Origin of the sequence: Mesorhizobium sp. M1312 (assembly GCF_040318115.1) — a bacterium.
In the GTDB taxonomy this organism is placed as follows: Bacteria; Pseudomonadota; Alphaproteobacteria; order Rhizobiales; family Rhizobiaceae; genus Mesorhizobium.
Map to the genome: position 1 here is coordinate 1 of NZ_JAMYLQ010000016.1, position 55,964 is coordinate 55,964.

Sequence of the window (55,964 nt, forward strand, 5' to 3'; positions counted from 1 at the left end):
CCGGCGGCTCTCGCCACCCAAAACCGCCGCTACAACACGTTCGCGAAGATCATCCGAAAGAGGTCGCGTCATCAGATGCTGGCCTTCCACTCCAGCCAGCATCTTGAATCACAAAACCGACTGATCCGGAATCCCCTTCGATTCCGTCAAATGAGGAACCGCTCTAGGAGATCGGCATCAAGCTTCGATAGGCTCTTTGAGCATTTCAACAAGGCGTCGGGAGCGCCTAGTCTGACGGCGAAAGAAAGGAGCAAAAGACCGCAAAGCGCCCAACGGCGGTTGCCAGGCGCTGAGCATCGCCTAATTCCGTCATGCGTCCTGGTCGGCCGGGATCATCACGTTTTCCCAATGTTCGCCAGCCGCGACGTTGCAGCTTCTGCCGGCGACATCGGTGACGATGATTGTCCAGCTTCCGGTGTCGGCGACATAGACTTCCATAATCGCCATCTGACCGATCAGCCCGAAAGCAAACTGTCTTTCCTGGAACTTCTCGCTCAGGTGGGCGACGAGATCGCCATGTTCAACGCAATGATATTGGGCGCTTGCGGCGTTCGTACCCGCCGCCAATACGCCAGCAAGAACCAGGGTTTTCAACCAGACTAACAGCGACTTGCGTGCCATAGGGCGCACCTCCTTTGCCATCACGTCCGGCAAAGGAGCGCGTCATTTTGCCGGAACGATCCAGGCCGGTTCCGACGTCATCGCGTCATTCCTTTCCGTGTTCCGGTCTGTCATTAGGGGGGACGATTCCAGATGTTCCCACTATGTTCCGTATATGGTGTCGGCAACGAAAAGCGCAAGCAGGCGCCCGCTGGGGCGCCTGTGGATTCGTTTGAGGATCGTCGCCGAGAATCGCGGCCTGCGCGGCCTTGCCGAAGCGGCTGCCACGCGCTAGGCGGGTCAGGTGCCTGGCAGTGCGGCTGTCGTCACCGCGCTCTCCCAGCCTTCACCCACCGAAACCACGCAGCTTTGACCGCGTGTGTCGCTGGCGAGGATGGTCCAGGTGCCTTGATCGGAAACGAAGACTTCAACAATCACATTCGGATTGACGACGCCGAGCGCGGTCGGGTTTTCCCGGAACTTGTCGCCGAGCGCCTTGATCATGTCGGCTCGTGGCGCGCATTGTTCGGCCGCTGTTGCCGGGGCGGCGGAAAACGCGGCAGCCGCCGCGCCAAGTATCGACACCATAAGACGTGTCATCGGACACCTCCTCGCGCCGGCCGATGCCCCCGACTGTCGCCAGCGCCGTTGGTTGATCTGCCGCGCCTTCTTCGCGGCAGGATTGCAAGTTAAGGTTTTTGCCGCCCGCCTGGTTCCATCACATTAGTGTTCACGCACATACGGGCCGCGACCGATCAACAAAAAGGCCCGCTTTTGGCCGGGCCTTTTTCGTCTCAATCTTAAATCTGGACCAGTTTGTCGTCCGGCTAATTCATCGTCGGGATGACGAATTCGGCGCCGTCCTTCACGCCTGCCCGCGCGCCCGCAGCCGAAGGCGAGGACGCGCAAACAAAAAACCGTCCGGCTAGTTCATCGTCGGGATGACGAATTCGGCGCCGTCCTTCACGCCGGACGGCCAGCGCGAGGTCACCGTCTTGGTCTTGGTGTAGAAACGGAATGCGTCCGGTCCGTGCTGGTTGAGGTCGCCGAAGGAAGACGCTTTCCAGCCGCCGAACGTGTAGTAGGCGATCGGCACCGGGATCGGCACGTTGATACCGACCATGCCGACCTGGACTCGCGAGGCGAAGTCGCGGGCGGCATCGCCGTCGCGGGTGAAGATGGCGACGCCGTTGCCCATTTCGTGGTCGTTGGCGAGCTTGATCGCGTTCTCGTAAGTCGGCGCGCGCACCACGGAGAGCACCGGCCCAAAGATCTCTTCCTTGTAGATGCGCATGTCGGCGGTCACGTTGTCGAACAGGCAGCCGCCCATATAGTAGCCGTTCTCGTAGCCCTGCATGGAAAAGCCGCGGCCGTCGACGACCAGCTTGGCGCCTTCCCTGACGCCGGTATCGACATAGCCCTTGACCCGCTCCAGCGCCTGCGCCGTCACCAGCGGGCCGAAATCGGCGGACGAATCCGTCGACGGGCCGACCTTCAGGCTTTCGACACGCGGCACCAGCTTTTCCATCAGCCGGTTGGCGGTATCGTTGCCGACCGGGACAGCCACCGAGATCGCCATGCAGCGCTCGCCGGCCGAGCCGTAGCCGGCGCCGATCAGCGCGTCGACGGTCTGGTCCATGTCGGCGTCGGGCATGATGATCATGTGGTTCTTGGCGCCGCCGAAGCACTGCACGCGCTTGCCGGCCGCGCAGCCGCGCGAATAGATGTACTGGGCGATCGGCGTCGAGCCGACGAAGCCGATGGCCTTGATGTCGGGATCGTCGAGGATGGCGTCGACCACGTCCTTGTCGCCGTTGACGACATTGAGAATGCCCGCCGGCAGACCGGCCTCGAGGAACAGCTCGGCGATGCGCATCGGCACGCCTGGGTCGCGCTCCGAAGGCTTCAGGATGAAGGCGTTGCCGGAAGCGATAGCCGGCGCGATCTTCCACAATGGGATCATCGCCGGAAAATTGAACGGCGTGATGCCGGCAACGACGCCGAGCGGTTGGCGCATCGAATAGACGTCGATGCCGGGGCCGGCGCCGTCGGTGAACTCGCCCTTCATCATGTGCGGCGCGCCGATGCAGACCTCGACCACTTCCAGGCCGCGCTGGATGTCGCCCTTGGCGTCGGCGATCGTCTTGCCGTGCTCGCGCGCCAGAATGTCGGCCAGCGCATCATACTCCCTGGCGACCAGTTCGAGGAATTTCATCAGGACGCGCACGCGCCGCTGTGGGTTGGTCGCCGCCCAGCCGGGCTGCGCCGCCTTGGCGTTTTCCACCGCTGCGCGCAGTTCCGCCTGCGAAGCCAGCGCCACCGTGCCGCGCACCGTGCCGTCCATCGGCTGCATGACGTCCTGCTTGCGGCCGCTGGTCCCAGCGACACGCTTGCCGCCGATGAAATGACCGTATTCGATCATGGTTTCTCTCCCTGATTTGTGATGCGGCATTGTCCGCCTTTGCGCGGCCGATGGCAACGCGAGCGAAAACGCATCCGTTGTGCGGAAAATAGATAGCGGTGCTCGGCTGTGCATCAATTCCCGCAAATGATAGGGTGTGGCGGGGCATCCCCCGCAGGAACTCTCAGGTTGACCTTCTTCACACCCCCTTCTGTCCTGCCGGACATCTCCCCCGCAAGGGGGGAGATTGGCAGTTTCGCCGACGGCATCTCCTTTGCAGCGTTGAAGATTTGCGAAAGCGAGGGTGGTGACATCCGATCTCCCCCCTTGCGGGGGAGATGTCCGGCAGGACAGAGGGGGGTGGGCGGGAACGCGGCGTTCAACGCTAATATTGCGGACGTCAGTCATGAACTGGGATGACGTCCGCATCTTCCTGGCGGTGGCGCGTGCCGGCCAGATCCTCGGCGCGGCCAAGCGGCTGGAGCTCAACCATGCCACCGTCTCGCGCCGCGTCGCCGCACTCGAGGATGCACTGCGCACCAAACTCTTTCGGCGGCTGACCACCGGCAGCGAGCTGACGCCGGCGGGCGAACGCTTCCTCGACCTCGCCGAGCGCATGGAAGGCGACATGATCGCCGCGCGCTCAACCGTGGCGGGCGAAGGCGACGATGTTTCGGGCACGGTGCGCATCGGCGCGCCTGATGGTTTCGGCGTCGCCTTCCTGGCCAAACGCCTCGGCGCACTGACGGCGCTTCACCGCGAACTCACCATTCAGCTGGTGCCGGTGCCGCGTTCCTTCTCGCTATCCAGGCGCGAAGCCGACATCGCCATCACCGTGGAGCGGCCGACCGAAGGCAGGCTGGTGGCGGGGAAGCTGGTCGACTACACGCTCGGCCTGTTCGCGTCCCGCGCCTATGCCGAAGCGCATGGCCTGCCCCAGACGCCCGCCGAGCTCGGCCGGCACACGCTGATCGGCTATGTGCCGGACCTCATCGTCAGCCCCTCGCTCGACTATGCGGCCGAGTTCAGCGCCGACTGGCGCACGAGCTTCGCCATCTCCTCGGCACTCGGCCAGGCCGAAGCGGTGCGCTCCGGCGCCGGCATCGGCATCCTGCACACCTTCGTCGCCCGTTCGATGCCGGAACTGGTGGCTGTCGACATTGTCGCGCCCATCCGCCGTGCCTACTGGCTGGTCTATCACGAATCGGTCAGGCCGCTGCGCCGCGTCCAGATCGTCGCGAGCTTCATCACCAAGGCGGTCGAACGGGAGCGAGGGCTGTTCGTCTGACAATATTCATCCGACGCGTTTGAGATTGTCCTCCAACCGCTGCAGTTTCGGCAAAGTGTGTTGGAGCTTAATCCCAAGTCGCGCGGCAAGTTCCTTCACCGCGTTCACATGCGTGAAGGACACTTCCGATCCTACCGCTGGTATCGCTCTGGTCCGAGGTCGCGGACATTGATGTCCGGCACCCGGCTGGAAATGATGTCGGCCATGACCTTGGCCGAGCCGCAGGCCATGGTCCAGCCGAGCGTACCGTGGCCGGTGTTGAGATAGAGATTGGAGAACTCGGTACGGCCGATCAGCGGCGGGCCGTCCGGCGTCATCGGCCGCAACCCGCACCAGAAGGTCGCCGACCGCATGTCGCCGCTGCCTGGAAAAAGGTCGCCGAGCGAATGTTCGAGCGTACGCCGCCGCGATTCATGCAGCGTCAGGTCGAAGCCGGAAATCTCCGCCGTGCCGCCGACCCGGATGCGATCGCCGAGCCGGGTGATCGCCACCTTGTAAGTCTCGTCCATCACCGTCGACACCGGTGCTGCGGCAGCATCCTTGATCGGCACAGTGATCGAATAGCCCTTGACCGGATAGACCGGGACGGGTCGTTTCAGCGTGCACATGAACTTGGCCGAATAGCTGCCCATCGCCATCACATAGGCGTCGGCAGCCTTCCAACCGTTGCTCGTATTGAGGTTGGCGATCCGGTTGCGCTTCTTGACGACGCGCCTTATCTCCGTGTCGTATTCGAAGGTGACGCCACGCGCCACGCAGAGCTCGGCCAGACGGTCGGTGAACATCTTGCAGTCACCGGTTTCGTCGCCGGGCAGTCGCAGGCCTCCGACGAATTTTTCACGCACCCCTGCCAGCCACGGCTCAGCTGCGATGCAGCCGTCGGGATCGAGAATCTCGTAAGGAACGCCGTACGTCTTCAGCACTTCGACATCGCCGGCAGTGCCGTCGAGCTGTTGTTGCGTGCGAAAAAGCTGCAGCGTTCCTTTGGTGCGCTCGTCATAGGCGATGCCGGTCGCCTCGCGCAGCGCTTTCAGCGTGTCGCGGCTGTATTCGGCCAAAGGCACCATCCGCGCCTTGTTCACCGCATAGCGCTCAGCCGTGCAGTTGCGCAGCATCCTGGCCAGCCATACCCACATATGCGGATCGAGCGTCGGCCGCACCACCAGCGGACCGTGCTTCATCAACAGCCACTTGATCGCCTTCAGCGGGACGCCGGGACCGGCCCAAGGCGAGGCGTAGCCGGGCGAGATCTCGCCGGCATTGGCAAAGCTGGTTTCCAGCGCCGGACCCTTCTGGCGGTCGATCACCGTCACTTCATGGCCGGCCTCGGCCAGATAATAAGCGGTAGTGACCCCGATGACGCCGCCGCCCAGTACGAAGATCTTCATCGCATAGTTCTCCAGAACGACGTCTTGTCAGGATTTTTGGGGGCGGCGCATCATGGCTTTCTGTCTGCCGGATTTTACGGCGTCCGCCAAGTGCCCAAGCATGTCGACCAAAAGTACGCAGCGGTTTTGGGACGACGACATGCATAAAAAGCCCGCGCGCTATTCATTCACATAGCGCCGGTGAAAGCGGTGTCCGAGGCTGGTCAGGATTTCGTAGCCGATGGTGCCGGCATGGCCGGCCGCCTGGTCCACCGTCTGCGACGGCCCGATCAGTTCGACGAGGTCGCCGGCCTTCAGCCTGTCGGGCGGCAGGGCCGAAATGTCGAGAACGATCGAGTCCATCGACACACGGCCCAGGAACGGCAAACGCACATTTTCGAACCAGGCGGCTGAAGCCGCGCGACGATGCCAGCCATCGGCATAGCCAAGCGAGATCGTTGCGGCGACCAGCGAATCAGTCACGAGAAAAATATGGCCGTAGCCGACGCCGGCTCCCCTATCGAGGCTGCGCGTCTGAATGATTTTTGCCTGAAGCCGCACCACCGGCAGCATCGGATTTTCCTGCGCTGGCGTCGGATTGATGCCGTAGAGCGCCGCACCGGGCCGGGCGAGGTCGTAATGAAAGGGCTGCCCAAGAAAGATGCCGGAGGAATTGGCCAGCGAGGCCGGCGCCTTTGGCACCATCCTGCGCAGCCGCTCGAATTCCAGCCGCTGCTGCTCGTTGGCCGGATCCCCGGGCTCGTCGGCGCGAGCGAGATGGCTCATCACGAAGGTGACGTCGATACCGTCGAAAGCCTGCGGATCGGCAGTGACGGCCTCCACCTCGGCTGCCGCCATGCCGAGCCGCGACATGCCGCTGTCGACCTGGATTGCAGCCTTGAGCTTGCGGCCGGCACGCTGCGCCGCCGCGCGCCAGGCGGCGAGTTGGCCGGCGCTGTTGATGACCACGGCCACTTCCGCGTCAACGGCTTCGTTTTCAGCGCCCGGCTGAATGCCGTTCAGCACATAGATCGCCGGACGTGAGCCGAGCGCCTGGCGCAGCAAGACACCTTCGGCCAGATGCGCGACGAAAAAAATAGCGCAGCCTTCGGCCGCCAGCGCCGCCGTCACTTGGGCCCCGCCGAGCCCGTAGCCGTCGGCCTTGACGACACCCGCGCAGCCAACATCGCCTAAACGCGCCTTGAGCCGCCGGTAATTTTCGCGGATGGCGCCGAGATCGACGGTCAATATGGCGCCGGCCGCCGCTTCGCTGATCGGCGCGGCTTTGACGGCGACCCTTTCAGAAAGAGATTTTTTGGAAGCGCCGTTCATGCCAACATCGTCTGCAGCGGATTGGCCATCAATAAGGCCACCGCGCTGACGCGGCAACAGTGGTCGGCGCAAACGCGGCTTGCGCCAAGCTACGCAACCAGATGCCGGAACGCCGCAACCACGTCCTCATACACCTGACGCTTGAACGGCACGATCAGGTCGGGCAATTCCTGCATCGGCCGCCAAGCCCATTTATCGAACTCAGCGGTGTGGCCGCCCGGCGGCGGATTGATCTCAATCTCGCTCACGTCGCCGTGAAAGCGGAAGGCGAACCATTTTTGCGTCTGGCCGCGATATCTCCCCTTGAAGGCGATGCCGACCAGATGGGCCGGCAGGTCGTAGTATATCCAGTTCGGCGCCTCATCCAGCAACGAGACGCTGCGCATGCCAGTTTCTTCGTAGAGTTCCCGCTGCGCCGCCTGCAGCGGCTCTTCGCCCTTGTCGATGCCGCCCTGCGGCATCTGCCAGAGCTGCGTCGTGCCGGCGAATTCGCTGTCCGGCTCGGCAATGCGATGCCCGACCCAGACCAGCCCGTCTTCGTTGAGGATCATCAGTCCGACACAGGGACGATATGGCAGCGTCTCGGGATCGACCGGTTTTTTGTTCGCCATGCTCAACCTTTTTCCGGATCCACCGCCACTGCCGAAATCGGCACGATCTCGATGCCGCGCTTCTTGGCCTCGATCACCCAGGCCGACACGGTGTCGACCGTCAGGTCGAAAGCCGAGCCGATGCCGACGGCAAAGCCTTTCGCCCGCGCAGTGGCTTCCAGTTCGTCCAGCTTCCTCAATATGGCGCCGCGGTCCCGCACCGCGTCGATCGACGTGTCACCCGCTGCGAACGGCACGCCGTTTTTCAACGCCAGTTCGGGTGCCAGGCTGCGCGCCGACGAACCGTCGTCGACATATGCTAGGCCGCGCCTGCCAAGCTCGGCCATCAGCGGCCCCATCGCCGCGGCATCGGCCGAAAAGCGCGCGCCCATATAGTTCATGACGCCGGTGTAGTTGGTCGTCCGCGACAGCGCCCAGCGCAAATTCTTCAAATTCTCGTCCGCCGTCTCAGTGACGGTCAGCGTGTTGCGGCCGGGATTGACCTTCGGATAGTCGAACGGTTCGAGCGGCACCTGCATGACGATCTCATGGCCGCCCTGCCGCGCCGCCTGCATCCAGCGGCCGATGCTGTTGCCCTGCGGCGCGAAGCCTAGCGTCACTTCGGCCGGCAGCTTGGCGATGGCCGCCTGCGTGCCGGTCTGCGACACGGCAAGCCCGCCGATGACGATGGCTACGCGCGCACCGCGTGAACCGGACCACGGCCGCGCATAGACATCGAACGGCCGCCTTCCGTCGGCGGCACGAACCGGCAATGGGCCGGTTTCGCCGGACTCGACCAGCGCCCTGTCGGGAATATGCGCGATCCTCAGGTTTTGGCCGATCGTCGAAGGGTCGTGAATGACGATGGCCGCCCCTGGCGGACCATCGTCCCCCTCGGTCTGCATGTGGATGATCTGCGGGCCACTCGTCTTGGGTGTAGCTTGCGCCCTCGGCGGCGGCGACGGCTCAGTGGCCGGCGCTGCGGATTCGACCACTGCTGTCGTCTTCGGCGTCGAAACGGCGATTTCTTCCGGCTTTCGAAACGGCCTTTCGCGCAGCGCAATCGCGCCGGAAACGCCGATTACGGCCAGCACCAGGAGAGTGGCCGCGACCACACCGGCGCTGATCCGGCGGGCCGCGCGCGGCGGCCGGACGGCCTGCCCGAGTGGGCGTTCGATGTCGTTGCCGATGTCAGCCAAGCCGCATCCCCAGCCGCGGTTCCCCCGAATCAAACTGCCGAGGCCTTGCGGCCCCGGCAGCATTACATCGCTTTGATCAGGCAGCCAGACCTGTTGTCCGGCTGATCGACCTTAACTGGTTCAGCACGGCCCTACTGGTTCAGGACGGCCTTGTCCGGATTCGGCGGGAACGCCGGATCGGTCTTTTCGCCGCGCAGCAACTGCTGGGCAAAGATGAGCTGCAGGTCGTCCTTCGGCTCCGGCGGCACATAGGCTGCCGAGCCCGAACCGGTATCGCCCTCGTCGCTGCCCTTGATGTGGCCCTTGAGGTCCGACTCGCCGCGCGTCAGATCCCTGCCCTGCAGGTCCGGCGGCAACGGCTGGTCGACCTTGATGTCGGGCGTGATGCCCTTGCCCTGGATCGACTTGCCGGACGGCGTGTAATAGAGCGCCGTGGTCAGGCGCAGCGCGCCGTTCTCGCCGAGCGGGACGATGGTCTGCACCGAACCCTTGCCGAAGGACTGCGTGCCGACCACCGTGGCGCGGCGCAGATCCTGCAGCGCGCCGGCGACGATTTCGGACGCACTGGCCGAGCCGCCATTGACGAGCACGACCAGCGGCTTGCCGTCGATGTCGTCGCCCGGCCGCGCGTCGAAGCGGGTGACGTCCTTCGGATCGCGGCCGCGCGTCGAGACGATCTCGCCACGGGTGAGGAAGGCGTCGGACACGCTCACCGCCTGATCGAGCAACCCGCCCGGATTGAGGCGCAGATCGAGCACGTAGCCCTTGAGCTTTTCCTTCGGCACCTGCTTCTTGATGGTGTCGATGGCGTTCTCGAGGTCGTCATGGGTCTTTTCGGTGAAGGAGGTGATCTTCATGTAGCCGATGTCGTTCTCGACCCGGAACTTGACCGCCTTGACTTTGATGATGTCGCGCACCACCGTCAGCTCGATTGGCTTGTCGGCGCCCTGGCGCAGGATGGTGAGCTTGATCGGCGTGTTGACCAGTCCGCGCATTTTCTCGACCGCGTCGTTGAGGCTCAGGCCGCGAACCTCCTCGCCGTCGATCTTGGCAATGTAGTCGCCGGCAAGCACGCCCGCTTTGGCGGCCGGCGTATCGTCGATCGGCGTGATCACCTTGACCAGGTCGTTCTCCATGGTGACCTCGATGCCGAGGCCGCCGAACTCGCCCTTGGTCTGCACGCGCATGTCCTGCGCCTCTTCGGCGTTCATATACGAGGAGTGCGGGTCGAGCGAGGTAAGCATGCCGTTGATAGCGTTTTCGACCAGCGACTTGTCGTCGGGCGGCGTCACATACTGCGCCCGCACCCGCTCGAAGATGTCACCGAAGATCGCCAGCTGCTTATAGGTCTCGGAGCCCGCAGCGTTCGCCGTCGAGCCGGGGGCGCCATAGACCAGGCTCATCGCGGATGCGCCCATCAGCGCACCGGCAAACAGAAGCGAAAGTTTCCGCATCATCTCACGTCCTTCCAGAGAAACGGTCCGCCCACCATGGGGTCGGATCGACGGGTTTTCCATCCTTGCGGAACTCAACATAGAGCTCCGGCGTGGCATTTCCATTCTTCGATGCCGAGGTGCTCGCCACCCGGGCCTCTCCCATCGCGCCGACCGGCTCTCCTGCGAGCACCGACTGGCCAGACGCGACGCTGATTCTGCTCATCCCCGCGAGAACGACATGATAGCCGTCACCTGCGTTCAGGATCAAGAGTTGACCATAAGAGCGAAAAGGTCCCGCATAAAGCACATTTCCGTCTGCTGGCGCGGTGACGATGGCTCCCGATTGTGTCGCAACCATGTCACCGAGCATCACCGCGCCGTTACCGTCGCTGGTCCCGAACCGTCGCTTGATCTTGCCGGTGACGGGCAGCGCGATCTGCCCCTGAAGCGCCGAAAACGGTGCAGCGGCGGTGAGCCGGTTGGCTTCCGGGACCGGCAGGGCCGCCAGTTCCGTCTGTGCCGGGGCCGTCTGCGCCAGAGCTTTGTCGGCGTCCGCGGCCTTCTGCTCGGCTGCCTTCGCCGCATCGGCCGCCTTGCGGGCCTTGTCGGCCTCGAGCGAGGCGATCAGTTCCTTTAGGCTGCCGGCCTTGGCCGCCAGTGCTGCGGATCGCTGCTTTTCCGCCGCCAGTGCCGTTTGCGTCTCGGCCTCGAGCTTCTGCTTGGCTTCGAGCAGCATGCCGAGCCGCTTCTTTTCCGCCGTCTGTTCGCCGACTGCCGCCGTCAGCCGCGTCCGCTCCGCCTCGATCGAGGCGGTCACCCGCGACTGCTCCTTGAGGTCCGCCAGCAATATCTCGGTCTGCTGGCGCAGTTCCGGCACCACGGCGCCAAGCAGGATGGCGCTGCGCACCGACGACAGCGCGTCCTCAGGCTTGACCAGGATGGCCGGCGGCGGATTGAGGCCCATGCGCTGCAGCGCGGCCAGCACCTCGGCCAGCACGTCGCGTCTGGCGGCCAGCGAGGCGCGGATTTTCTGCTCCTCGCCCTTCAGCCCTTCCAGCTTGGCACCGATGTCCTCGATGTCCTGGCCGAGCTTTTGTTCGGTCATCGCCGACTGGATCAGCGCCGCGGTGATCGAGGCATGGTCCTTCTTGACCGTCGCCATGTCGGCGGCGAGCTTGGCCAGCCGCTCGGACGACAGCGTGATCTCCTTTGATACCCGTTCGTACTCGGCGCGGCTCTGGTCCGGGTCAGGCGCCATGTCGAGCCTGTTCTGCGCCCACGCGGCACCGAGCGACAGCACGAGCGCCGCCGCTGCCAGGCCGCAGCGTGCGCGCCAAAAGCCAGTTCGCGATTTCCAATCTTCAGACATTGAAGCCCGACTCTATGCGTGGCTTCGTTAACGAACCATCAACCATGTTCGAGAGCCCCGCCGACCGCAAACAGCCTCGTGACGCATTGAGGCGAAAATCCGGGCGGCTCACGCCAATCCACCGGTTCGGTTGGAACCTGCAACCGCTCACGAGCGATGATAGGGATGGCCGGACAGGATTGTGGCGGCCCGGTAAAGCTGCTCGCCCAACATGACACGGACCAGTTGGTGCGGCCATGTCAGCGCGCCGAACGACACCATCAGATCGGCTTGATCGCGCAGCGACTGGTCGTGACCGTCGGCACCGCCGATGGCGATGACAAGTGCCTTGCGCCCGCTATCACGCAACAGGCCGATGCGCCCGGCGAAATCCTCGGAGGAAAAGTTCTTGCCGCGTTCGTCGAGCAGCATCAGCGCGGTACCAGGCTGCAACTGCGTCTGCAGTTTCTGGCCTTCTTCGCGGCGACGCTCGTTGGCGGTCTGGGCGCGGCCCTCCGGAATCTCGACAACGCCTGAGAATTCGAGCCCCACGGCCTGCCCGCTCTTGGCGAAGCGCTCGAAATACCGGTCGGCGAGCTGCTTCTCGGGGCCGGCTTTCATCCGGCCCACGGCATGAACGGTAATCTTCATCCCTGCCTCGAAGAGCCGCTAATGCATGTCGCCAAAAGTGGTCACCGGTGTTGGGAAACGACATGCATCAATCAAATTCGGCTCAGTGGAGGGTCTCTTCCTCGAGGTCCGGCGCTTGCCACATCTTTTCGAGATTGTAGAAGTCGCGGACTTCGGGACGGAAGACATGGACGATGATGTCGCCTGAATCGATCAGGACCCAGTCGGCGCCGGCCAGTCCCTCGACGCGCGCCGTGCCGAGCCCGGCATCCTTGAGCGCCTTGAGGAGATGATCGGCGACAGCCGAGACATGACGGTGCGATCGGCCGGACGCGATGACCATATAGTCACCGAGGCTCGATTTTCCCTGAATGTCGATTGAGACGATGTTTTCGGCCTTGGAGTCTTCCAGACTGGCAAGGACTGTCTTAATGGCGCGGGACACGGCGTCGTTTACGCTGATCCCGGCCGGCGAAGGCACGATGTCGGCCTTCTTCCAAAGTGCTGTTCTCAGTGTATTTCCTTTCGCAGCAAGAACAACCAAATCACCCTTCAAAGCAGGTGACACCCCTTAGATAGGCAGAGTTGCGTTGCAGTTTCAAGACGTCAGCCCTGCTGTAGCCAACGAAGAACCGTTCTTCCGGTTCCGCAGTTGAAGAAAAATCGGAACTCTTGTCGCCTGGCCTGGGTTATCGGCGCATTGACCAACCGGATCCCCCCTCATGGCTATCGACCCTCAGAACGCTCTCCTCACCGTGCAGTCCGGCCTTGCGCAGCTCAGCGGGCTGATCGTCTCGTACTCCTTCTCGGCTATCGGCGCCGTCATCCTGCTGGTCCTCGGCTATACTGTCGCCGGCCTTGCCCAGCGCTCGATCTATGCCGGCCTCGGCCATATCCATGGCTTCGACCCGACGCTGCGCCACTTCTTCTCGAGGATCGTCCGCTACGCCATACTGATCCTCGTCGTCGTCATGGTGCTCGGCCAGTTTGGCGTCCAGACAACCTCGATTATTGCCGCCATTGGCGCCATCGGCCTAGCCATCGGCCTGGCGCTGCAAGGCACGCTGCAGAACATTGCCGCCGGTATCATGCTGCTGGCGCTGCGGCCATTCCGCATCGGCGAATATGTCGAGGTCGGCGCCATCGCCGGGACTATCGAGGAAATCGGCCTGTTCGCCACCACGTTGAGAACGGTCGACGGCGTCTACATCCTCGCCCCCAATTCGACGCTGTGGAACCAGCCTGTCCGCAACTATACGCGCAACGGTGCCCGACGTGGCGACATCACGCTGACCATCGGCTCCTGGAACGACATCGATTTCGCTCAAAAGACCATGCTGGGCGTCGCCGCCGCCGACCGACGCGTCAGGCGGGAGCCGGCGCCGATTGCCTTTGTAGCGACCGTCGGCGACAGCAACGTCGCCATCGCCTTGCGCTACTGGACCTCGGCTGCGGATTTCTTCGCTACCCAGATCGACCTCACCAAACGCGCCAAGCAGGCGTTCGACAGCGAAGGCATTTCTATACCCGCGCCACCGCCTGAAGCACCGCGGCAGGAAACCGCCACCAGACAGTGAGATGATCAATTCCCGTGCAGGTCTAATGCATGTCGCGCAAAAGTGCGCAGCGGTTTTGCGATAACGACATGCATAAAAACAACAACGCTAAAGCGCGTCGCATGAGGCCGGTCAAACGCGACGCGCTTTAGCTGTCCGCGCGGCGCTGCTCTTCGGATGGGAAAGCGAGGTCGACCGGCAGCGGTGCCTGCGCCGTCATCGGCGCGAAATTGCCGGTCTCGGCGGCGGGAACAGGCGACATCGCCATCACACGCCACAGCACGAACAGGCAAAAAACGGTAGCGATGACGATGGCCACATAGATGAAAGCCTGCGTTCCATAGACAGCGGAAAGCCCGGTCACAATACCTGGCACGATGAAGCCGGACAGCGACCACGCAAACAGAAGCGAACTGGATAGCGCCACCATGTCGTCCTTGCCGGCGCGGTCGGCGGCATGCGCGCTGGCCAGCGAATAGATCGATTCCGATGCGCCGTCCCAGACCACATAGATGACGACCAGCGCCGCCAGCGCACCACCGTCGAAGCCCAGCGCGAACAGGCCCGCCACCGTGGCAAGCGCCGAAGCGGCGACCAGCACAAATCGCCGGTCGGTGCGGTCGGAAATCCATCCGAGCGGGATCTGCAGGATCAATGTGCCGACAGGCATCGCCGACAGCAGCAGCGCCACATCTGCCTGGCTGTAGCCGTTGGCCGTGGCATGGATCGGCGCGAAGCCCGAAATCGTCATCGACAGGCCGCCGACGGCAAGCATGCCGGCGACGCCCACCGGCGAAATCCGCCAAGCCCGGCCAAGCGCGACCGACGCCGCCTGCGGCGGCGGTGGCTGGGCGAGCCGCGTCAGCCCGACGGGAAGGATCGACAGCGCGGTGAAGGCGATGCCGATCATCGGCGCGTCCGCAGCCCTTATATCGATCAGCGCCAGGGTGGAGTAGCCGACACCGAGCCCGGCGACATAGGCGACGTAGAAGAAGGCCATGACCCTGCCGCGTATCGCGTTGGCGATGACGTCGTTCAGCCAGCTTTGCGCGACGATGAACAGGCCGCATATGGCAAAGCCATAGAGCGCGCGTGCCGCGATCCACGACAGCGGGTGCGGCCCGGCCCCGACGGCAGCGTTCGACAGCACGATCAACGCCGACAGCACCATGAACGCGCGAGCATGGCCGACGCGCCGCACCAGCGGGCCGGTCAGGATGCAGCCTGCCAGGCCGCCGGCCGAAAGGCCGGTGACGATCAGCCCGGCCCAGGTCGGATCGAAGCCCTCGGCGCCGAGCCGGACCGGGATATAGGCGAACATCAGTCCGTTGCCGACCGCAACCAGCGCCATCGACAGGACGACGCTGGCAATGGCGATCGCCGGGGCTGGCGGACTGCCCTGCTCCGGATCGCGTCTGGTCTGGTTTCGCTCGAGAATCGCCATGTCCGTGCAGGATCGCCCACGGATCGGGGAAAAGCAGCCGCAAATGCGACATGGCCGGACTTGCCTTCTTCCCTTCTTGCGGGAGAAGGCAAGTCCGTGCAGGCTCAGCCCTTAGCCATCTTGCGGATCGCGGTCGACGACAGTGACGAGCGCGGGCCGTGGATGAAGGTCCAGGCCGGCGCCTTCATCCGGGCGAGCCGCGGCGCGTCGCCCTCGTCGACCCGCGCGTAATCGAAGGTCTTGGCGACGACCGACGACAGGAACGACAAAGTCGCGCCAGGGCGGTCGACAACCGCGATCGGAAACGTCATCACGATCTGGCGCCAGCGCTGCCAGCGGTGGAAATCGCGAAGCGAGTCGGCGCCCATGATCCAGACGAAGTCGACGCCTGGGTTGCGCGCCTTGACCAGGGCCAGCGTGTCGGCGGTGAAGCGGACATAATGGGTCGCTTCGAAGGCGGTGACCTTGACCTTCGGGTTCCGGGCGATCTGCTCGGACAGGCGCAGCCGTTCAGTCAGTGGCGCCAGTTCCCGCGCGCTCTTGAGCGGATTGCCCGGCGTTACCATCCACCACAGCTGATCGAGCGCCAGACGTCTGAGCGCGATCTCGGCGACCAGTGCATGGCCGGCATGGGCAGGATTGAACGAGCCGCCGAACAGCCCGACGGCCAAGCCCTTTTCGGCATGCGGCATCTTCAGATAATGGGAGGGAACGAGCTGTTCGGAAGGGGAGAGCATCGTGCTAAGCACCCCCCTCTGTCCTGCCCTCTTTGCCAAAACTTGGCATCTCCCCCGCAAGGGGGGAGATTGGCGGCTTCATCGCAGGCGCAAATCTTGCAGCGCCGGCGATTGGCGAAAACAGAAATGACAGCCAATCTCCCCCCTTGAGGGGGAGATGCCCGGCAGGGCAGAGGGGGGTGGCTGGGCGCACGCCTCTCAAGCTCTAACGGCGAACAGCTTCAAGGCCTCACCTGTCCCGTCCCGCGCACGCGGTACTTGAACGAGGTCAGTTGCTCGACACCGACCGGGCCGCGCGCGTGCATCTTGCCGGTGGCGATGCCGATCTCGGCGCCCATGCCGAATTCACCGCCATCGGCAAATTGGGTCGAGGCATTGTGCAGAAGGATCGCCGAATCGATCTCATTGAAGAAACGTTCGACGGCGTTCGCATCCTCGGCAACGATCGCCTCGGTGTGATGCGAGGAAAAATTCTCGATGTGCTCGATCGCGCCGGCAAAGCCATCGACCAGCTTCACCGCGATGATGGCATCGAGATACTCGGTCACCCAGTCGGCATCGGTCGCCGGCTGTGCGTCGGCAAACACTTTCAGCACCTCGACGTCGGCGTGGATTTCGCACCCCGCCGCGCGCAACGCCTCAAGGATCGGCACGAGATGGGTAGAGGCAACAGCGCGGTCGACCAGCAGCGTCTCGGCCGCGCCGCAGACGCCGGTGCGCCGCATCTTGGCGTTGACCGCGATGCTGACCGCCATGTCGAGATCAGCCGAGCGGTCGATGTAGAGATGGCAGATGCCCTCGAGATGGGCGAAGACCGGCACCCGCGCCTCGTTCTGGACGCGTTCGACCAGGTTCTTGCCGCCGCGCGGAATGATGACGTCGATATTGCCGGAAAGCCCTTTCAGCATCTCGCCGACGGCGGCGCGGTCGGCGGTCGGCACCAACTGAATGGCGTCCTCCGGCAGCTTGGCCGCCTTCAGCCCTTCGACCAGGCAGGCATGGATAGCCGCCGAGGAGTTCAGCGAATCCGAGCCGCCGCGCAGGATCACCGGATTGCCGGCCTTGAGGCACAGCGCGCCGGCATCGGCCGTCACGTTCGGCCGGCTCTCATAGATGACGCCGACAACGCCGAGTGGCGTGCGCACGCGCTCGATATGCAGGCCGTTCGGCCGGTCCCATTCGGCAATGACATCGCCGACCGGATCGCTGAGTTCGGCGATTTCGCGGATCCCGTCGGCCATTGCGCGGATGCGGGCGGGATCAAGCTTCAGCCGGTCCATGAACGAGGCGGAAAGCCCCGACTTGTGGGCGTTCGAGATGTCGGTGGCATTGGCGTCGAGAATATCCTGCTCGCGGCGGATAATCGCCTCCGCCATCGCGACAAGTGCGGCGTTCTTGGCGGCGGTCGTGGCGACGGCCAGCGGTCGGGCGGCAGCCTGCGCACGGCGGCCGATATCGGCCATCAGCGCGGCAGTGTCGTCCCGGGATTTTTCATGCAGCTTCAGCATGGCTCATCCTCCGCTGGTTACTTGGTCACCGGCCGTACTTGGTCACCGGCCTGTACTTGGTCACCGGCATGGCTCACCACAAGGTCGTCGCGGTGGATCATCGCCGATCGCGCTTCGTAGCCTAGCACCGTTTCGATCTCGGCTGTTTTCAAGCCAGCGATCCTTACGGCATCGGCGGCATCATAGGCAACCAGCCCGCGGGCGATCTCGCGGCCTTCGGGCGACAGGATCGCCACCGTGTCGCCGCGCGAGAAATTGCCGCTGACCCGTTTGACGCCGGCCGGCAGCAGCGATTTGCCCGACAGCAGCGCACCGATGGCGCCGGCATCGACGGTCAGCCGGCCGGCCGGTTCGAGCTGCCCGGCGATCCACGTCTTGTAGCCCTTGACCGGATTGGCGCTCGGCCGGAAGAAAGTCGCCCGCTCGCCGCGCTCGATCGCCATCAGCGGCGACAGGCGGGTGCCTGATGTGATGATCATGGCGGTGCCGGCGGCGGTGGCAATCTTGCCTGCGTCGAGTTTTGTCCGCATGCCGCCGCGCGACAATTCGGACGCCGCCGCACCGGCCATTCCCTCGATATCAGGAGTGATGCGGTCGACGACGGGAATGAACTTGGCTTGCGGGTCGCGCGCCGGCGGCGCAGTGTAGAGCCCGTCAATGTCGGAAAGCAGCACCAGCAGATCTGCGCCCATCATCGTCGCCACCCGCGCGGCCAGCCGATCATTGTCGCCATAGCGGATTTCGGAGGTCGCCACCGTATCGTTCTCGTTGATGACCGGCACCGCCTTCATCTTGAGCAGCGTCGAGATCGTCGCCCGCGCATTGAGATAGCGGCGGCGCTCTTCGGTGTCGCCGAGCGTCAGCAGGATCTGGCCCGATTTCAGGCCACCCTTGCCGAGCGCATCCGACCAGGCGCCGGCCAACGCAATCTGCCCGACGGCCGCCGCCGCCTGGCTCTCCTCGAGCTTCAGCGCTCGCTTGCCGAGGGCTAAAATGGTGCGGCCAAGCGCGATGGCGCCGGACGACACGACGAGGATCTCGGCGCCACCTTCGGCCAGCACGGCGATGTCGTCGGCAAGCGAGGCCAGCCAGTCGCGCTTCAGGCCGCTCGTGCGGTCGACAAGCAGCGCCGAGCCGATCTTGACGGTGATGCGCCGGTATTTTCTCAGCGACTGCGCGGCCATCGCTATCTCCAGCGCGTCTCGACCGGAGCGGCGACAGCTTCGCGCGCCTCGGCCACGACCGCCATCAGCGCGCGCAGAACGGCTTCGACGCCTTCGCCGGTGACCGCGGACAAAAGCATCGGCGCACGGCCGGCGGCGCGTTTCAGCGAAGCAACCTTCTTCTTGCGTGCGTCGGCATCGAGCGTATCGACCTGGGAAAGTGCTACGATCTCGACCTTCTCGACCAGCCCATGGCCATAGGCGTCGAGTTCGGTGCGTACGGTCTTGTAGGCCTTCCCCGGATTTTCTTCCTGCGCCGAGACGAGGTGCAGAAGGACGCGCGTGCGTTCGACGTGTCCGAGGAAGCGGTCGCCGATGCCCACGCCTTCATGCGCGCCTTCGATCAGGCCGGGAACGTCGGCGATGACGAACTCGCGCCCATCGATGCGGGCTACACCGAGGCCCGGGTGCAGCGTGGTGAAGGGATAATCCGCGATCTTCGGCTTGGCTGCGGTGACGGCGGCGAGAAAAGTCGACTTGCCGGCATTGGGAAGGCCAACCAGGCCGGCGTCGGCGATCAGCTTGAGCCTGAGCCAGATGTTGAGCTCTTCGCCCGGTTGGCCGGGGTTTGCACGGCGCGGCGCCTGGTTGGTCGAGGTCTTGAAATGCTGGTTGCCGAAGCCGCCATTGCCGCCCTTGGCTAGCAAGAAGCGTTGGCCGACGACGGTCAGGTCGCAGATCAGCGTCTCGTTGTCCTCGGCAAAGACCTGCGTTCCCGCCGGCACTTTCAGCGTGACGTCGGCGCCCTTGGCGCCGGTCATGTTGCGGCCCATGCCGTGCGTACCGGTCTTGGCCTTGAAATGCTGCTGATAGCGATAGTCGATCAGCGTGTTCAGCCCATCGACCGCCTCTACCCAGACATCGCCGCCGCGGCCGCCGTCGCCGCCGTCCGGACCCCCGAACTCGATGAACTTTTCGCGCCGGAACGACACCGAACCGGCGCCGCCGTCGCCGGAGCGGATGTAAACCTTGGCTTGATCGAGAAATTTCATCGGACTGCTGAGTTTCTGCTAGTGGCCTTGCGGCATTGCTCTAAACCTTCGGCACTGCTCTAAACCAAGGCGGGGCGAAGGGCGAGGCTGTTTATGAACATGGCCGGAGTCGCAATGAAGCTCGTAACTTACAACATCCACTACGGCGTCGGTCTCGACGGCCGCTACGATGTCGGCCGCATCGCCGATTCCGTGCGCGGCGCCGACGTGATCGCGCTGCAGGAGGTCTCGCGCAACAACCCCAACAATGGCGGCCGCGACATGGTGGCCGAACTCGGCGAGGCGCTGCCCGAATACTTCGCCGTCTACGGCAGCAATTTCGAGGCCAATGTCGGCTCGCGTCTGGAAAACGGCCGCGCCATCACCACCACCTCCAGCTCGGCAACATGGTACTGTCGAAAACGCCCGTTCATCTGTCGCGCAATCTCCTCTTGCCGCGCAGCCGCAGTTTCGAAGTGATGAATTTCCAGCGCGGCGCGCTGGAGGCGCTGATCGAGACGCCGCTTGGTTTCATCCGCTTCTATTCCACCCATCTCGACCATCGCAGCCCGGTCGAACGCGCCAGCCAGATCCGGTTTCTGCGCCAGCGCCTGTTGAACTACGCGATCGAGGGCGGCGCGCTGTCAGGCATCGCCGAGGTCGGCCTGCCCGACCTGCCTTGTCCCGAAGGCTTCGTCGTCATGGGCGACTTCAACATGCTGGCCGGATCGCCGGAATATGTCGAACTCTCCGGCCGCCTGGATCACGAATTCGGCATGCCTGTGACCGCCGATCTTGCCGTCGATGCCGCCCTGCGCCTTGTTGCCGCAGGCGCCGATCTCATCACCTGGGTCGACCCCAAGCGGCCTGACGACGCCAGCCGCCACAAGCGCATCGACTATGTCTTCACCAGCGCCTCGCTCGCCAAATCGCTGACACGCCTGTGGGTCGACCGGCAAGCGGTCGGTTCTGATCACTTGCCCGTCTGGGTCGAATTGGCCTGACCCAGAGTTGGCCCGCAATCCTTCGCGCCAAGCCACGCCTCAGAGCTCGTTTCGAAATTCGCTCTGGTGAGTCATATGGTGGTGGTTTCGAGAACCGGAGCGCAGCGGACATTTGGGTCCGTGAGCACCGGAAGCGCAGAAAACGCCATCAGATGGCCGCCAGAGTAGAGTTTCCAAACGGTCTCTAAAAATGCACCCAGTTCCTGAGGCTGGTCCAGGTCCTGCGATCGAGACGGTAGCGCTCGACCGGCACCTGGCCGGCGACGATCGAGTTCAGCATGCCCTGGCCGGCATACTGGAAGCCGCATTTGTGGATGACCCGGCGCGAGGCCGGATTGATGACCCGCGTCGAGGCATGCAGCACCTGGATCGCCGTCTTCTGGAAGGCGAGGTCGACCAGCGCATGTGCTGCCTCCGTCGCATAGCCGCGCTTCCAATAGGGCTCGCCGATCCAGTAGCCGAGCTCCAGCCCGCGATCGGTGGTGTTGAGGCCGGCGCACCCGACGAAGGTTTCGGTACCGGCCAGCGTCAGGGCATAGGCAATCCCGGCCCGGCGCGGCGCCGTCATCGCCAGGAAGGCGCGTGCCTCGGCCTCGCCATAGGGGTGCGGCATGCGGGCCAGCATTTCGGCGACATGGCGGTTGTCGGCGAGCACCACCAGTTGCTCGACATCGCTTTCGCGCGGCGCCCGCAGGACCAGCCGCTCGGTCGCCAGAACCGGGCAATCTATCGCGTAACTTTCACCGTCTGTATCTTCCGCTTCGGCAACCATGTCAGTCCTCCAGGCACAAGGAAAAGGGGAGATGGAAACCCATCTCCCCTGATCCATTTCCTGGCTTGGCCAGACACCGGTTCCCGAGATGGGTGCCGGTGTTCTCGTACGGAACCGGCTACTCCGCGGCCTTCGTCATCGGGTTCACCGATACGTAGGTTCGGCCATTGGCTTTTTTGTTGAAGGTGACTGCGCCAGCTTCGAGCGCAAACAGCGTGTGATCCGTGCCAATGCCGACATTGGTACCGGGATGCCACGTCGTGCCACGCTGACGAATAATGATGTTGCCCGGAATCACGGCTTCGCCGCCGAACTTCTTCACGCCGAGCCGCTTGGAATGGGAGTCGCGACCATTGCGCGACGAACCGCCAGCTTTCTTGTGTGCCATCTAATTAACTCCGATGCGCCGCTAGGCGCTTAAAAGGTCTTATGAACGCGTTCGCGTTCCGTTTCAAGTCCGAACCGGCGACGATGGCGCCGGCCCGCTTACTTCTTTGCCAGTTCCTTGGCCTGCTCGCGCCAGTCCATGATCTGGTCGGCGCTGAACGGCATATGCTCGTCGATCTTGGCGATATCCTTGTCCGACAGCTTGGCGATCTGGGCGAAGGTGGTGATGCCCTGCTCGTTCAACTGGCCGGCCGCAACCGGGCCGATGCCCTTGATCACGGTCAGATCGTCCGGCTCGCCCTTCGGCGCCTTGAACAGCGGCGCAGCGGTTTCGCTTGCCTTGGCTTCCTTCTTCGGCGCAGCCTCTGGCTTCGCTTCGGTCTTCGGCGCGGCTTCGGCCTTCGCCTCGGCCTTTGCAGCAACTTCGGCCTTCGCCTCGGTCTTGGCCGCGGCCTTCTTCGTCGGCTTGGCACCATCCAGCAGGATCTCGGCGATCCGCACGGTGGTCAAAAGCTGACGATGGCCGATCTTGCGGCGCGAATTCTGCCGGCGGCGCTTCTTGAACGCGATGACGGTGCGGTTCTTGCCCTGTTCGACGACTTCGGCGGTGACCAAAGCGCCGTCGACGAACGGCGCGCCGAACGTCACATTCTCGCCCTCGCCATGCGCGAGCACGTGGCCGATCTCGACGATATCGCCGACCTGGCCTTCGACTTTTTCGATCTTCAGGAGATCGTTGGCGGCAACGCGATACTGCTTGCCGCCCGTTTTGATGACTGCGAACATTTTTTGCCTTTCGCTGTTCGGTCGGCCTTGATGAACCGCTTCAGGCGGTTCGGCCGTCTTTTTGTCAGTCTGCGGGTTCAAAAAGCAAGCGGCGCGGAAGAAGCCTCCACGCCGATTGCGCGCTGTCCCTAACCGAAGGTTGGGCGCAAGTCAAGGCAAACGGCCGCAGGCGAGTCGCGAACGTGCTCAGGCCAAGCGGCGACAACATCGAGAGCCGGCGGCAAGCCTGACAAGAAGCCGGTTCGCCGGGCAGATTGGCCCTTGTAACCTGTCCGTCCAGCCGTTATCTAGTGCGCCGCGCCGGCAACGGCGGACCATGACCGCGGAGAGGTGGCAGAGTGGTCGAATGCACCGCACTCGAAATGCGGCATGGGTGCAAGCCCATCGGGGGTTCGAATCCCTCCCTCTCCGCCATACCACATTGAAGTTATTCAGATATTTCCCGGATATGAATCGTAACCCCCGTGGTGGCCCCGCTATTGAATTTCCCGAGTTCCCTTGCTTCGTCGGAAAAGGCCAGTGCAGTGGCTGCGGAGCCGTTTGAATATGGGCGCGACGACGGGAGTTGAACCCGTATCTCCCTGCCCCTATCCTAACGGTGTGCCCTAAAGGACAGTCGTAAGGCAGGCGCTCTATCCGTTGAGCTACGCCGCGATTTCTTTAGGCAGCGCTGGAAGGAGCCTCTTCGGCTTTTTCCAGTCGTTTGCCTTTAAACTTCTTCGCCTTTGCGATTTCTGGCTCGATGCACTTGAGCTTGTCGGCGAGACCCGTGAGCACATAGGCGCTTGATGTCTGAGCCTTCTCGCCGCGATATCGCGGAACGCGCTGGACAAGGCCCGCCCCTTCCAACTCATCGAAATAGCGGAACAGCGAGCGCGGGCTCTTCGCCATGCGCCGAGCAATCGTTTTGATGGACGGGTGCGGAGCCTCGTGCGCTTCCCACCAGTGCATGACCAGGTGGAGCAGGACGTTGAAAGAGGTCGGGCTGATCTTTAGATGAGCCTGGGCCTCAAAAAGCAGGTTCGGCAAGATGGTGAAGCCGTGCGCCATCACGGCCTTCCCATACTTGGTCTCGGCGCGGCGCTTGTCTTTAGCTGAGAGCGGTAGCGCGATGATTTCAGCGGTTGCAGGTGTTTTCGTGTTCATGCCGCGAATATGCGGTTTCCTGGTCCGCCCTACAAGAGAGCCACCCTCCACCCCCGGCGTCAAAATTGGCAGTACCCCCTGTATACTGCTGCATCCTGTCAGCTACAGGTTACTGACCAATCAGCTTCCTTTATCGTGCGCAGTTTTTGACACCCGGGCTACTGCCGAAATCGTCATGGACCCCGGTGCCATTTCCGGCAGGCGGTAAATCTGCTTATCTGCCAAAAAAAACTTCCCTAGAAGGGCTGCGGAGGCGCCATTTGTTAGAGCTTGCCGAAGGCCGCGCCTCGGCCTCAAAGTAAAAGCATGGAAAAATCAGTCACCGCCACGTTGCGGACAGCCATTGTCGATGCGCTCTATCCCATAAGCGCGAATATGCTTGCCGACGTGGGCGAAGCTGTGGGCCTCTCCCAGGGGAACGCGGGATGAAGCATTTTCGAGCAAACAACGGTACGTCGGCAAGCGGCTCTTGAAGCTATCGCCGGAAAACGTCTTGGACATTGCGCGCAAAGTTCAAGCGGAATATCCGACAGAAGACCTTGAGCGGGCGTTGCTGAGGGCGGTGCAGAGCCATCCCGCCGATAGCACTATATCCAACTCGCTGGCCTCCTTTGACGAATCTGGCGTGCATACCATCTGGCAGCGGGCGCTGGGCCGCCGAGAGAGCGATCCAGAAGGTGCGTTAACATTGGCTCGCACGCTTTTTAGAGGAAGTGTGCAAGCACATCATTGAGGTGACGGGCAAAACCTACCGAGATAAGGACGAGCTGCCAAGGCTATACAGGACCGCCGCCGAGTGCCTAAACTTGGCACCGGACCAGCATACGGAAGATATTTTCAAAAGAATTCTGGGTGGTTGCCAGACCGTGGTGGAAGGGCTGGGCTCCATCCGCAACAGGCTCAGTGACGCACATGGAAAAGGGCGAAAACCAGCTCGGCCGTCAGCACGGCATGCCGCGCTAGCCGTTAATCTGGCGGGGGCAATGGCCACTTTTTTGGTTCAGACTTGGAACGAGCGGAACGCGTAGTGCCTTCACGGAAGAGGCGTAGAGCAGCCGGCACGGCTGGCTTAGCCGAGTTATCCCTTAACCTTGTCCGCCTAACGGACAGTAGGTCTAGACACCTGGCGGCGTAGGCTCAGAGCCAAGGCTATATGATGGCGAACCCGAAGGAGCCGGTCCCGATTTGCGGCACGGGAGGGGCATCCATTCCAATCTACCTTGCTTCGAAATCGCACCAGATTTTTTCTGACTTCTTGCTGATTGCCCGTGCAAATACATTTTCACTCACCATCAAGGCTAGGAAGGCCGGATACAATTAGCCCTATTTGGCGTGCGTTGAAATTAGCTTTCCTCCAACGGCCGGCGACTGCGACCCAGGGCACGTGCGATCAGCCAGCAATGGCTGTCGTCGCCCCGACAGACGGCCTGACAACGGCGTTTGATATGTGGTCGGTGCCTTGCAAGTCGCCATGCCCCCTTTCACGCTCTCCAGCGGTCTTTCTTGAGCGCGTAACGCCTGTCCGCTCTGGGGCCGATTCCAGACTGTCCGCTTTCAGGCACCGACGATGGGATAGCTGCCATTCGTCACGGGCACTTAGAACGCCCGCTTCCGGCCCCAAGATTGACCACGGGGAAATCATTTCCATCTTGGAAGCAGATGACATGGCGTCTACGCACCTATTAGTGAGCAGCGGGCATTCAGATCCCGACCCTATCTCGCTAGCTGCACAGAAGTCCCCCCGTTCGGCACGACGAGCATGACCGCCATCCTATTCAAGTCAAGTTCGGTTGGCAGTGGTACGTGGAGGTCAGCTGTCGACAGGCCACCCATGCTCTCTACGCTGCCGGCGCGGCTAGCATTGTCATCCGGAAAACCGAGGATTGTCTTTCATTCGCCGCCCACCGCGCGTCAGTGCTTGACTCCTTTTCGAGCGCGCAGCGTCGCTGTGACGTGATCCTCGTGTGGCTCAACGAAATCGATCGCGTCACTATTCCTCGATTGAAGGCTGACCGTCATCCAGTTCTCGCCACCTGCTAGGACGCGAGTGACAAGCTCGGCGACCTGACTGGCCTGCTGAACAGTCGCCGGATCGAGTTTGAAATCGTCATCGAGCAGCGTGCGGACGTCCCATAGGGGAACGGTCCCATGGTCGACGGGGCTGCGTCGCATCGCTCCCGTAAGGATACCTCCATCGATAGCGCAGGACAGCGATGACATCTTCAAGAAACTCAACCGATGGTCAGGACGCGCAAGATCGGCAGCAACGGTCGCGATATGCAGAGCAGCTAACCCAGCCTCGGGGGTACACCATTGCTCAGAACGCTCGCGTAGGCGCCCGATGGTGTGATCGGAAAGGTAAACAGATGGGACGACATCAAAAGCGTCGCGCTTGCTGCGCTTCGTTGTGAAGGTGGCGCATAGCGCAGTTACTCCTCTTTCGTGCTCCAGCCCTTCAAGCGGATGGCTGCCATGCACCAGCATGCGCAGATCGAATATCGATGCCTGCCGGCTGCCTTCCGAAATTAGCGCTATGCGAAAACCACGATCAGAGGGAGAGAGGCGCTCCATACGAGTAGCGGCGGCATCAAGTAGCCTTACCCGTCGCGGCGGCGATCCTTCATCCATGAACGCGTGACGCAGCATTACTTGCGCATCGCGCCACGTCGTCGCCTTGCCGCCGGGATCGAGCATAGGCGCGCCTATCCTCTCTCGTCGAGCAATCTCGTAAGCCAGATTTTTCGCGTAGATGCGCGCTTCGGTACTCAGTTTGCCAGGCGACTGTCTCATGACGGCGTCCATAGCGCATTCCCAGCTTTGAGGATAGGCGAGCGGTCAAGGCTCGGCGAGATCGAGAGGCGGCACACTGCGGCGCGGAGTGGATAGCGCGCGCAATGGTCAAGCTGATCCCAATATCCGTCATGAGGCACGATCGCGAGTTAGCAATGTCCGCTTCACAGGGTGGGACAGCTGAGTTCAACGGCCGACATGGGGCGCAAAGCTGCCATCCAACTGCGCTTGGGGTCGGAAAGCGCAGCGGTCACGACCCTGATTGATAGGCATACCGACCGACACCCCCTTTTTCATATTAAATCAGGAAGAATAAACCGACGTAGAATACGCAACGAAAGATCGATCTACGGAACGACGACTCCCATCTTGCCTGCCTCAAAGTCTTCCAATAGACAGTCGCACATCGGCAGTCCCTTGACTGTAGGCACGAATTAGATACCTTTTCAGCGCGCCTTGAGAGAAGTGGCCCCTGGCGCCTTTGAATAAGCCGCATGATAACCGACGACTTTACGTCGAAGAGAAGCAAGAAGCAGCACGACTGCCCGACATAACTCCCGAACAACAAACCGGCCTGCCGCCCGCAACGGGCGTTGCGGCCCCTAAGGAGTATTGGAGAAGGTCATGCCTAAACTTGTTGAGTATCAGGATGGCGAGGTGGACGTGATATCGCGCAATCCACTGAGGGGAACGCTGGTGCTAGTGGATGATGAAGACAACGACGTCGAGCTTGAACTCGATAATGATAGCGCCGAGGAACTGGTATCCGTCCTCATGCAATTTCTGATGCAGGGCGAAGGCGGCGATATGCCGAAGATTTCAATCGGGCGTCGGTGAAATCGCCTTGCACCGGAGACGTCATGAGCACGGTCCTCCTCCGGTCGGGCCGGTGACCGCGTGATCTGGGTGTCGCTCTAATATAGATCGTGCTGAAGTAAGCATTGCCGCTAAGGAGCCGTTACATGCTAGCCGAATTTGAGCGCGACCTTCAGGTTCTGATTGATCGCCCTTCGATGCACCGTCCGTTCGTCTGCGAAGGCTCACCGCTTGCCTGCGACGTTCTCATCGTCGGTTATAATCCCGCCACAACAATGAAACAGGATTTCTGGACGTACTGGAAGCCGGATTACGGCTTCGACAAGTCAGCTTGGTTTGCAGCTTACAGGGAAGAACGGGCCGCCCGGCCACTCAAGCCAGGCAAGAAGTTTCGACCCGCCATCAGTCCGACCCGGCGCGTGCTGGAGTGGATCGGCGAGGGAGCTGCTCCGTGCCGCATCCTTGAGACCAACATTTTTTCCGTTCCCTCTGAGGCGAAGGCCGACCTAGCGCTCGAAAAGCGGGAGTCCGCTCCCTTCAAATTCCTGGTCAACCGCGTCAAACCAGTGGTGATTATCGCACATGGGAAGGATGCGCACGAGGCAGTCGCGCAACTGGAGACCAGTGCCACGGTGTTCAATGTGTCCCATCTATCCCGTGGCTGGTCGCAGGAGAAGGCAAAGCGGCTGGGAAATGAAATCCAGCTAATAGCCAGGGGGTAATCAACCACCACCTGACCAACTACGCGACGGTTCACGACCGCAAAGGCCGCCGGAACAAAGCTGCGGGACTAGCCGACAGGCTGCGCTTCCTTAATAGGTGAAGGTGAGGCACAAAGGGTGGGCCGGTCCCAGTTTGCGGCACGGGAGGGCCACCCTTCTAGGGTGACCTTGCTTCGAGATCGCGGCAGATTTTTTCTGACTTCCTCACGGCGGGCGGTTCATGCGAGATTTGGCCGCTGAGTGGCGTAGCCGCTAGTCGGCATTCCCGCACAAACTCCTCCCGCGCGATTGCTTGTCGGCCGCTGTCGGCATTTCTCGCCAACGACAGGGCGGTTCTCCAGACAATCCGGTCCAATTTCGTTGGCTTATGACCGTAGTCGTTGAAGGTTCGCGTCGGGCACAGGCGCCAACGGTGATCAGCCGTGAATAGCTGCGCGAGAAAGATTCGCGTGCTCTATTGCCCACAATTCCCATTTGCTACAACTGTTGGCGAGTTTGGTTTCGATGGCGGCTGGGGCAAAATGGGCGAGACACGAAGAAAGCACGTATTCATCAGCTATAGCTGGAAGGACAAATCCGTCGCTGATCGAGTGCGCGAGAGCATTCCTGACCAGTTCGAGGTATGGATTGACAAGGAACGCGTTAGTCCCGGCGGTTCTATTTCCAAAGCGATTGAGGACGGACTGAGCGGATCGGATTATTATGTTCTGCTCATTAGCGAGAACTCAATCAGTTCCATGTGGGTACGTCAGGAGATTGCGACAGCTTTCGAGCTGGCTAACAAGACGAATCTGTCAGTAATTCCCATCCTCCTTCAAGGTTCCGATGTCCCGTTTGAATTTAAAGGACTACTATACATCGACTTTCGGCAATCAGTGACCGTCGGGCTGCGGCACCTGCAGGATTTCTTCTTAAAACAGGCGACCCTAATTGACGAATTAGAGCCTAAGCATATTATGCTCAAATCGCAGGATGAGCCTGTTCGTCGGCGCTTGGCTTGCAACGAGTCATTGCGCCAGTTGTCACTAGGGGATCTCCGCTATTTGGTATCCGAACGCCTCAATCTTGAAGAGGTAGAGTTGATTTGGTTCGATCTTTTTAATCGTCGGATGAATGATGAGGTTCAGGTAAAAAATCTGCCGCTTTCTTGTGTTGAGTTGATCGACAGATCTCGGCGAATGGACGTTCTTGCTGAACTAATGGATAAACTTTGCCGTGACTTTCCCTTCATCAACAAGGCAATTTAGTTTTCGCGTTGATAGGCTTCTATCTTTGACTGCCGGACTATATCTTAAACCAGGGTTCGCATCATTTCTCGCCAAAAAACTCGATTCCTGCTATTTCCCTCAGAGCAAGATACATGACCTTTCCAAAGCTGTCATCGGCTCTCTCAATTCAGATGAAAGATACAAAAGAGCGTTCAGACTCGTAGAGGAAGTCCGACAGAAATTTAAGTTCGTAGATATGTACTACGACAAGACACATAAGAGTTGGCAAAAGGCCGATTAGGTCTGGAGAAGCCACGACATTCATGAGAATTGACGACTTAATAGCCACTCCTGAACACCAACAAACACACCTGCTTTCCGTTACCGCGACACCAGCTTTTTTGATGTCGTGAGCGTCCCAAGGATAAAGAACCCTCCATTGAAGAGTGAAGTACCCTTTCTGTGGAGATGGCCCGATCCCACACCAAGAGCCGAAACTCGTGTTGGTGAATGCTCTTTTCGTTGGGTGAGGAACAAACGCCGCTGGCCCGCCTGCCAACTATATTTGTTGCCGCGACACATGAGCGGACAGCGGGGAAGAAGCACGCGCAGGTGTCCTTTGTGCAGGCGACTTTTGCTGCCGCCCAGCAGCCGTATGTCTTGCGTGTCCACGCGTTGGGCATGGGTCCAGACATTTTCATGGGGAGCTTTCGCGAACAGTGGACCCGCCGACCAAATTTCCCACCAGCTTGCTAATCCGCCCGTGCTCCGGCACCAGGCCGACAAATGCCCACACAGGCGCCAACGGCATGTCAGCCGGCAATGCCCTGGCAAACGGCCTTCGCCTGCTTCTAGTCCCGTTTCCTAGCCGCAAAAGGCGCCACGCAAGGTGGCTATTGAGCAACTAGCCGACGCAGGCCCGAAAGATCGTCGATCTAAGGCAGCGGGATCGGCTTGTCGCTGAGTGTGCGCAAGTAGGCGATCACGTTGACCCGTTCGGTCTCGTCCGGGACGCCAGGCGTCTCCATCTTAACGCCCGGCGTGGTGAGCATGGGCCCGAAGAGAAATCTGTTCAGGTCCTCGTACGTCCAGACACCCTCCCAGCCCAGCAAGGTGTCGGAATAACGCATATCTGCCATAGATGCCTTGTCGCGGCCGACGACGCTCCACAAGTTGGGTCCTATTTTGTTCCCTCCCTGTGGCTCGGCGTCGTGGCAAGTAGTACACCGGCGGGTGTAGTCGGTTCGGCCTTTCTCGACATCGGCAGAAGCCAACTTCATTGAGATTGGGGCTGGTGTTGGCAAGATGACGCCATGCGCCAAGAGATAGTCGGCAACTTCGCGTTGCCCCCTGCTTTTTGCCAGATGGAGCGGCGTCTTGCCGTGCATTGCCTTCGCATTCACGTCCGCTCCGGCCTCGACCAGTGCCTTCACGCAGTCGAAACAATCGAGAGTGACGGCGACATGAAGGGCGAATTCGCCACCACGATCGGAATTTGGATCCGCGTCCCGCTCCAGCAACAGATTTAACAGGTCGATCTTGCCTGTCCCTACAGCCGCCATCAGCGGTGGACCACCAGTCGTCTGGGCGTTGACGTCGGCACCACGTTCTATGAGCAGTTTTGCCGCTTCGATGTGGCCCATAAAGACCGCGAGATAGAGCGGCGTTGCGCTTCCATCACTCTCATCTACATCAGCGCCTGCATCGAGCGCAGCCGTGATCGCTGCGACATCGCCGTTCATAGCGGCATCGTGAATGTCGGCGGCATGCGATACAATCGGGATTTGTGCAAGCAGCAGTGCAATGAAGAGCAAGGACACGCGCATTTGGCATCTCCAAGGCAAACCGCAGTAAGCGTCAGGTTTCAAGATGGCAAAAGCATACCACGAATTCCTGATCGCAACCACGCTCGTCTCGCCCGCGGTTCCGAAAGGTGCGGTGGGCTTTTTTTGATGTCCGAGATGTCCTGAATCGTATTATGTTTCAGCAGGAGGGGGGTGCTATGCCGATTTATCGAAAAGCTAAAGATTTTGGCGTCTTCAGTGCATCCGAAGTAGCTACGCTTGGCCGTGTGTTCGACCGGCTCAAGAGGGAGGGCGACTCCGAACATCTACGTGAGGCTCTCGCGTCCCGCATCCTTGCAAATTATGCGGCCGGTATCACTGACGAGGACGAACTCGTCTTGGCGTCAAAACTGCCGTTAGGTCGGTAGGCGCGACGCGAAATTAGGCCCCCCACAGCCCGACGGACACTCATGCAACCACCGCCACGTCTTCGCGTTTAGCCACTTCAAATTCTGGAGAGCGACAAAAGATGCCGGCGTTTATACGGATTACGATCTACCTGAATCATAGATCGATGCTGGTTGCCTCGATACCTGATGCTGAGACGGCGCTTCAGCAACCATGGCCATTCATGGGCAGGCCATCCCGACTTAAAGCAATTCGAATGATCGAGGAATGCCTGGCCGGACACTGCACCCAACAAGCCGCGTTCGATGCCTTTAAGGCGGCCGCGAGTGAACAGGGCCTTCTTAAGCGAAAGCCTCCAAGCGTAGGCCTTAGGAAATTCGACAGGGTTGCCGAAGACCTGCTGTGAGGCGGCGGAGTGGGGTCAAACCCGGTTTCATGGCTGCGCCTCAAGCACCTTCGTGGGGATCACAGCAAGATACGCCACGCGTCGCTGCTGGGTATCAGCGACGAAAGCTAGGCCAACCAAAAAGGGCAACTGGCTAAAATCTGTGCGAGCGCGTACAGTATGAGATCGCCAGCCACGCACAATGGGCGCTGACGCTTGGGAGCGAGCATCGCACTCCTGCCCCAAACGTAAGGCATTGTCTGATGGCTGAAGAGGCAGGGCGGTTCCGCCCGACAGACTATTATGTGCGCTCGCTCGCGCAGGAGTCAGGTGCAACTGAGCAGCAGATACGGGACATTGCATCGCTGATCGGGCTTGATCGTGCCTCGATCCTGAGAGAAGCGCGTCTCTTCCGCCGTGATCTAGGGCCGAAGCTTTAAGGCTTTCCGTGCGGCCGGTCATCACCCCAGCCGTGACAGGAAAGGCTTCACCTCGACGCAATGAACCTTTTGCGGGTTTCAGACTTAGAGGAGATGGCCCGCTTCTACTTCGATCTAAACGACAATGGCGTACTCTACCCCGACGACGAAGGCACAGAGCTTGAAAGCCTGGGAGCCTTAGAAAGCGAGGCGGTGACGGCGCTGTTAGAGATAGCAAGAGATCGAATGCCAGATGGCACGTACAGGGAAGTGGCCTTTCATGTCCGCGATGGTGCCAGCACCCCGCTTTTTGTGGTAAAGGTCACGTTCGAATTGCTGCGCAACGAACGCTCAACCGATGACCAGGTGGGAGCCTGACATTCTCTTCCTTGAAGCCGCTCGCCTATGCCAAAAGCGGGCCATGGCCGATGTAGAAGACCTGCACTCAATCATCGCAGAGACGCGCCGCATAATCGCAGAGTCCCGGAAGCTGCTAGAGCGTCTAGCCGACAACGCGGGCGCTACCCCGCCGTAGGGGGAGGATTTTCCCCTTTTTGAAAGGGTGGCCGGCGACACATGGGTCAAGCCGGGCTGATCGGCCGCGTGAAGCACCTACGCGGCGAGGAGGATTTGCGGCATGCTTCGCTGTGGATTTCTGGGAGGAGAATTGACTCCTACTAGTGCTTCTCAACGAACGCTTTGCATGCGGGGGATAGCTGATCGATCATGCTTTGAAGATCGCATTTGCCGATCGGTGTCATTGGGCAAAGCCGTTTGTAGTCTTTCTTGCATTCCTTGCCTTGGAAGTTTTTGAAAGCCTTTGCCTCAGCGGCCATGGTGTCCAAAAGTATTCCCGAGAATGCTAACGCCAAGCCTAACCACAGATGCTTCCCCATAGCCGTCTCCCCTTGTTGCCTCACAATCTCAGTACAATAAATTAGGATACGCTAATGGCACGAGGCCTGCAAACCCCTTGCCGGCGCCAACCTCAGGATTATATTCCTCCCGTTGCGGCGACCCCATCAACGGAGATCGCCATGCCCCAAAAGACCCTCGCCGACACTCTGGCCGCCCGAGAATCCATCTATGTCAATTGCGGACATCCGTTGTGCTGCAAATCGACGAAGCTCCATATCCAGGCGCTGATTGACAGGCTTGGCCGTGGCCACGGCTCGATGCATGATGACCTGGTCGGGCTCTTTGTTTGCTCAAATTGCAAGGCTGCCGGCCGTGATCGACGGCAAGTGTTCTTCACATGCATTCCTGACTACGAAGGCCAGCAGCGGGCGCGCAATCGCGACTGGAAACCGACTTTTGGGTAGCGTTTACCCCGCCGCCGTGCGCGGCGGGGCAGTTCGATTTAAGCCGTCGTAGCTATTGCGTATTCCGAGGATCGTCCGCTGGATTGATGTACTTGATGCCCCATGGGCCATTGGTGGTGAGTTGGAGCACCGTCTCCTCGTCGAAGTAAGCAAAATGTGCCATGCCTTGCGGCAAAGCGAAGTAGCTGCCCGCAGGAATTGCTTTGGCGGCGCTCCGATCGGCGGTCTCGCCCATGCCAAGATTAACGGTCCCCGAAATTACTGTGTCAACCTCAAGCCCTGGATGCGTGTGCGGCGGGATCGCATACCCAGCCGGCAATTTGAGCCGAAGGGCAAACGGACCTTCCTTGGTCGGATCGCCGAACAAAACTGCCGCCTCTGCTCCGGCAGGGAGGGCTTTTGGGCCCGGGCCCCACTTAACTTCGTTGGGAGTGATCACAGTGTGCGCGTCCTCTGCCGAAGCAAAGGAGGCGATTCCGCAGGACACGATCCAGCCAATTGCAAGTAGCGATGCAACTTTCATGGTAGCCTCCCGTCTAGGCGGGCTACCCATTCCGGCCCGTGCCGGGGTGGGCTCGCCAAAACCGGTCAGATTAGGTCCGCGAGTCACGTCTAGGCAAGCGCCATTTGTAGCCGGAGCAGCGGCGCTGAACCAAGCGCGGCCGGGCACTCGCGAGCGGGGTAGGCCTAGCAGGGCACCGGGCCTGACCCGGCGGGGCTCAGCCGCCCACAACCTACGACGTGCCAGTGTTCGACAAGCTGTATTGGCGCACGGTGCTGACCACGAAGGACAGGGCCAAGGCGATGGCGAAAGGCGGCGTAGGACAGCGGCCTACGGAAACGCGCGCTGGCGGCCCCTACGCGCCGCTCCCGGCTGCGCAGTCCGCGCTTGCGCCATCATGTCAGACAAGCCTAATGTAATCCATGATCTGGCCATTTAGGGGGCGCGGCTGCGCATTCGGGTTGGGCGCTAGCATCGCCGCAGCCTGCGCTTTCGGAACTCCTTTGGCATCGGCACATGATGACTGGTACGAAAAACAGTGCTGCCATGACGAGCATTGCGAGCCGATGGCAGACGGTGCCGTTCGCGAAACAAGCAAGGGCTTCAAGGTGCCGTCAGGCGAATTGCTGCCTTACGCGGACGGCAGGGTGCGTCAGTCGCACGACATGCGTTTTCATTGGTGCCATGCCCAAAAAGTAACGGCAGGCCGGCATCGTGAATTCCCATCTCGCAACGCTGACGTTACGATCTGCCTGTACGTGCCGCCTAAGTCATTCTGACATTCTGTCCAGCTAGCAGTTCAGGGTTCCGCTTTGGACTTTGAATCGGCGCGCCACTCGCAACTTATCTTTTCCGCAGCACGCCAGCGCCTCAGGAATGAACTCGACGCCGGCCGCCTCTTAGCGCTGCGCGGAAAGTCGCCCATTGGTTTCACTCGGCTCTCAGTACCTGGTGTCTGATCAACCAGTCACGGGTGATCAATCGGACGGCTTCAGGCCGCGAAACATCATGCTCGGCAATAAATTGATCGACGCCCGCCAGCATGTCCGGTTGAAGGCCGACCATGATCGGCACACCCTTTCCAGTTGGGGCCGGGCCGCGCCGTACTCGCAGAAGAACTGGTGTATCTGAAACCTCGACTCGCCCTCTTCGTTACTGGTCATACGTTTGAGGATGAGGTGGTGGCCGTTTTGTCGGATTTGAGTTATAGCCCCGCTCCCAAGGTTCGAACCTCGAAGGAGTTTCAATGCTTCGGACACTCGGCTGGGCGGTATGCGGTCCTAACTCGGCATCCAACATATGCCGCTGCCGAATGGTTTGAGGAAGCTGCAGACATTTGTCGTCGTCTAAAAGCCCATTGATGACGACAGTTTGTCCGTCGTGGAACCCTCGGGGGCGCCGTCATTGGAGAGGGGCCGACCACTCGCCGAAGCCAGCATGAAGCAATGCTCTTTTCCTAGCTGTTCACTAGGAACCGGCAGGCGCGCTACAGGCTGCCAGCAATCCGCCTTGTTACGGCGACAACTGACCCGACAGGGGCTTGTAGCACTTGGCCGGCATGCTTGTTGGGCAAGGCCGTCAAACTGCCCAGTGACCTTATATGAGCGCCGTTCACTCATGCGACAGAGCAAGTGACCGGCTACGGCGAGCCAGCTTGGTGACCCGAGAAAAGGCCGCACAGTGGCTTGCGGCATTTGGCCAGTGTGGAAGCCGGCAGATACCGTTGCGCTTGGTGGTGGCTGTTTCTAAGGCTCGGAGGTGGCGGTCCCGACTTGCGGGGGGAAGGGGTACCCTTTCAGAGTTACCCAGCCGATGAAGCGCAGCAGAGTTTTCCCCTTTCCTGCATGGACAGCAAATGGCGCCTATCAGCCAGGACCTCATTGGCGGCGCCGCGTTTGTCGGTCCGTGCAGGCCGACAGGTCTAGGCGGAAACTCATAAATCGAGCGGCAGCTTCCGACCCCAAGCGGAAGTTTCGCTCGCCCGTGCCGAATTCACGCCCTTGACCCAACGGTGACATTCATTGTCCGCGTTGCGAATGGCAGCTTTGCGCCGATGTCGGCCATAGCGATCAGATCTACGGTTTCCTGAAAGCCGACATCGTCGGTATACGGGCGGGAGTCGTGGTTGCGCCAGGAGCGGTCACGCGAATTCGCGCTTGGGAATGACCGCGATTGGTGCAAAGCGGCCGTGCCGCGTTATGACCTGACGCCAAGATTTTATTGATCACACTATTAAAATGCTATGGGACCAGCTTGTAGTCTAACTCGGCTCGGCCGGGCGACGCGCGTGCGCGCCAGGAGTTGCATCGCCCAGCGTCCACATCATGTTCATCCCCTCTGCGATCGGGGCTGACCAGAAAGCCAGGCACGCGTCAGAAGCAGGCCCAGAACTGCGTGGACCGCCACCGCCGGCCACAACAGTTTTCCGACCTGGGTACCTTCGATACCGACATACGCGAGATAGATTGCGGCCAGGACGTTGTACGTCAACATGGCTGCCAGCGCTGCATTCCTGCCCGGCTCCTGCCGGCCAACCCAGCTACCCGCCGCCAGAGCGAGCAGCGCGATGCCAGCTACGCGGCCCACGGTAAGCCCGGTACCGGATGGACCGTTACCGAGTAGCAAGAAGCCAACCGTACTCGGAGCGACAACCAAGGCAGCGCCCGTTGCTGCCTCGATCAATGCGGCGACTGCAAGTAACGACGCAACTGGCATAGCCATCCCCTTTTGCTCGATGCCGGTTGCTGCCTCTACGATTCCGGCGTGTACCAGATCGGCGAAGTGTAGGCGCGTTCCGTGGTAGTCATCCGCACCTCGGGCGGCATGGTCAGGCCAAAGTACTTGGCATCATAGGCTGTCCAACGTGGTGTCGGAATCTCGATTACCCTGCCGTAGTAGAAAGCCCTTTGCGCCGGGTCGAACTCGGGGTCGGTCCAGACTGCGATCAGTTCCGGCCCACCGATCGTGTTGGTCCAGGTCGCGTTCGCAACGTCGACCGTATCTCCGACCGACGGCACCTTTCCATCAGCTCCCACCTTGCGGTCGCCTGTCCATGCTACGTCATAGACCTTCTCGTGCACTTCGCCGGCGGCATCCAGCCAGCCCTTGACGATCTGATAGCGGTCGAGGTTCGCGCCGATCGGATCCTTTAGTGCCGCGACCAGGAATGTTGGCGCCTTGCCGGCAGGTGCGTTGGTCAAGTCGCCGCCCATCGGCACGCCTTTGCTGTAGCCTGCAATCGCCGGGCTCCTCGAATTGGCGTCGTCGGCCGTGAAGTCGAAGCCACCGAAGAAGCGAACCAGTATGCGCGGACCTGTCGTGGCATAGGTTTCGCGCCGCTTCATGGCATCGAAGATCGAGGCGCGTGTGTTCTCCTGGGCCCAGACTGCGGCATAGCCCGACGCCGTCGTTTCCCAACCCATGATCTTCAGCCCGAGCTTCGGATTGGTCATGAACGGGTGGCTTGCTCGGCCTGGATTGGGCTCCGACGAGGAGACCTTGCCCCAGAAATTTTCGTCGTCGGCCGTGGCAAGGCCGGTGTGTGAGTCCGTCGAGCCAACAATCCCGAACTTGTATGGATTCACGCCAAGCTTCGCTTCAAGCTTCAGGCCGTTCTTCAATGCGGAGCGCGTATATTCGAACTCCAGCATCGCGGGCTTCTTAGCCTCGCTGAGATCGAGGTTGCCCTTGTCCCATTTCTCGAAATTGGCGAATTCGTCGTTCGGCGACAACGTCGGGTGGCTTTCGCCATCGCCCTTCATTTGCGTCGTCTCGTAAAGAATCTCCCACCGCTTCCGCTGTTCGGCATACTCGCGGTCGATTTCCTTGCCGGTAGTCGGCTCGATCAGCGGAAACATGGTCCCGTTACTGAGGTTGCCGTTGTGGGCGATCGCCAGAGCGCTGCCGCCGGTCTTTTCCTCGTAGTTGTGCAGCCATTTCCAGAGATCGCGCGGATTGTTGCTCCCGAGTGGGGGCGTCGTCGTATATGGCTCGATCAAGCCAGCTTTCTCGGCGCCATCGCGAAAGATGACGTTGCGGTGAAGGTTGTTGCCCTTGTCGAGAGATGTCCACTCGTAGCCAATGAAAGCTGTGAAACGGCCCGGATCGTTGGCCTCTTCGGCCGCATCAATGATGCTTTGCCATACCGACCGGTAGGCCGATGTGCCGGGCGAGTAGGTAATGTCCGGCGGGAATTTTCCCTGCGAAAAGGTCATAACAATGTCCCACGCGGCCTCGGCACCCTTGCCATCCTGGATCATGGCGTACCAGTTACGAGCCATGGGGTTCTGCATGATCTCGGGTTTGCCCGCGAGGAAGTCGGCGAAAAATCCAAGATTGTCGGAATGATCCGCGACGACCAGGAAATCGAGTGGACGCGAAAGCTTTACCGGCTGGCCGCTTGAGGCCGTGATCTCCTCGCCTTTGGCGAAGCGATAGGCTTCGGGAGGTCCCACCCTCGCTCCCGCCGCTCCGGCGTCAAAGGAAAGCGCTGTGTGAAGGTGGGTATCGCCGAACAATGGCCGCATCGGAAAATTGCGGCCTGCCCACGGCGAATACGGTCGCTTCGTCGCAAATATGTCAGCGCCGGAAGCCTTGTCAATATCGCCGATGTCTGTGTGCACGGCCTCTTGAGCCAGTGATGGCAGAGAAAGCGCCGCCAACAATCCGACAGCTGCGGCGCTGCGCAAGAGCGCTGTTTTCAGTGTGTATCCAGTGCCGGTCATGATCATCTTTCCTCCGTTTGGCGGCCGTATCGACGTTCCGCGCATGCTTTCTTGATCTATCCGATCGAGCGTCCAGTCATCCCGCCGCTCGCAGCATCGCGTCGAGCCGTTCGACGCCCCAGAATGCCGCCATCATGCCGATCCCATATGCAGATGCGATGACGGCTTGCCGCGGGATCGTGACGAACCGCCTGGCCCCGGCGACGATCGCGAGAATGGCTGCGATGAACATCAACTGGCCGAATTCGACGCCGACATTGAACGAGAACAGCGCAAGCGGAATGTCGCCGCGCGGCAGGCCGAGATCGACCAGCGCGCCCGCGAAGCCGAAGCCGTGGAGCAGTCCGAACACTAAAGCCACGACCCAGGGCCAGGCGATGGTCAGGCTGGTTCCGCCGCGCTCCATGCGAACGATTTCCGCCCCGACAAGCACGATCGAGAATGCGATCATCACCTCGACCGGCGCGGAGGGCAGCGTTGCCCAGCCGAGCGTGGCGAAAGTGAGCGTTATCGAATGCGCCACCGTGAACGCGGTGACTGTCTTCACCAGCATGCGCCAGTCCCGCACGATCAGCATCAGCGAGGCGACGAAAAGCAAATGGTCGAAGCCGAAAAGGATGTGCTCGACGCCGCTGACGATATAGGTTTTCGCTACGTGCCAGCTGCTCTGCGTGGCCGGGATCGTCGCGCCGGGCCTTCCGGGCGTGAGCTTTTCCAGCCAGACATAGCCGTCCAGAAATTCGATCCTGACCAGCGCATCGGTCATTGTGTTTTGTAGGCCGTCGATCGATACCGCCTGGCCCTCAAGCGGCTCGACCGCGCGTATCCGCCAGGTTTGCACCATCGCATCGCCCGTCGGGCTCGATACGACGGGGGTTAGCTTCACCACGTCGCCGGAAAATGCCGCAGACAAGGCCAGCCGTGCGTCGCCCTGCATGGGGGTCTTGAGCAACACGCTGAACACGCCGGGCAACTCTTCGCGCACGTCGAGATAGGCAGGCCGAACCTCATGCGCGGACGCGCCCGCGAGCGTCACCACGGCTGCGCAGAAGGCGAGCAGAAGGCGGAGGAGGAGCCGGAGCCGGGTCATCGCATCGACACGTCCGCTGCCGGCTGCGGGTCGAGTTGCGCCTTCACGCTGTCTTCGAACTCCACCCCGTATTTCTCGCGCAGCCGTGCAAGATACTCTTGGCTCACCTTCTGTTCGCTTTCGCGCCGCCACTCCGCGTCCACCTTGTCGCGCACCGCCTCGAACGCCGGCTTTCGCGCAGCCTCCCTTGCGCCGACGAATACGAGGTGCGTGCCATAGCCTGATATCAGCGGCCCACTCCATTTCCCGGTTTCGACTGTCAGCAGAGCATCGGCGAAGTCGTCCCCGAACGCGTTGGCAATGGCCTGCCGGTCAGCATTCGTCATCTCTGCTTCGAGCAGGAACCGATCTCCGAGTTCCGCCACATCGGCGCTGGCATCAGCGCTCAGCCTGGCAAGGACGAGACCAGCATCCTTGGCCGCATCCTTGCGGTTTTCCGGATTGAAATAGATCTGAGAGAACGACACCCGAGGGCTGTCCTCGAAACGTGCCGCATTCGCCTCGAAATACTGGCGCAGTTCTGCGTCTGTCGGCTCGGCCAGCCTCGACGTGTCCTCGACGAGAAATTTCAGCTTCTGGGCCAGCCGGCGGCGGACGATCGTATCGTTTTCGCCGAGGCCCATCGCCTGCGCTTCGCGGGCAAGCAGCTCCTCGTTGATGAGATCGGTCAACAGCCCTTGCAGTTCGACCGCGTCGGGCGGCCTCAGCCATTGGCTGGAATAGGTTTGCCTCAGCCAATGAATCTGGCCAGCGCTTATCCGTACCGGTTCGACGCCGTCCGATGCGGGCCTGCTCCCATTCAGCCAGGCATAGGCGGAAAACAACACCACGCCCGCAATTACAAAATGAACTAACGGCTCTCGAAGCAGCTTCATCCAACAACCGTATGCCCCAAACCTCTGCACGTAAACGGGCAGAGCGCTTAGCGGCCCGCCTCGGCTAATGTCCGCTTGGGTTAAAAAAGTCGCCGCTCGAGGTTCGCCTCCTAAGCGTCGGGCTTCGGGTCAGTCACGATGATGCCTACACCAACCTGAATGTCCGCTCTTGAATAATTCGCAGCCCGGCCCAAAAACGCGACGTCCGAGTGGTCGGCTTTGGCGATGTCCGTAGTTGGCGCTCGTTGCGCATTCCAATGAACGATTAGATCCCTTCCAGGTTGAAAGCCGGACTGAGGGACTTTACATCGGCCACATCTTAGAGGATGCTGAAATACGCCATTAGCATCTGTGGGACCCTTAGACTTCTGCGCATCGTGGATCGCCTGAAAACAACTTGTTTTCACGCGAAAGGGACAATTATGGGCGCCACTCTACTTTTGAGCGTCTGAACAAGCCGGTAACCGGACACCGCCGGCAGCCTGGCCACAACTATCGCCGTGAGGCATGGCACGCCGTCCGCCATATCCGTCGTCATCGCCGCCTGGTCGCAGTCGACGTGAGCACGCTCACCCAGAAGAGAACGGGAAACTCAGGACTAAACCAGGAGAGGAAAATGGGACGCACCGCAACAGAGACGTGGACATTTATAAGGGAGGGAAAGGCCATGAAACGTGCAACAGGGCTAGTCGTCGCCCTAACAATGTCGACGATTCATCACTCCTACGCCCAAGACGCCTTCAACGACGGTCGGTACTGCCAACAGAACCCGGGGGCATGTCGCGCTTCTCCCCCATCATCAGGCGGCGCCAATGTTTATATCCCCTCCGCACCGAGCGGCGGGGGTGGTGGCGGCGGGCTGGACGCCGGGGAGGCAGCCCTCATCGGTGTAGGAATTGGCCTATTGGGTCAAGTAATCCAACAGGCAACTAAGAACCCACAACCGCGCCAGCCATCGCAGTCCACGCAGGGCAAATGGCGCCCGACCATGCCTCACACGCGGCCGACGACTTACGCGCCAATCCAGCCGTCAGCCGAGGAACTCAGACTCCGGCAGCTCGACGCTTTCCGCCGACAACAAGTCAAACAACAGATTGAAGCCGAGAACGCCGCGAAGCTGGCGGCCGACAGCACGACATGGGGTAAGTTCAAGCAGAACGTCGGTTGGACGGATGATGACACGCGGGAAGTGCAGAAGGGCGTCGCCAAAGGGATGGCCAACAACGCCGCCAAGCGCACCTTAGGTGCTTGGATCAACGACACGTTCGGAAGCGGCACCGCCGAGACGCAGGAATTATCAGACAAGGCGGCCGACGTCATGCTGAACCTCAAGCAAGGTATCTGGGGCGCCCGTGAGCGTGTGGGCAACGTGGGAGATGCTGTCAAGAAAGATTTCCAGAAATGGCTGGACGACGGGGTCATCAACCCGATGAAGGACATCTAGGTGAAGTAAGACTAACAGTAACCCGAAGCAGGGTCGCGTTGTCACACGCGACCACAGAAGGGAGTGCATAAATGAAAAAGACTCTTTCTGCACTTGTAGGACTGGTTGCGCTTGCCAGTTGTTCAACTACCAGCGGCGGCACGGACGCCTCCACCATCACCAGCACAATCAAGGGTTACCGCAGTTGTACCGTGAAGACCATGGCGCAGAACCTAAGCAGCCCAGAACGCGTTCACATCGGGGCAACCGTTGACGACGCTTGCGGCGATTACATGGACAAGTTCGGCGCGGAACTCAAGAAGGCCGGCATCAAGCCCGCACAGGTGACTTTGTACCAGAGCCAGCTACGTACTACGATCATGAAATACTCGACCGCCGCTATCACGGCGATCATGTACGAAGAATATCAGAAACAACAGAACGCAAACAAGAAACCGTCGTAGGTATGGCACTGGTCGGTTTGACGGACTGTTGGCGTTGTCGTGGCCGACAAGTGACCGGACAGTGCCGCTTTGCGCCTGACGGGTGCGCCTACACTGGCAACGGTAGCCAAACTACGCGACAGCCTTGTATGCATCAGACTAACGGGCCAGGTGCGGTGGGTCGTTGGTAGCTGGGCGGAGCACCTTCATGTGTACGGTCTCAACGCCCGGCGGCGCCGGCTCACATAGAATCTAGACCGTATATCTCAGGAAGCATCGCAAGGGTTCCCTGATTTTCCTGAGCGAAACGCGCGTTGGGAGGGGCCAGTCCGAATTTGCGGCCAGATCCGTCTACCAATCTTATCGCGATCATAGGGCAGCAATTCTCACCGCTACACCTCCTCATCTTGAGCCCGTGTCCTCCTGACTGGGAAGGGAACTATGTTGCTTTCTGCCAAATCCAGAGCGGCAACTATTGCCCGCCGCACATCTTCATGACCGTCAAATTGTTGAGGGGTGCACTCCTCGACAGCCTCCTCCAGCCGCAACGTCAGACGGGATGCTTCTTCGTGCAATTCATCCAGAGTGACGTATTGGAGAAGAGTGTCACCATCATTTCCAGGTAGCGATTTCAACTTCCCTGTCCTTGCTTCATAGTGAAGGAAATCGATACCGCCGGCCAACTCCTCACCGTTGAAGTAGCAATGTGCAATTACGTTGCGTAGCTGCTGATGATGCCGCACCTGGTTAAAGATGTCTTCGTAGTCTAGTCCCTGGCGCCCTACGCCAGTTTCAGTGAGATTGATCTTCTGACCAATGTGTAGGGCTTTCTGAAGCAGCAAGGCACCCCAATCCTTGAGGCCAAAGACAGCTCTAAACAGTTCGTCGATTTGAATTTCAAGTCTGGCGAAGTCCTGGAGAAATCTCCCCACATACCTCCAAGCCTTTTCCTCATCATCATCGTTGACCATCGCATACCCCTGCTGCAGCCGGAAATGAGCTTATCGCCCCAAAACGGGGTAGAGTCTATTTAGCTGTCAAAATGGAGAAGCACATTGTACGGCCTTCCAATTAGCGCACATACCTGGTCGCGGCTCACCGAATGCAACGAAAAGCTTGCAAATGCGGGATTATCGCCACGTGGCGTTTTCGCACCTGCTAGTGGCCCCGGTTATGAGCGCGGCGGAAGACGAGCGCTACTTTATGTCGGCAAGAGTGCCGGTCCACTTGGCACGAAGGTCGGTTCAGGCTCGGATCAAACATCCAATATCGCAGCTTCAACGAGGTGGATGATTGAGCGCCATAACAAGTCTGCCTTTTGGCAGTTTGCTGAGCTGTTCGATCGCTCACGTCATTCTCTTGCATGGACAAACGTTTGCAAAATGGACCAGGGCGATGGCTCCCGCCCCCCTTCACTCACATTTTGGGGCACGGTGGCCGCCGCGCACGTTCAGGCGCTCAAGGAAGAAATCATTGCCTTCAAGCCACGCGTAACTCTCTTTGTCACGTCTGAGTTCGCCAGGGGCTCCATCCAGGCGCTGCTCGAGGGACTTGGTTATCGTTTGCTACCGAGCGGTGCCGGCGGCGAATGGACCAAACTTTGGAGTGACGGCGGGCATGGCTATGCAGTGCTCACCCGCCATCCCCAAGGTTGGTCGACGGCTGATCGCGCTGGCACGGTGAAGCTCGTAAAGGAACTTCTCGGCGACGAATTTTAAGGCAGCACCGACCGTTTCATCATTTGCCACAGCAAGTGGCCCAAACGCCCAGCAACCATTGTTAGTGAAACGCTACGCCAGTTTCCCCTGCGGTCAAAAGGAAGTGATAGACGATACCTTTACGATCTCCAAAAATGTCTTCATTCCCATGCAGTATGTGCAGATGGCAGTGGAAGAAAGTTCAGTTCAGTTATGCAAGTGCCCTGAGAGCCAGTGCACCCCCCTGCCCCCTGGGTGTAAGAACAAGTCCTGCTCATGACCGATCTCCCAAAAGTCAGCGCCCATTGTGCGTGGCTGGTGCATAGATTTTAGCCGTAGTTCTTTTAATTGGCCTAGCTTTCATCGCCAAAACCCAGCAGCGATGCATGGCGTATGTGGCTGTGATCGCCGCGAAGATGCTTGATGCGCAGTTTGACGCCAGGCGCGACCCATTGAGTCGCCGGCCGTTTCTTCATGGCCTCGGGCGGCGGCCCGGCATGCTCTTGGACGCGCTTCCACAGTCGTTCCCGCATCTCGCGGCCCAGGGTGATGAACGCCGAACCGACATATTTCGTTGTGCCTGGTTCCGCCAGTAACGCGAAGGTCGCCTTGCCCGTCTCACGCTCGACGCCCATCAGTTCGAACTCGTCGACCGTCCAGCTCTTGGTCTTCAGCCAGTTCGTCGTCGGGCCGCTGCGATACTTGCTGTCGGCACGCTTCGAGACGATGCCTTCGAGCCCGGCCTGGTCGGCGAGATAGAAGATCGCCTCTGGGTCACCAGGTCACCAGGAATCGCCTCGCTGAACTGTATCCGGCTGTTTGGCTTGATGATGCCGTAGAGGATTTCGTGCCGCCCCTTGCAGCCGATGTCACGCAAGTCGTGGCCATTCAGGTGCAGGATATCGAAGGCGCCGAGAACCATGGCATAGGGATCGCTGTGGACGGCCGTTTGGAGCGCGCCGAAATCCGGCAGCCCGGCCGAATTGGTGATCGCGTTCTCGACCTCGAGCTCCCGCGCGGCTTCGACCAGCCCTGTATATTTGCTCGTCCAGTCCGCACCGGTTTTTGTATAGACGCGGATATCCTCGGGGCTGTTGATGACGATCTGGGAGCGGTAGCCGTCGAGCTTGATTTCGTGAATCCAGTCCTCGCCACCGGGCGGCTTGGCGACCAGCTTAGGCTCCATCGGCGGAATGAACTCGAGCCGGCGGGCGCCGGTACTTACAATTTTACGCACTTATTCGATTCTAGGCGGCGGGCTTATATTAGCCAGAGTGAACAGAACGTGATTCCGGGCCAAGCCTTCACACCTTCGCCTTGCGCCAGCCCGCCCACCAAGCCTCCCACTGGGAGCAGAACCAGCGCTCCCCTCGATCCGGATTTATCTGCGTAGCCAGATAATACTCCTGACCTGGACCCAGCGTGGCCTCAGATGGAAACAAGCTATGGAAGCCTGGGCCGCTGCCATGGAGGACGAGCTGTCGTCCGGCAGGTTTCCGAGGAAGCTGCCATAGAGGAAGGAGTGTTCCTCCCTTCTGACTAACGCGCGCCCGATCCCGATCTTATTTTCGCGATTTTACCGAAGGCGAATCTATCCAGGGTGATTGCGCTTGAGACCGAGGGCGACCAATTGGACAATCTTGACACCGCCCCACAGGCGGGAATTGTTCAAGAAGGCCTTCCAATGGGAAATCACGGTTCCCGCCGGCACTCTCGCACTCGGTGGTCTGGTTGCCATGTGGATGTGAGCGTAGCTCTCGTTTCTTCACGCTTTGACCGGACCAGGCCGGGGGTCACCGCGGGGAGTGACGACATTGCTGGCTTTCTGACCTTTGATTTACATGGGATACCGGCGGTGTTTGTCACCGCCTAACCTACTTTTCCGCCAGGCTAGATTCCTCCGCGTGAGGGAAAAATAGCGGTTTAACCGGGTTAGGGATTAAACCCCCTAAACTTTCATTTCCTATGTAACTATCAACGCGCCAGGGCGTGCGCCTTCCAAGGGTTTAGTGCTCTAACGCCCTAGGGTGGCTAAAGATCTAAAGTCTATTCCTTTCACGGACCATGTCGCTGCGGCTGCGGCGCGAAATGGCACGTTCCTCCCCGCGCTCCCGAATTTCCTTGACGATCTGCGAGACACGGCCGGGGGAGACGTTCATCTCCCGCGCGATGTCCTTCTGCTTCATTCGCGCTTTCAGCATTTCACGCACCTTTTCCGCCTGCACGTCGCGCATGGGCTCAGCGCGCCATTTCGCCCGGTCGCCCTCGGTAGAGAACCGTAGACGCATCGACTCGGCAGCCTCGCCGTAGAAGTCGCGACTCTTCTCAAAAGTCAGATCGAAGACGCTCTCGGTTTCGGTGCACACCTCGGGCTGCTTCTTCAGCTTGATAATGGTATCCATCACATCCTCGCGCTTGGACGTCCCGCGCTGCTGGCCGGACTTTCCCGAATGGTGCAGCACGATGATTGTGCGGCCGTGCCATCGGTGGTCAAGAAGCCATGCTTGTACCGGCGCCCAGGACTCGGCATCGTTCTCGATCCCAGAGCGCACCATGGTCGAGAGGGTGTCAATGATCACCAGGTCCGGACGGCACTGTTCGATGATGCGGTCCATTTCCTGACGCCCCTCGGTATCCCCCAGATCGGGCATGGTTTGGCGGTGCAGCAGACAGGTGTCTCGGCTAAGAATGTGAAGCATGCCAGGCGGGCTGGGTCGGAACTTCTTTAATCGACCTTGCACCGACCTCCCCGATAGCTCTCCCTCAACGTAGAGTACGCGGGCACCGCCCGGGCATTTCCAGCCGAGGAGCCCGCGCCCACCTGCAACAGCCTTGGCGATGGCAGCCGCGAGCCAGGTCTTGCCCTCGCCCCTGGGTGCGTAGATCATGGCGAGCCCCGGTAGAGGCAGCCATGGATCCAAGAGCAGGTCTCTCGTCGGGAATTTGAGTTCCATGAATTTGGATTCTTCAAGCGCTAATATTGACTCGGAGGATTTCCGGCCGTTGTCGGCGTCGAGCGCGGCTTGCCAGCAGGCTTCAGGATCATCGCCCTGAAGTACGTCGTTCCAGTCGAGACCTTTCGACGTAGGCATGGCAACGCGAACTGGGCTACCTTCCAACCGCGCCCGCGCCGCGAGGGCTGCGGCAGCCTTACCGCCGGGCGGGTCGTTGTCTGCTGCTATTATGTATCCCGCCGCCTTCGGCAGTCGCAGTTTCTCCATGTTGCCAGCAGACGTTGCTGCCCCGCCCGGAAAGCCACTGATCTGCATCGCGCTAAGAACCGTCTCGATCCCCTCAGCGACAATGAACGGCTTTTTTGGATCAGGTTCACCGAGGACAACTAATCCGCCCCCAACAGTGCCGTACATGCGCCGCGCTTTGCCGTTCTTGCCGACCGCGTTTTTCTTGGCGTCGGCCATCAGATAAGTCACGTGTGCTCCGACGCTCTGGCCGTCCTTGTTGGTGATGGGTGCTATCATGGCAGGAAGGTTCGTGCCGGCGATCGCGGACATTGTCCCTCTGTCGACCAACTTCAACGTCGGGGGTGAGAGCTTTATTCCACGCCCCTGCAAATAGGCCTTCGGACGTTCAGTTGATTTCTCAGCGGCATCCAGCAATTTCCTGGCGGTCCGCTCTGTCCGGTTGGCATCAGTGTTCGCTGGTAGGCGAAGCCGGACCCTATCGCTTGTTTTCGACCAGAGGCCGTGCTGCCGCAGTGCAGCGATCACGTTCTCTTGTGAGCAACCGGCATGGCAGCGGACGACAACACCCTTGCGGCCGTTGCTGACATGCAGTGATGGATTCTGGTCGTCGTGAGCCGGACACCGGCACATTCCTGTCCGCCCGTTGCCGCCGAGCTTGGTGATGATTTCGTTCGCTGTGGTCATCAGAGCGCACCCTTTGTGTCTCGGGCAGAAATGCGCGCCTGCTGCCAGTTTGCGATCTCATGGGCCAACCACACCTTCCGGCGATCAGAAATCCGCACGGGCGCCGGATACCGGCCCCGCCGGATCAATTCAGCTCTCTGAGTTTTCTTAAGCCCGTCTAGGGCCGCGAGTTCAGTTTCGCGTAGGACACGCTGAGGTTGAGAGGACTCGGTCATCGTTGCGTATGCTCCTTTCGGACAAATCCGCTGGGCACCGATTGGCGCTCAGCCGAGGATCACGATGGGGATGCATAAGCGACAGCGAAAGCCAGTAACGGGTGCGGAAAACCGCCAGTCTATTTTTCGCACCTATTGATAGGCTGTAGCGCCTTCTGGGCTAGGGCGCGGGTGCCCTTGATCGGGTGTTGAGCATATGTGGCCTCAAGATATTGAATCAGTTCCTTGCGGCCCTCGATCCATTTCCTTTTGGTCGTTTTCAAAAAGCGCTCGAACCTGCCGGGTTGTTTGTGTTCATGTTCATCAACGGTCAATACGAACAGGTCATAGATTGCGGCTGACGCGAAGTTACGGGTGCCCTTAGCCCTATGCTCTGCGGCCGCCTCGTCGAGCCACTGCGCCAACTGCATTCCCTCGTAGTAAGGAAGATCGCCGCGCGACGGTCTTCCACGACCTCGGGGTGCAGTCTTATTTGTCATGCGGTGGACGGCTTCTACCCCGTGCTTGCCGATGAGCCGGCTCAAACTCTTGAGATCAGCTTCCGACCACACAGGACCGTCGGCGGCGTTAGGTTGATCATCACCCTCGACTTTCGTTGTGATGAGACGTCTGAAAGACGTGGTGATGATAGAACGTTTCAGACTCTTGGGCTCAGACTCCGACCATGCAGGGTCGTCCTGATCATCAGGCCCGACCTTTTTTTTCCGACTCATCCCGAGGCCCTCATCGGCACCACCGCACCAGCTGGCGCGGGGTTCATGCAAAACCGCGACCAATCAGCCATCAAACGCACGCGCTTTTCAAACAGGTCGCCTCGGCGATAGGCACGCTCGACCGCATTGCCGATTGTGTGTGCCAGCGCCTGCTCCACAACGTGGTTGGGATAGCCGGTCAACTCCGCGGCCCAGTCACGGAACGCGGAGCGGAACCCGTGAACGGTAACGTCATTGCCACCCATGCGCTTCAGCACCGCCGCCATCGCCATGTTAGACAGGCCGTTCGCCCGAGGGCCTATGAATATATACGGATTGCCTTTCTCACGCGGAAGCGAATTGAGGATTTCTACTGCGCGACCTGACAGAGGAACACGGTGTTCCTTGCCCGCCTTCATGCGTCCGGCCGGGATTGTCCAGACCAGTCCATCAAGGTCAACTTCGCCCCAAGTTGCGCCTATGACCTCGCCTGTCCGTGCGGCTGTCAGGATCGTGAATTCCAAGGCTTGGGGTGCAACCCCATCCCGCTCGGCCAGCGCTGCCATGAAAGGCGGAAGCGCCAAATACGGCATCGCCGCGTGGTGTTCGACCCGCTGTACCAGGCCCCGTGCAGGTAGCACGTTTTCCAGATGTCCACGCCAGCGGGCAGGATTGTCGCCTTGGCGATAGCCGCGCGTCGTGGCCCAATCCAGCACGCTCTCGATTCGACCGCGAACGCGGTTGGCGGTTTCTGGAATTGCCATCCAAACGCTCTTGCCGTGGCGCTCGGGATGCTCGCGTTCCAAAGCCTTCAGTACAAGGCCCGTATCTACGTCGGCGACCGATACACTGCCGAAGACTGGGAATACGTAGTCCCGCATCGTAGATAGGAATTGTGCCGCGGCCTTGCGGTTCTGCCAGCGCGGTTCGTTCTGTTCGGAATATTGCCGCGCTGCTTTCTCGAACGTAAGGACTTTGGCGGCTTCAACAGCACGAGCTGCCCGCTCAGCCCGCCGCGCATCTATCGGATCTATGCCGTCAGAAATCTTCTGCCTGGCTGCCCGAGCTCGTTCACGCGCTTCCTTCACGCTGAAGTCGTCAAGCGATCCCAGTCCGTGGAACCGCTCTCGCCCATTCAGCTCATACCGGAGCAGCCAACTTTTCGTGCCGGTGCGGCCCACCTGCAAGTAGAGGCCGCGTGCCTCAGGGTCGCGGTAACGGCCGGGCGCATTCAGCTTCGCAATCCGCTTAGAAGTCAGTGCCATTGGTCCTTATGCCTTTGTATCGCGCCCCGTTTCAACCCCCGACTTTGCCAGCGGATATAACCGGGTGCTATCGTCGCTTAGCGACGAAGACATAGGTGGAAATATTCGGTATTACAACGGGTTAGGAATCGCTTAACGGCGGTCTCCAGCACCTACCGAGTTAAACGAAGGCGGCCTCCCTCTCCGCCAGTTGCCGCCTGTCCGACCCGGAGACATGGGTAGCAGATTGTACCTAAGACATGGGTGACAACCTCGTGCCGAACGGGTTGTCGATGGTCTGCAATGTCCTCTGGCCCAGGTCGAAATATCCAAGTTCATAGTGCATGAAGCTCAAGAGCCAAATGCCGTCGTCGAACTCGGTGATGCCGAGCCTTTGACCGCCGAGCACGGTGGTGATCTTCTTCCCGTGCAGGCGCGACAGCAGGCGGTGGTGAACCTGTTCATCTTCGAGACCGGCCTTCCGCTATGTGCGATTGATGAATCTATTTCATGAGGACATGCGCATTTTGCCGCCTACTCGATCGCGGGCGTCGTCGCTATTCTGTTTAGACATTCGCAACACTGCCGCGCATGCCGAGGAATGAGCATCGCCCGGCAGGCCTGCGACAGTTCAGGACGATCAAAGGAGACAGGCATGAACAACCAGATCGGAATCGAGAGCACGGCGGAACCGCAGTCCAGTGTCGGCTTTGGCCGACGTGATCTCCTGAAGCTGACCGGCGCCAGCGTCGCCGCGCTCGGTGCGGCGTCGCTCTTCAACATCCCCTTCGCAAAGGCTCAAGGTATGTCAAACGGCGCCAACAACTTCTACACCAGCGATCGGGTGACGCTCGAAAAGATCGCCTTCAAGAGCCAATACGAGATGAACGTCGCGGGCAATCTGTTCATTCCCAACTACCTCGACCGCAATGCGCGCCATCCGGCGCTCGTCGTGGGGCATCCGATGGGTGCGGTGAAGGAGCAGAGCGCAAATCTTTACGCCACCAAGATGGCCGAACAGGGCTTCGTCTCCATGTCCATCGACCTGCCGTTCTGGGGCGAAAGCGAGGGCGAGGCCCGCCAGATCGTTTCGCCTGACGTCTACGCCGAAGCGTTCAGCGCCGCGGTCGATTTCCTGGGCACGCGGCCATTCGTCGACAGAAACCGCATCGGCGCGATCGGCGTCTGCGGCAGCGGCAGTTTCGTCATTAGCGCGGCCAAGATCGACCCGCGGATGCGCGCCGTCGCGACCGTCAGCATGTACGATATGGGGGCCGCCAACCGCAACGCGCTCAATCATTCGCTGAGCGTCGAGCAGCGCAAGGAGATCATTGCTGCAGCTGCCGAGCAGCGCTGGGCCGAGTTTGAAGGCGGCGCGGTCGAATATACCGGCGGCACTGTGCACGAGCTGACCGCCGACACCCATCCCATCCAGCGGGAGTTCTATGACTTCTACCGCACGCCGCGGGGTGAATTCACGCCCGCAAGCGCAAACCCGCAGATCACCACGCATCCGACGCTGACCAGCAACGTCAAGTTCATGAATTTTTACCCGTTCAACGATATCGAGACGATCTCGCCGCGCCCGATGCTGTTCATCTCGGGCGATCAGGCTCACTCGCGCGAGTTCAGCGAGGAGGCTTACAAACGAGCGGCCGAGCCGAAGGAGCTTGTGTGGGTTTCCGGCGCCGGGCACGTCGATCTCTACGATCGCATCGACCTGATCCCGTTCGACAAGCTGACCAGCTTCTTCAATCAGCACCTCTCCGCGTGAGCGGCGAGATGGAGCCTGCCTGCGCCGGAGGGCGCAGGCTCCATCAGCATAGATCGGAGATACGACGGCATGCTGAGACTATTTGTTATCGCACTCGGAATGGTTGGACCTGCCATGGCTCAAGAGCGCATTCGAATTTCTTCGGATTGGGGCGAGGTCACAGCCGATCTTGCCGATAACGACGCCGCGAAATCTCTGGCGCAGATACTGCCGCTCACGATCGAGATGTCCGACCATCTCCGCCAGGAAAAGACCGGCAACCTGCCTTCCGTCTTGCCCGAACTGGCGCGGCAGCGCGACTTCTCTATCGGCACGCTTGGACTCTGGAGTTCCGATCATTTCGTGATCTACTATCGGAGCGGTCGCGTCCCGGCGCCTGGCATCATCAGGCTCGGGCAGGTCACTGGCGATGTCTCGAACTTCGATCGTCCCGGTTCCGTCACCATCCGCGTTGAACGCACCGACTGAAACCTGCGCAATCCGCTCGTAGGTCGTCGCCGGGGGCGAGCGGAAGATTGAATAGCTGCCGCTAAATGAAGTCTCTGTGTTCGCCTTCGATTTCCGGTATAATCGAGTTCTCGCTATTACAAGGATTCATGAGTGCCGCGGCAGAATGTCAACGATCTGCTCGCGTTCCTGGCTGTTGCTCGGGAGCGTAGCTTTACGCGAGCCGCAGCCCGGTTCGGCATATCGCAATCGGCACTAAGCCACACTATCCGTCAACTCGAAACGCGCCTTGGCGTTCGCCTGCTCACACGCACGACGCGCGCGGTGGCTCCCACAGAGGCCGGAGAGAGGCTTTTGCAGCGGATTGGCCCGCACTTTGACCAAATCGAAGTCGAGGTCGATGCCCTGAACGAATTGAGAGAAAAGCCCGCCGGAACCATCCGGCTCTCAGCGCCTGACTATGCTATCAGCAGCGTCCTTTGGCCCAAGCTGAAACGCTTTCTCCCGAAATATCCCGACATCAAGGTCGAACTCCTGCTCGACAACGGCCTCACCGACATCGTGACGGAGCGCTTTGACGCCGGGGTCCGCATGGGCGAGCAGCTTGCGAAAGACATGATCTCCGCTCGCATCGGACCGGATTTCCGGTTCGCGGTCGTCGGCGAAAAATCCTACTTTGCCGAGCATCCCGCGCCGGAGAAGCCGCAGGATCTCGTGCAGCACGATTGCATCAACTACCGTTTTCCAACGTCCGGGGCTCTTTATGTGTGGGAGTTCGAGGAGAACGGCCGCGAGATCAAAATCCGCGTCGATGGGCAGCTCGTCTTCAACAACATCTTTCATGTCCTGGACGCCGCGCTGGCCGGCCGCGGCCTCGGCTATGTTCCGGAAGAAATTGCCCTTCCTCATATCGCGAAAGGTCGGCTGGCGCGGGTCCTGGAAGGTTGGTCGCCATATTGGGATGGCTACCATCTTTATTATCCGAGCCGCCGGCAATCCTCACCTGCTTTCGTTGCCCTGGTCGATGCGCTGCGCCATCGCGAGTAAAATTCGGCACGACGCGCTCACTTTCGCCGAATCGCCATGGCGGGGGTCGGGATCTGAGGAGCAACCATCATGAGCATAGCGAGCGACGCCCGTTTCTGGGACCGGAGTTCACGGAAATACGCCATGGTGCGATTGCGGATCCGGCCGGATATGAGCGCGCGCTGGACCGGACGCGCGCCCTGTTGGGGCAGCGATCACCCGATCATCCCGAGACATCGATCCGGTTGATAGACCGATTGCACAGCGGGGGATGCGGAGGGCGTATGGGACGGTTGACGTTCGCCTAATCAGGGCAATGTCGGGAGCGGTGTCGACACCAGCTATGTCCGTTATCGCACGTCGCCTCAGCTTTTACCCTTTACATCACCCATGACTGATCTTCCGTCCAGGCGCGACTTGAACGGAAGTGCCCTCAATTCGGTGGGCAGTTCAGGTGGGCACTGACAGCGAGCCTGGTGGATATTTCAAGCAGATCTGCGCCGGCGCCTCGGAGGACCACTCGCCTTCGATTTTGACGAGGTCAACCTCGAGCGTCTCGACCAAGGGCGGTCGCGTACGGTGCGGGCAATCTCGATGATCCGATCCGCGCCTGCCATCATCTCTGGCCGGTGTGCCACGCTGATCCTCGTGATCGCGAGGTCCGTCAAGCTCGCGTTGATGCGTCGTTCATTTTCGACATCGAGATGTGCGGTGCCCTCGTCTAGTACCAGCATCTTCGGTCGCTTGTACAAAGCGCGTGCCAGTAGGACACGTTGCTTCTGGCCGCCGGAAAGAGAACTCCCCATATCGCCGATTAGCGTATTGTATGCCATAGGCATGGCCGAGATCTCATCGTGGATCCGGGCCATCCTGGCGCATTCCACCATATGATCGTGGTCGAACGCGGGATCGAAGAAGCAGATATTGTCGGCGATCGATCCGGACAGGAGCTGGTCGTCCTGCATGACCGCACCGACCTGCTCTCGATAGGTACGAACGCCAATCACATGCAGGGAAATCCCGTCAGCCAGCACCTCGCCAGTGGTGGGCTCCAGAAGGCCCAGGATGACTTTCACCAAGGTAGTCTTGCCACCTCTCGATGGCCCCATGATGGTGACGAAGGCTCCGGGTTCGATGGTTAAACTGACATTCTCCAGGACCAGTGGCTCGGTCTCAGCATAGCGGAAGCAGACGTCACGGAGCTCTATACCGCCCTTGATAAGTCTATCCTGAACGAGGGGGATTTCTTGGCCTCGTTCCGGAGGCGTCAGCGCAATGTCTGCAAGGCGGTCAAGGTGCAGGTTCAGAAGTCGGAACTCGATAGCCTTCTCGACGAGGAGGATCATTTTCTCGCTGAAGTGTCGCTTATACGCCATGAAGGCGAAGAGCATGCCCACCGTTAGGCTGCCCCCCAACACCAACTTGGCCCCGAGAAATACGACAAGAACGTTCTCCAGTCCAAAGATCGTGTCGTTCAGGGTTTTGAAGGTGATCCGCGCCTTTCCAAGGCGCACGTTTGCATTGACGACATCCGCGAAACGATTGAGCCATTGACCCTCACGCTCTTCCTCGCGATTGAAAAGTTTGAGGCTCTGGACCGAGCGCGCCGTCTCGATGAACGTCGAGTTCTCCTGCGCTCTCGTCTGGATCGCAGTCTCGCTGCGGCTGTGCAGAACGGGGTAGAGCGCCAAACGAACTGCCGCATAGAGCACCACCGCACCCACCACAACAAAGGCGAGTAGCGGGCTGTAGACGAAAATCATGACGAGAGTAGCGACTGCCATCAGGCCGTCCACGAAGCCAATGATCAAGCCTTCTGCCATGATGTTGCGGATCGGCTCTAATGAACCGAACCGCGAGAGCACGTCACCTATGTGACGCTTCTCAAAGAACGACAGCGGCAGGCGCACGAGATGGCCGAAGAGTCGGGCACCCATCTGGAAATGCAAAGTGTTCTGCAAAAGCAGCACGATGTGCGAACGAAGGGCTGTAGACAGCACTGATATTGCGGCCAGAAGGCCAAAGCCCAAGGCGAGAACCACGAGAAGGTCTACATCACCACGGGCGATGACTTCGTCTATGGTAAGCTGCATGTAGAACGGAGCAGCGATCACCAGCAGTTCCAACACCACCGAGAGCGCGAGAATTTGTGCGACCGCATGCGGCGCGCCCTGAATGTGGCCCCAGAAGGCCCTGAACGGCAGACGGGTGCGCTCGTCGGCACGCGCGAATCCTTCCGCGGGGGTAATCTCAACGGCAACGCCGCTGAGGTGCGCGGATGCCTCCTCAAACGAGTAGCTTTGGACTCCCGAGGCCGGATCGTGCACGACGAGGCCGCGCCGGGAG

At 60.5% G+C, this 55,964-nt stretch carries 55 protein-coding genes, 2 tRNA genes and 2 pseudogenes (1 of these 59 running past the window's edge); 21 read left to right on the forward strand and 38 right to left on the reverse strand.

The genetic code is table 11. The annotated features are described in order from the left end of the window. Positions 1-309: 309 nt before the first annotated feature. The 3 genes from NKH36_RS18930 to NKH36_RS18940 form a co-directional block, all read right to left on the reverse strand. Positions 310-621, reverse strand: a complete 312-nt coding sequence (locus tag NKH36_RS18930) for a hypothetical protein (RefSeq protein WP_352958158.1) — start codon at positions 619-621, stop codon at positions 310-312. 279 nt (positions 622-900) lie between these two features. After that, a complete protein-coding gene (locus NKH36_RS18935; protein ID WP_352958157.1) occupies positions 901-1,200 on the reverse strand; it encodes a hypothetical protein in 300 nt (99 codons plus the stop codon). 325 nt (positions 1,201-1,525) lie between these two features. Further along, entirely contained in the window at positions 1,526-3,022 is a 1,497-nt protein-coding gene (locus NKH36_RS18940; protein ID WP_352958156.1) for a CoA-acylating methylmalonate-semialdehyde dehydrogenase, read from the reverse strand. 385 nt (positions 3,023-3,407) lie between these two features. Here NKH36_RS18940 and NKH36_RS18945 point away from each other — a divergent pair, with 385 nt between their 5' ends. Further along, positions 3,408-4,289, forward strand: a complete 882-nt coding sequence (locus NKH36_RS18945; protein WP_352958154.1) for a LysR family transcriptional regulator — start codon at positions 3,408-3,410, stop codon at positions 4,287-4,289. A gap of 131 nt (positions 4,290-4,420) precedes the next feature. Here the strand turns inward: NKH36_RS18945 and NKH36_RS18950 are convergent, their stop codons facing one another. The 8 genes from NKH36_RS18950 to rsfS all read right to left on the reverse strand — a co-directional run bounded on the left by NKH36_RS18950 (position 4,421) and on the right by rsfS (position 12,672). After that, the gene (locus NKH36_RS18950; protein WP_352958153.1) at positions 4,421-5,677 is read right to left on the reverse strand and encodes a D-amino acid dehydrogenase; all 1,257 of its coding nucleotides are present in this window, start codon (positions 5,675-5,677) and stop codon (positions 4,421-4,423) included. Between the two features lie 159 nt (positions 5,678-5,836). Continuing rightward, the gene (alr, locus tag NKH36_RS18955) at positions 5,837-6,988 is read right to left on the reverse strand and encodes an alanine racemase (RefSeq protein ID WP_352963870.1); all 1,152 of its coding nucleotides are present in this window, start codon (positions 6,986-6,988) and stop codon (positions 5,837-5,839) included. Positions 6,989-7,077: 89 nt separating this feature from the next. Beyond that, positions 7,078-7,599: an RNA pyrophosphohydrolase gene (locus tag NKH36_RS18960; RefSeq protein WP_352958150.1), complete on the reverse strand. Its 522-nt coding sequence runs from the start codon at positions 7,597-7,599 to the stop codon at positions 7,078-7,080. Between the two features lie 2 nt (positions 7,600-7,601). Then, positions 7,602-8,777, reverse strand: coding sequence for a divergent polysaccharide deacetylase family protein (locus NKH36_RS18965; RefSeq protein WP_352958149.1), 1,176 nt, complete (start codon positions 8,775-8,777; stop codon positions 7,602-7,604). A 131-nt stretch (positions 8,778-8,908) separates the two neighbouring features. After that, positions 8,909-10,234 carry a S41 family peptidase gene (locus tag NKH36_RS18970; protein WP_352958147.1) on the reverse strand — a complete coding sequence of 442 codons (1,326 nt, stop codon included), beginning with the start codon at positions 10,232-10,234 and terminating at the stop codon, positions 8,909-8,911. A gap of 1 nt (position 10,235) precedes the next feature. After that, the gene (locus tag NKH36_RS18975) at positions 10,236-11,582 is read right to left on the reverse strand and encodes a murein hydrolase activator EnvC family protein (protein ID WP_352963874.1); all 1,347 of its coding nucleotides are present in this window, start codon (positions 11,580-11,582) and stop codon (positions 10,236-10,238) included. Between the two features lie 147 nt (positions 11,583-11,729). Next, positions 11,730-12,212: a 23S rRNA (pseudouridine(1915)-N(3))-methyltransferase RlmH gene (rlmH, locus tag NKH36_RS18980; protein WP_352958144.1), complete on the reverse strand. Its 483-nt coding sequence runs from the start codon at positions 12,210-12,212 to the stop codon at positions 11,730-11,732. 82 nt (positions 12,213-12,294) lie between these two features. After that, positions 12,295-12,672, reverse strand: coding sequence for a ribosome silencing factor (gene rsfS, locus NKH36_RS18985; RefSeq protein WP_023800052.1), 378 nt, complete (start codon positions 12,670-12,672; stop codon positions 12,295-12,297). Between the two features lie 241 nt (positions 12,673-12,913). Between rsfS and NKH36_RS18990 the strand changes: the two genes are divergently transcribed. After that, positions 12,914-13,768, forward strand: coding sequence for a mechanosensitive ion channel family protein (locus NKH36_RS18990; RefSeq protein WP_352958142.1), 855 nt, complete (start codon positions 12,914-12,916; stop codon positions 13,766-13,768). Positions 13,769-13,895: 127 nt separating this feature from the next. On the opposite strand, the gene NKH36_RS18995 is transcribed toward NKH36_RS18990, so the two are convergent. The 5 genes from NKH36_RS18995 to obgE all read right to left on the reverse strand — a co-directional run bounded on the left by NKH36_RS18995 (position 13,896) and on the right by obgE (position 19,651). Continuing rightward, positions 13,896-15,191 (reverse strand): MFS transporter, encoded by a 1,296-nt coding sequence (locus NKH36_RS18995; RefSeq protein WP_352958140.1) that lies wholly within the window; start codon positions 15,189-15,191, stop codon positions 13,896-13,898. 104 nt (positions 15,192-15,295) lie between these two features. Continuing rightward, entirely contained in the window at positions 15,296-15,883 is a 588-nt protein-coding gene (locus tag NKH36_RS19000) for a nicotinate-nucleotide adenylyltransferase (RefSeq protein WP_352958167.1), read from the reverse strand. Between the two features lie 266 nt (positions 15,884-16,149). Next, a complete protein-coding gene (locus tag NKH36_RS19005; RefSeq protein ID WP_352958138.1) occupies positions 16,150-17,436 on the reverse strand; it encodes a glutamate-5-semialdehyde dehydrogenase in 1,287 nt (428 codons plus the stop codon). 17 nt (positions 17,437-17,453) lie between these two features. Then, positions 17,454-18,620 carry a glutamate 5-kinase gene (gene proB / locus NKH36_RS19010; RefSeq protein ID WP_352958136.1) on the reverse strand — a complete coding sequence of 389 codons (1,167 nt, stop codon included), beginning with the start codon at positions 18,618-18,620 and terminating at the stop codon, positions 17,454-17,456. 2 nt (positions 18,621-18,622) lie between these two features. Next, positions 18,623-19,651, reverse strand: coding sequence for a GTPase ObgE (gene obgE / locus NKH36_RS19015; RefSeq protein ID WP_352958135.1), 1,029 nt, complete (start codon positions 19,649-19,651; stop codon positions 18,623-18,625). Positions 19,652-19,765: 114 nt separating this feature from the next. On the opposite strand from obgE, the pseudogene NKH36_RS19020 reads away from it, so the two are divergent. Next, positions 19,766-20,634 (forward strand): annotated as a pseudogene (locus NKH36_RS19020) (endonuclease/exonuclease/phosphatase family protein). 184 nt (positions 20,635-20,818) lie between these two features. Here NKH36_RS19020 and NKH36_RS19025 read toward each other — a convergent pair. The 3 genes from NKH36_RS19025 to NKH36_RS19035 form a co-directional block, all read right to left on the reverse strand. Next, positions 20,819-21,406: a GNAT family N-acetyltransferase gene (locus NKH36_RS19025; RefSeq protein ID WP_352958134.1), complete on the reverse strand. Its 588-nt coding sequence runs from the start codon at positions 21,404-21,406 to the stop codon at positions 20,819-20,821. 118 nt (positions 21,407-21,524) lie between these two features. Continuing rightward, positions 21,525-21,794, reverse strand: a complete 270-nt coding sequence (gene rpmA, locus NKH36_RS19030) for a 50S ribosomal protein L27 (protein ID WP_023678077.1) — start codon at positions 21,792-21,794, stop codon at positions 21,525-21,527. 98 nt (positions 21,795-21,892) lie between these two features. Further along, positions 21,893-22,579 carry a 50S ribosomal protein L21 gene (locus NKH36_RS19035; protein WP_352958133.1) on the reverse strand — a complete coding sequence of 229 codons (687 nt, stop codon included), beginning with the start codon at positions 22,577-22,579 and terminating at the stop codon, positions 21,893-21,895. A 324-nt stretch (positions 22,580-22,903) separates the two neighbouring features. Here NKH36_RS19035 and NKH36_RS19040 point away from each other — a divergent pair. Next, positions 22,904-22,993: transfer RNA gene (locus NKH36_RS19040), tRNA-Ser, on the forward strand. A 133-nt stretch (positions 22,994-23,126) separates the two neighbouring features. On the opposite strand, the gene NKH36_RS19045 is transcribed toward NKH36_RS19040, so the two are convergent. After that, a tRNA-OTHER gene (locus NKH36_RS19045) sits at positions 23,127-23,233 on the reverse strand. 6 nt (positions 23,234-23,239) lie between these two features. Continuing rightward, complete coding sequence (locus NKH36_RS19050) at positions 23,240-23,725, reverse strand: helix-turn-helix domain-containing protein (protein WP_352958132.1); 486 nt, start codon at positions 23,723-23,725, stop codon at positions 23,240-23,242. 493 nt (positions 23,726-24,218) lie between these two features. Here NKH36_RS19050 and NKH36_RS19055 point away from each other — a divergent pair, with 493 nt between their 5' ends. Together NKH36_RS19055 and NKH36_RS19060 are read left to right on the forward strand one after the other, a co-directional pair. Further along, positions 24,219-24,458, forward strand: a complete 240-nt coding sequence (locus NKH36_RS19055) for a hypothetical protein (protein ID WP_352958131.1) — start codon at positions 24,219-24,221, stop codon at positions 24,456-24,458. A 1-nt stretch (position 24,459) separates the two neighbouring features. After that, complete coding sequence (locus NKH36_RS19060; RefSeq protein WP_352963882.1) at positions 24,460-24,753, forward strand: abortive infection family protein; 294 nt, start codon at positions 24,460-24,462, stop codon at positions 24,751-24,753. An 883-nt stretch (positions 24,754-25,636) separates the two neighbouring features. Here NKH36_RS19060 and NKH36_RS19065 read toward each other — a convergent pair. Next, a complete protein-coding gene (locus NKH36_RS19065) occupies positions 25,637-26,527 on the reverse strand; it encodes a hypothetical protein (RefSeq protein ID WP_352958128.1) in 891 nt (296 codons plus the stop codon). A 612-nt stretch (positions 26,528-27,139) separates the two neighbouring features. Here NKH36_RS19065 and NKH36_RS19070 point away from each other — a divergent pair. The 3 genes from NKH36_RS19070 (at position 27,140) to NKH36_RS19080 (ending at position 29,300) form a co-directional block, all read left to right on the forward strand. Beyond that, complete coding sequence (locus NKH36_RS19070; RefSeq protein ID WP_352958127.1) at positions 27,140-27,352, forward strand: hypothetical protein; 213 nt, start codon at positions 27,140-27,142, stop codon at positions 27,350-27,352. 125 nt (positions 27,353-27,477) lie between these two features. After that, the gene (locus NKH36_RS19075) at positions 27,478-28,053 is read left to right on the forward strand and encodes a hypothetical protein (protein WP_352958126.1); all 576 of its coding nucleotides are present in this window, start codon (positions 27,478-27,480) and stop codon (positions 28,051-28,053) included. A gap of 422 nt (positions 28,054-28,475) precedes the next feature. After that, complete coding sequence (locus tag NKH36_RS19080; RefSeq protein WP_352958125.1) at positions 28,476-29,300, forward strand: toll/interleukin-1 receptor domain-containing protein; 825 nt, start codon at positions 28,476-28,478, stop codon at positions 29,298-29,300. An 896-nt stretch (positions 29,301-30,196) separates the two neighbouring features. Here the strand turns inward: NKH36_RS19080 and NKH36_RS19085 are convergent. Continuing rightward, on the reverse strand, positions 30,197-31,087 hold the full coding sequence (locus tag NKH36_RS19085) for an ankyrin repeat domain-containing protein (protein ID WP_352958124.1): 891 nt from the start codon (positions 31,085-31,087) through the stop codon (positions 30,197-30,199). Positions 31,088-31,619: 532 nt separating this feature from the next. Between NKH36_RS19085 and NKH36_RS19090 the strand changes: the two genes are divergently transcribed. The 3 genes from NKH36_RS19090 (at position 31,620) to NKH36_RS19100 (ending at position 32,635) form a co-directional block, all read left to right on the forward strand. Next, positions 31,620-31,859: a DUF982 domain-containing protein gene (locus NKH36_RS19090; RefSeq protein ID WP_352963941.1), complete on the forward strand. Its 240-nt coding sequence runs from the start codon at positions 31,620-31,622 to the stop codon at positions 31,857-31,859. Positions 31,860-32,101: 242 nt separating this feature from the next. Next, positions 32,102-32,278 (forward strand): hypothetical protein, encoded by a 177-nt coding sequence (locus NKH36_RS19095; protein ID WP_352958122.1) that lies wholly within the window; start codon positions 32,102-32,104, stop codon positions 32,276-32,278. 93 nt (positions 32,279-32,371) lie between these two features. Continuing rightward, positions 32,372-32,635 (forward strand): DUF6894 family protein, encoded by a 264-nt coding sequence (locus tag NKH36_RS19100; RefSeq protein WP_352958121.1) that lies wholly within the window; start codon positions 32,372-32,374, stop codon positions 32,633-32,635. Positions 32,636-32,934: 299 nt separating this feature from the next. Here the strand turns inward: NKH36_RS19100 and NKH36_RS19105 are convergent, their stop codons facing one another. Next, complete coding sequence (locus NKH36_RS19105; protein ID WP_352958120.1) at positions 32,935-33,153, reverse strand: hypothetical protein; 219 nt, start codon at positions 33,151-33,153, stop codon at positions 32,935-32,937. Between the two features lie 54 nt (positions 33,154-33,207). Here NKH36_RS19105 and NKH36_RS19110 point away from each other — a divergent pair, with 54 nt between their 5' ends. Further along, positions 33,208-33,579, forward strand: a complete 372-nt coding sequence (locus tag NKH36_RS19110; protein ID WP_352958119.1) for a hypothetical protein — start codon at positions 33,208-33,210, stop codon at positions 33,577-33,579. A gap of 52 nt (positions 33,580-33,631) precedes the next feature. Here NKH36_RS19110 and NKH36_RS19115 read toward each other — a convergent pair whose 3' ends face one another. Further along, positions 33,632-34,102 (reverse strand): cupin domain-containing protein, encoded by a 471-nt coding sequence (locus NKH36_RS19115; protein ID WP_352958118.1) that lies wholly within the window; start codon positions 34,100-34,102, stop codon positions 33,632-33,634. A gap of 903 nt (positions 34,103-35,005) precedes the next feature. Between NKH36_RS19115 and NKH36_RS19120 the strand changes: the two genes are divergently transcribed. After that, positions 35,006-35,212 (forward strand): hypothetical protein, encoded by a 207-nt coding sequence (locus tag NKH36_RS19120; RefSeq protein ID WP_352963890.1) that lies wholly within the window; start codon positions 35,006-35,008, stop codon positions 35,210-35,212. Between the two features lie 1,197 nt (positions 35,213-36,409). Here the strand turns inward: NKH36_RS19120 and NKH36_RS19125 are convergent. The 4 genes from NKH36_RS19125 to NKH36_RS19140 form a co-directional block, all read right to left on the reverse strand. Next, the gene (locus NKH36_RS19125; protein ID WP_352958115.1) at positions 36,410-36,667 is read right to left on the reverse strand and encodes a hypothetical protein; all 258 of its coding nucleotides are present in this window, start codon (positions 36,665-36,667) and stop codon (positions 36,410-36,412) included. A 164-nt stretch (positions 36,668-36,831) separates the two neighbouring features. Next, positions 36,832-38,805, reverse strand: a complete 1,974-nt coding sequence (locus NKH36_RS19130; RefSeq protein ID WP_352958114.1) for a DUF3604 domain-containing protein — start codon at positions 38,803-38,805, stop codon at positions 36,832-36,834. A gap of 76 nt (positions 38,806-38,881) precedes the next feature. Beyond that, positions 38,882-39,895, reverse strand: a complete 1,014-nt coding sequence (locus NKH36_RS19135; RefSeq protein ID WP_352958113.1) for a HupE/UreJ family protein — start codon at positions 39,893-39,895, stop codon at positions 38,882-38,884. Beyond that, positions 39,892-40,770: a peptidylprolyl isomerase gene (locus NKH36_RS19140; protein WP_352958112.1), complete on the reverse strand. Its 879-nt coding sequence runs from the start codon at positions 40,768-40,770 to the stop codon at positions 39,892-39,894. The genes NKH36_RS19135 and NKH36_RS19140 overlap by 4 nt, the downstream gene beginning before the upstream one ends. Before the next feature lie 667 nt (positions 40,771-41,437). Here NKH36_RS19140 and NKH36_RS19145 point away from each other — a divergent pair. Both NKH36_RS19145 and NKH36_RS19150 read left to right on the forward strand, forming a co-directional pair. Then, on the forward strand, positions 41,438-42,214 hold the full coding sequence (locus NKH36_RS19145) for a hypothetical protein (protein WP_352958111.1): 777 nt from the start codon (positions 41,438-41,440) through the stop codon (positions 42,212-42,214). A gap of 71 nt (positions 42,215-42,285) precedes the next feature. Beyond that, the gene (locus tag NKH36_RS19150; RefSeq protein WP_352958110.1) at positions 42,286-42,657 is read left to right on the forward strand and encodes a lipoprotein; all 372 of its coding nucleotides are present in this window, start codon (positions 42,286-42,288) and stop codon (positions 42,655-42,657) included. Between the two features lie 371 nt (positions 42,658-43,028). Here NKH36_RS19150 and NKH36_RS19155 read toward each other — a convergent pair whose 3' ends face one another. Then, the gene (locus NKH36_RS19155; RefSeq protein WP_352958109.1) at positions 43,029-43,607 is read right to left on the reverse strand and encodes a hypothetical protein; all 579 of its coding nucleotides are present in this window, start codon (positions 43,605-43,607) and stop codon (positions 43,029-43,031) included. Positions 43,608-43,691: 84 nt separating this feature from the next. Here NKH36_RS19155 and NKH36_RS19160 point away from each other — a divergent pair, with 84 nt between their 5' ends. Further along, on the forward strand, positions 43,692-44,354 hold the full coding sequence (locus NKH36_RS19160) for a hypothetical protein (protein WP_352958108.1): 663 nt from the start codon (positions 43,692-43,694) through the stop codon (positions 44,352-44,354). 332 nt (positions 44,355-44,686) lie between these two features. Here NKH36_RS19160 and NKH36_RS19165 read toward each other — a convergent pair whose 3' ends face one another. The 7 genes and pseudogenes from NKH36_RS19165 to NKH36_RS34865 all read right to left on the reverse strand — a co-directional run. Beyond that, positions 44,687-44,968 (reverse strand): hypothetical protein, encoded by a 282-nt coding sequence (locus tag NKH36_RS19165; protein ID WP_352958107.1) that lies wholly within the window; start codon positions 44,966-44,968, stop codon positions 44,687-44,689. A gap of 35 nt (positions 44,969-45,003) precedes the next feature. Beyond that, positions 45,004-45,570 carry an ATP-dependent DNA ligase gene (locus tag NKH36_RS19170; protein ID WP_352958106.1) on the reverse strand — a complete coding sequence of 189 codons (567 nt, stop codon included), beginning with the start codon at positions 45,568-45,570 and terminating at the stop codon, positions 45,004-45,006. An 802-nt stretch (positions 45,571-46,372) separates the two neighbouring features. Continuing rightward, positions 46,373-48,220: an AAA family ATPase gene (locus NKH36_RS19175; protein ID WP_352958105.1), complete on the reverse strand. Its 1,848-nt coding sequence runs from the start codon at positions 48,218-48,220 to the stop codon at positions 46,373-46,375. Continuing rightward, positions 48,220-48,435, reverse strand: a complete 216-nt coding sequence (locus NKH36_RS19180; protein WP_352958104.1) for a helix-turn-helix transcriptional regulator — start codon at positions 48,433-48,435, stop codon at positions 48,220-48,222. Before NKH36_RS19180 ends, NKH36_RS19175 begins: the two co-directional genes overlap by 1 nt. Positions 48,436-48,554: 119 nt before the next feature. Further along, positions 48,555-49,148, reverse strand: coding sequence for an alpha/beta hydrolase (locus tag NKH36_RS19185; protein ID WP_352958103.1), 594 nt, complete (start codon positions 49,146-49,148; stop codon positions 48,555-48,557). Further along, positions 49,145-50,392, reverse strand: coding sequence for a tyrosine-type recombinase/integrase (locus NKH36_RS19190; protein WP_352958102.1), 1,248 nt, complete (start codon positions 50,390-50,392; stop codon positions 49,145-49,147). Before NKH36_RS19190 ends, NKH36_RS19185 begins: the two co-directional genes overlap by 4 nt. Before the next feature lie 232 nt (positions 50,393-50,624). Further along, positions 50,625-50,789, reverse strand: a pseudogene (locus tag NKH36_RS34865) (transposase); the annotation flags it as partial. On the opposite strand from NKH36_RS34865, the gene NKH36_RS19195 reads away from it, so the two are divergent. The 4 genes from NKH36_RS19195 (at position 50,712) to NKH36_RS19210 (ending at position 53,639) form a co-directional block, all read left to right on the forward strand. Next, positions 50,712-50,885, forward strand: a complete 174-nt coding sequence (locus tag NKH36_RS19195; RefSeq protein ID WP_352958101.1) for a hypothetical protein — start codon at positions 50,712-50,714, stop codon at positions 50,883-50,885. The pseudogene NKH36_RS34865 and the gene NKH36_RS19195 overlap by 78 nt on opposite strands. Positions 50,886-51,026: 141 nt before the next feature. Beyond that, positions 51,027-52,145 (forward strand): alpha/beta hydrolase, encoded by a 1,119-nt coding sequence (locus tag NKH36_RS19200; protein WP_352958100.1) that lies wholly within the window; start codon positions 51,027-51,029, stop codon positions 52,143-52,145. A 69-nt stretch (positions 52,146-52,214) separates the two neighbouring features. Then, positions 52,215-52,613: a cyclophilin-like fold protein gene (locus NKH36_RS19205; protein WP_352958099.1), complete on the forward strand. Its 399-nt coding sequence runs from the start codon at positions 52,215-52,217 to the stop codon at positions 52,611-52,613. Positions 52,614-52,745: 132 nt separating this feature from the next. After that, on the forward strand, positions 52,746-53,639 hold the full coding sequence (locus NKH36_RS19210) for a LysR family transcriptional regulator (protein WP_352958098.1): 894 nt from the start codon (positions 52,746-52,748) through the stop codon (positions 53,637-53,639). Between the two features lie 464 nt (positions 53,640-54,103). Here NKH36_RS19210 and NKH36_RS19215 read toward each other — a convergent pair whose 3' ends face one another. Then, positions 54,104-55,964, reverse strand: the 3' portion of a protein-coding gene (locus NKH36_RS19215; RefSeq protein ID WP_352958097.1) for a peptidase domain-containing ABC transporter. 314 nt of this gene lie beyond the right edge of the window; the window shows 1,861 of its 2,175 coding nt (coding positions 315-2,175); the start codon falls outside the window, past its right edge; its stop codon occupies positions 54,104-54,106.

What these genes read in the sequence shown, in the direction of transcription:
- NKH36_RS19165 (WP_352958107.1), bottom strand. Translation starts at nt 44,968, where the DNA reads ATGGGCGTCGAGCGTGAGACGGGCAAGGCGACCTTCGCGTTACTGGCG.
- NKH36_RS19065 (WP_352958128.1), bottom strand. Translation starts at nt 26,527, where the DNA reads ATGGACGCCGTCATGAGACAGTCGCCTGGCAAACTGAGTACCGAAGCG.
- NKH36_RS19025 (WP_352958134.1), bottom strand. Translation starts at nt 21,406, where the DNA reads ATGGTTGCCGAAGCGGAAGATACAGACGGTGAAAGTTACGCGATAGAT.
- NKH36_RS19100 (WP_352958121.1), top strand. Translation starts at nt 32,372, where the DNA reads ATGGCCCGCTTCTACTTCGATCTAAACGACAATGGCGTACTCTACCCC.
- NKH36_RS19095 (WP_352958122.1), top strand. Translation starts at nt 32,102, where the DNA reads ATGGCTGAAGAGGCAGGGCGGTTCCGCCCGACAGACTATTATGTGCGC.
- NKH36_RS19075 (WP_352958126.1), top strand. Translation starts at nt 27,478, where the DNA reads ATGCTAGCCGAATTTGAGCGCGACCTTCAGGTTCTGATTGATCGCCCT.
- alr (WP_352963870.1), bottom strand. Translation starts at nt 6,988, where the DNA reads ATGAACGGCGCTTCCAAAAAATCTCTTTCTGAAAGGGTCGCCGTCAAA.
- NKH36_RS19155 (WP_352958109.1), bottom strand. Translation starts at nt 43,607, where the DNA reads ATGGTCAACGATGATGATGAGGAAAAGGCTTGGAGGTATGTGGGGAGA.
- NKH36_RS19105 (WP_352958120.1), bottom strand. Translation starts at nt 33,153, where the DNA reads ATGGGGAAGCATCTGTGGTTAGGCTTGGCGTTAGCATTCTCGGGAATA.
- NKH36_RS19085 (WP_352958124.1), bottom strand. Translation starts at nt 31,087, where the DNA reads ATGCGCGTGTCCTTGCTCTTCATTGCACTGCTGCTTGCACAAATCCCG.
- NKH36_RS19180 (WP_352958104.1), bottom strand. Translation starts at nt 48,435, where the DNA reads ATGACCGAGTCCTCTCAACCTCAGCGTGTCCTACGCGAAACTGAACTC.
- NKH36_RS18990 (WP_352958142.1), top strand. Translation starts at nt 12,914, where the DNA reads ATGGCTATCGACCCTCAGAACGCTCTCCTCACCGTGCAGTCCGGCCTT.
- NKH36_RS19110 (WP_352958119.1), top strand. Translation starts at nt 33,208, where the DNA reads ATGGCACGAGGCCTGCAAACCCCTTGCCGGCGCCAACCTCAGGATTAT.
- NKH36_RS18945 (WP_352958154.1), top strand. Translation starts at nt 3,408, where the DNA reads ATGAACTGGGATGACGTCCGCATCTTCCTGGCGGTGGCGCGTGCCGGC.
- NKH36_RS18935 (WP_352958157.1), bottom strand. Translation starts at nt 1,200, where the DNA reads ATGACACGTCTTATGGTGTCGATACTTGGCGCGGCGGCTGCCGCGTTT.
- rlmH (WP_352958144.1), bottom strand. Translation starts at nt 12,212, where the DNA reads ATGAAGATTACCGTTCATGCCGTGGGCCGGATGAAAGCCGGCCCCGAG.
- proB (WP_352958136.1), bottom strand. Translation starts at nt 18,620, where the DNA reads ATGGCCGCGCAGTCGCTGAGAAAATACCGGCGCATCACCGTCAAGATC.
- NKH36_RS19135 (WP_352958113.1), bottom strand. Translation starts at nt 39,895, where the DNA reads ATGACCCGGCTCCGGCTCCTCCTCCGCCTTCTGCTCGCCTTCTGCGCA.
- NKH36_RS19070 (WP_352958127.1), top strand. Translation starts at nt 27,140, where the DNA reads ATGCCTAAACTTGTTGAGTATCAGGATGGCGAGGTGGACGTGATATCG.
- NKH36_RS18950 (WP_352958153.1), bottom strand. Translation starts at nt 5,677, where the DNA reads ATGAAGATCTTCGTACTGGGCGGCGGCGTCATCGGGGTCACTACCGCT.
- obgE (WP_352958135.1), bottom strand. Translation starts at nt 19,651, where the DNA reads ATGAAATTTCTCGATCAAGCCAAGGTTTACATCCGCTCCGGCGACGGC.
- NKH36_RS18930 (WP_352958158.1), bottom strand. Translation starts at nt 621, where the DNA reads ATGGCACGCAAGTCGCTGTTAGTCTGGTTGAAAACCCTGGTTCTTGCT.
- NKH36_RS18975 (WP_352963874.1), bottom strand. Translation starts at nt 11,582, where the DNA reads ATGTCTGAAGATTGGAAATCGCGAACTGGCTTTTGGCGCGCACGCTGC.
- NKH36_RS19130 (WP_352958114.1), bottom strand. Translation starts at nt 38,805, where the DNA reads ATGACCGGCACTGGATACACACTGAAAACAGCGCTCTTGCGCAGCGCC.
- NKH36_RS19175 (WP_352958105.1), bottom strand. Translation starts at nt 48,220, where the DNA reads ATGACCACAGCGAACGAAATCATCACCAAGCTCGGCGGCAACGGGCGG.
- NKH36_RS19200 (WP_352958100.1), top strand. Translation starts at nt 51,027, where the DNA reads ATGAACAACCAGATCGGAATCGAGAGCACGGCGGAACCGCAGTCCAGT.
- NKH36_RS19005 (WP_352958138.1), bottom strand. Translation starts at nt 17,436, where the DNA reads ATGCTGAAGCTGCATGAAAAATCCCGGGACGACACTGCCGCGCTGATG.
- NKH36_RS18940 (WP_352958156.1), bottom strand. Translation starts at nt 3,022, where the DNA reads ATGATCGAATACGGTCATTTCATCGGCGGCAAGCGTGTCGCTGGGACC.
- NKH36_RS19050 (WP_352958132.1), bottom strand. Translation starts at nt 23,725, where the DNA reads ATGAACACGAAAACACCTGCAACCGCTGAAATCATCGCGCTACCGCTC.
- NKH36_RS18995 (WP_352958140.1), bottom strand. Translation starts at nt 15,191, where the DNA reads ATGGCGATTCTCGAGCGAAACCAGACCAGACGCGATCCGGAGCAGGGC.
- NKH36_RS19090 (WP_352963941.1), top strand. Translation starts at nt 31,620, where the DNA reads ATGCTGGTTGCCTCGATACCTGATGCTGAGACGGCGCTTCAGCAACCA.
- rpmA (WP_023678077.1), bottom strand. Translation starts at nt 21,794, where the DNA reads ATGGCACACAAGAAAGCTGGCGGTTCGTCGCGCAATGGTCGCGACTCC.
- NKH36_RS18970 (WP_352958147.1), bottom strand. Translation starts at nt 10,234, where the DNA reads ATGATGCGGAAACTTTCGCTTCTGTTTGCCGGTGCGCTGATGGGCGCA.
- NKH36_RS19150 (WP_352958110.1), top strand. Translation starts at nt 42,286, where the DNA reads ATGAAAAAGACTCTTTCTGCACTTGTAGGACTGGTTGCGCTTGCCAGT.
- NKH36_RS19000 (WP_352958167.1), bottom strand. Translation starts at nt 15,883, where the DNA reads ATGCCGCATGCCGAAAAGGGCTTGGCCGTCGGGCTGTTCGGCGGCTCG.
- NKH36_RS19145 (WP_352958111.1), top strand. Translation starts at nt 41,438, where the DNA reads ATGAAACGTGCAACAGGGCTAGTCGTCGCCCTAACAATGTCGACGATT.
- NKH36_RS19115 (WP_352958118.1), bottom strand. Translation starts at nt 34,102, where the DNA reads ATGAAAGTTGCATCGCTACTTGCAATTGGCTGGATCGTGTCCTGCGGA.
- NKH36_RS19205 (WP_352958099.1), top strand. Translation starts at nt 52,215, where the DNA reads ATGCTGAGACTATTTGTTATCGCACTCGGAATGGTTGGACCTGCCATG.
- NKH36_RS19035 (WP_352958133.1), bottom strand. Translation starts at nt 22,579, where the DNA reads ATGTTCGCAGTCATCAAAACGGGCGGCAAGCAGTATCGCGTTGCCGCC.
- NKH36_RS19140 (WP_352958112.1), bottom strand. Translation starts at nt 40,770, where the DNA reads ATGAAGCTGCTTCGAGAGCCGTTAGTTCATTTTGTAATTGCGGGCGTG.
- NKH36_RS18960 (WP_352958150.1), bottom strand. Translation starts at nt 7,599, where the DNA reads ATGGCGAACAAAAAACCGGTCGATCCCGAGACGCTGCCATATCGTCCC.
- NKH36_RS19190 (WP_352958102.1), bottom strand. Translation starts at nt 50,392, where the DNA reads ATGGCACTGACTTCTAAGCGGATTGCGAAGCTGAATGCGCCCGGCCGT.
- NKH36_RS19185 (WP_352958103.1), bottom strand. Translation starts at nt 49,148, where the DNA reads ATGAGTCGGAAAAAAAAGGTCGGGCCTGATGATCAGGACGACCCTGCA.